The sequence below is a fragment of the Neobacillus driksii genome, assembly GCF_013409995.1.
Classification (GTDB): domain Bacteria; phylum Bacillota; class Bacilli; order Bacillales; family Cytobacillaceae; genus Neobacillus; species Neobacillus driksii.
On record NZ_JACCBX010000022.1, the window covers coordinates 1 to 53,873 of the forward strand.

66 protein-coding genes, 1 rRNA gene and 2 other annotated features are annotated in these 53,873 nt (G+C 39.9%); all 67 genes read left to right on the forward strand.

The genetic code is table 11. The features are described 5' to 3' along the window. Nucleotides 1-94 (forward strand): 5S ribosomal RNA (gene rrf / locus F4694_RS30195); the annotation flags it as partial. 544 nt (nucleotides 95-638) lie between these two features. Further along, complete coding sequence (locus F4694_RS30200; RefSeq protein ID WP_179603612.1) at nucleotides 639-1,100, forward strand: CtsR family transcriptional regulator; 462 nt, start codon at nucleotides 639-641, stop codon at nucleotides 1,098-1,100. 29 nt (nucleotides 1,101-1,129) lie between these two features. Then, on the forward strand, nucleotides 1,130-1,678 hold the full coding sequence (locus F4694_RS30205) for a UvrB/UvrC motif-containing protein (protein ID WP_179603613.1): 549 nt from the start codon (nucleotides 1,130-1,132) through the stop codon (nucleotides 1,676-1,678). 1 nt (nucleotide 1,679) lies between these two features. Continuing rightward, complete coding sequence (locus tag F4694_RS30210; protein WP_179603614.1) at nucleotides 1,680-2,753, forward strand: protein arginine kinase; 1,074 nt, start codon at nucleotides 1,680-1,682, stop codon at nucleotides 2,751-2,753. A 13-nt stretch (nucleotides 2,754-2,766) separates the two neighbouring features. Next, on the forward strand, nucleotides 2,767-5,208 hold the full coding sequence (clpC, locus tag F4694_RS30215) for an ATP-dependent protease ATP-binding subunit ClpC (RefSeq protein WP_179603615.1): 2,442 nt from the start codon (nucleotides 2,767-2,769) through the stop codon (nucleotides 5,206-5,208). Nucleotides 5,209-5,303: 95 nt separating this feature from the next. Next, complete coding sequence (gene radA / locus F4694_RS30220; RefSeq protein WP_179603616.1) at nucleotides 5,304-6,686, forward strand: DNA repair protein RadA; 1,383 nt, start codon at nucleotides 5,304-5,306, stop codon at nucleotides 6,684-6,686. A gap of 3 nt (nucleotides 6,687-6,689) precedes the next feature. Further along, entirely contained in the window at nucleotides 6,690-7,763 is a 1,074-nt protein-coding gene (disA, locus tag F4694_RS30225; RefSeq protein ID WP_179603617.1) for a DNA integrity scanning diadenylate cyclase DisA, read from the forward strand. 199 nt (nucleotides 7,764-7,962) lie between these two features. After that, the gene (locus F4694_RS30230) at nucleotides 7,963-9,048 is read left to right on the forward strand and encodes a PIN/TRAM domain-containing protein (protein WP_179603618.1); all 1,086 of its coding nucleotides are present in this window, start codon (nucleotides 7,963-7,965) and stop codon (nucleotides 9,046-9,048) included. Nucleotides 9,049-9,091: 43 nt separating this feature from the next. Then, nucleotides 9,092-9,781, forward strand: a complete 690-nt coding sequence (gene ispD, locus F4694_RS30235) for a 2-C-methyl-D-erythritol 4-phosphate cytidylyltransferase (protein ID WP_179603619.1) — start codon at nucleotides 9,092-9,094, stop codon at nucleotides 9,779-9,781. 2 nt (nucleotides 9,782-9,783) lie between these two features. Then, nucleotides 9,784-10,266, forward strand: coding sequence for a 2-C-methyl-D-erythritol 2,4-cyclodiphosphate synthase (gene ispF / locus F4694_RS30240; RefSeq protein WP_179603620.1), 483 nt, complete (start codon nucleotides 9,784-9,786; stop codon nucleotides 10,264-10,266). A 72-nt stretch (nucleotides 10,267-10,338) separates the two neighbouring features. After that, on the forward strand, nucleotides 10,339-11,796 hold the full coding sequence (gene gltX, locus F4694_RS30245) for a glutamate--tRNA ligase (protein ID WP_179603621.1): 1,458 nt from the start codon (nucleotides 10,339-10,341) through the stop codon (nucleotides 11,794-11,796). 47 nt (nucleotides 11,797-11,843) lie between these two features. Beyond that, nucleotides 11,844-12,084, forward strand: a binding site (T-box leader). Between the two features lie 87 nt (nucleotides 12,085-12,171). Continuing rightward, on the forward strand, nucleotides 12,172-12,840 hold the full coding sequence (gene cysE, locus F4694_RS30250; RefSeq protein WP_179603622.1) for a serine O-acetyltransferase: 669 nt from the start codon (nucleotides 12,172-12,174) through the stop codon (nucleotides 12,838-12,840). Continuing rightward, nucleotides 12,821-14,218, forward strand: coding sequence for a cysteine--tRNA ligase (cysS, locus tag F4694_RS30255; protein WP_179603623.1), 1,398 nt, complete (start codon nucleotides 12,821-12,823; stop codon nucleotides 14,216-14,218). The genes cysE and cysS overlap by 20 nt, the downstream gene beginning before the upstream one ends. A gap of 3 nt (nucleotides 14,219-14,221) precedes the next feature. After that, on the forward strand, nucleotides 14,222-14,656 hold the full coding sequence (locus F4694_RS30260) for a Mini-ribonuclease 3 (protein ID WP_179603624.1): 435 nt from the start codon (nucleotides 14,222-14,224) through the stop codon (nucleotides 14,654-14,656). Further along, a complete protein-coding gene (gene rlmB / locus F4694_RS30265) occupies nucleotides 14,643-15,392 on the forward strand; it encodes a 23S rRNA (guanosine(2251)-2'-O)-methyltransferase RlmB (protein WP_179603625.1) in 750 nt (249 codons plus the stop codon). The genes F4694_RS30260 and rlmB overlap by 14 nt, the downstream gene beginning before the upstream one ends. Nucleotides 15,393-15,394: 2 nt before the next feature. After that, nucleotides 15,395-15,904 (forward strand): NYN domain-containing protein, encoded by a 510-nt coding sequence (locus F4694_RS30270; RefSeq protein WP_179603626.1) that lies wholly within the window; start codon nucleotides 15,395-15,397, stop codon nucleotides 15,902-15,904. A gap of 116 nt (nucleotides 15,905-16,020) precedes the next feature. Continuing rightward, on the forward strand, nucleotides 16,021-16,626 hold the full coding sequence (sigH, locus tag F4694_RS30275; protein WP_052106397.1) for an RNA polymerase sporulation sigma factor SigH: 606 nt from the start codon (nucleotides 16,021-16,023) through the stop codon (nucleotides 16,624-16,626). 111 nt (nucleotides 16,627-16,737) lie between these two features. Further along, nucleotides 16,738-16,884, forward strand: a complete 147-nt coding sequence (gene rpmG / locus F4694_RS30280; RefSeq protein WP_179603667.1) for a 50S ribosomal protein L33 — start codon at nucleotides 16,738-16,740, stop codon at nucleotides 16,882-16,884. A gap of 49 nt (nucleotides 16,885-16,933) precedes the next feature. Next, the gene (gene secE / locus F4694_RS30285) at nucleotides 16,934-17,116 is read left to right on the forward strand and encodes a preprotein translocase subunit SecE (protein WP_179603627.1); all 183 of its coding nucleotides are present in this window, start codon (nucleotides 16,934-16,936) and stop codon (nucleotides 17,114-17,116) included. 300 nt (nucleotides 17,117-17,416) lie between these two features. Next, nucleotides 17,417-17,950 (forward strand): transcription termination/antitermination protein NusG, encoded by a 534-nt coding sequence (gene nusG / locus F4694_RS30290; RefSeq protein WP_179603628.1) that lies wholly within the window; start codon nucleotides 17,417-17,419, stop codon nucleotides 17,948-17,950. 195 nt (nucleotides 17,951-18,145) lie between these two features. Beyond that, a complete protein-coding gene (gene rplK / locus F4694_RS30295; RefSeq protein ID WP_026565509.1) occupies nucleotides 18,146-18,571 on the forward strand; it encodes a 50S ribosomal protein L11 in 426 nt (141 codons plus the stop codon). A 109-nt stretch (nucleotides 18,572-18,680) separates the two neighbouring features. Further along, on the forward strand, nucleotides 18,681-19,379 hold the full coding sequence (rplA, locus tag F4694_RS30300; RefSeq protein WP_179603629.1) for a 50S ribosomal protein L1: 699 nt from the start codon (nucleotides 18,681-18,683) through the stop codon (nucleotides 19,377-19,379). Between the two features lie 52 nt (nucleotides 19,380-19,431). Further along, nucleotides 19,432-19,578: a sequence feature (ribosomal protein L10 leader region), on the forward strand. Nucleotides 19,579-19,611: 33 nt separating this feature from the next. Beyond that, nucleotides 19,612-20,112, forward strand: a complete 501-nt coding sequence (gene rplJ, locus F4694_RS30305) for a 50S ribosomal protein L10 (protein ID WP_179603630.1) — start codon at nucleotides 19,612-19,614, stop codon at nucleotides 20,110-20,112. 55 nt (nucleotides 20,113-20,167) lie between these two features. After that, nucleotides 20,168-20,530, forward strand: coding sequence for a 50S ribosomal protein L7/L12 (gene rplL, locus F4694_RS30310; protein WP_179603631.1), 363 nt, complete (start codon nucleotides 20,168-20,170; stop codon nucleotides 20,528-20,530). 170 nt (nucleotides 20,531-20,700) lie between these two features. Next, nucleotides 20,701-21,300 (forward strand): class I SAM-dependent methyltransferase, encoded by a 600-nt coding sequence (locus F4694_RS30315; RefSeq protein WP_179603632.1) that lies wholly within the window; start codon nucleotides 20,701-20,703, stop codon nucleotides 21,298-21,300. Nucleotides 21,301-21,561: 261 nt separating this feature from the next. Next, complete coding sequence (gene rpoB / locus F4694_RS30320; protein ID WP_179603633.1) at nucleotides 21,562-25,122, forward strand: DNA-directed RNA polymerase subunit beta; 3,561 nt, start codon at nucleotides 21,562-21,564, stop codon at nucleotides 25,120-25,122. A 67-nt stretch (nucleotides 25,123-25,189) separates the two neighbouring features. Further along, complete coding sequence (gene rpoC, locus F4694_RS30325; protein ID WP_179603634.1) at nucleotides 25,190-28,789, forward strand: DNA-directed RNA polymerase subunit beta'; 3,600 nt, start codon at nucleotides 25,190-25,192, stop codon at nucleotides 28,787-28,789. 154 nt (nucleotides 28,790-28,943) lie between these two features. Next, the gene (locus F4694_RS30330; RefSeq protein ID WP_179603635.1) at nucleotides 28,944-29,192 is read left to right on the forward strand and encodes a 50S ribosomal protein L7ae-like protein; all 249 of its coding nucleotides are present in this window, start codon (nucleotides 28,944-28,946) and stop codon (nucleotides 29,190-29,192) included. 103 nt (nucleotides 29,193-29,295) lie between these two features. Next, nucleotides 29,296-29,718: a 30S ribosomal protein S12 gene (gene rpsL, locus F4694_RS30335; protein ID WP_034676061.1), complete on the forward strand. Its 423-nt coding sequence runs from the start codon at nucleotides 29,296-29,298 to the stop codon at nucleotides 29,716-29,718. A gap of 42 nt (nucleotides 29,719-29,760) precedes the next feature. Beyond that, entirely contained in the window at nucleotides 29,761-30,231 is a 471-nt protein-coding gene (rpsG, locus tag F4694_RS30340; protein WP_179161264.1) for a 30S ribosomal protein S7, read from the forward strand. A 47-nt stretch (nucleotides 30,232-30,278) separates the two neighbouring features. Continuing rightward, nucleotides 30,279-32,360 (forward strand): elongation factor G, encoded by a 2,082-nt coding sequence (fusA, locus tag F4694_RS30345; protein ID WP_179603636.1) that lies wholly within the window; start codon nucleotides 30,279-30,281, stop codon nucleotides 32,358-32,360. Nucleotides 32,361-32,486: 126 nt separating this feature from the next. After that, the gene (tuf, locus tag F4694_RS30350) at nucleotides 32,487-33,674 is read left to right on the forward strand and encodes an elongation factor Tu (RefSeq protein WP_179603637.1); all 1,188 of its coding nucleotides are present in this window, start codon (nucleotides 32,487-32,489) and stop codon (nucleotides 33,672-33,674) included. 731 nt (nucleotides 33,675-34,405) lie between these two features. Further along, the gene (gene rpsJ / locus F4694_RS30355; RefSeq protein ID WP_034676072.1) at nucleotides 34,406-34,714 is read left to right on the forward strand and encodes a 30S ribosomal protein S10; all 309 of its coding nucleotides are present in this window, start codon (nucleotides 34,406-34,408) and stop codon (nucleotides 34,712-34,714) included. Between the two features lie 39 nt (nucleotides 34,715-34,753). After that, nucleotides 34,754-35,380, forward strand: coding sequence for a 50S ribosomal protein L3 (gene rplC / locus F4694_RS30360; protein ID WP_179161261.1), 627 nt, complete (start codon nucleotides 34,754-34,756; stop codon nucleotides 35,378-35,380). Between the two features lie 29 nt (nucleotides 35,381-35,409). Beyond that, nucleotides 35,410-36,033: a 50S ribosomal protein L4 gene (gene rplD, locus F4694_RS30365; RefSeq protein WP_179161260.1), complete on the forward strand. Its 624-nt coding sequence runs from the start codon at nucleotides 35,410-35,412 to the stop codon at nucleotides 36,031-36,033. Then, nucleotides 36,033-36,317, forward strand: coding sequence for a 50S ribosomal protein L23 (gene rplW / locus F4694_RS30370; RefSeq protein ID WP_218895901.1), 285 nt, complete (start codon nucleotides 36,033-36,035; stop codon nucleotides 36,315-36,317). The genes rplD and rplW overlap by 1 nt, the downstream gene beginning before the upstream one ends. 30 nt (nucleotides 36,318-36,347) lie before the next feature. Continuing rightward, nucleotides 36,348-37,178, forward strand: coding sequence for a 50S ribosomal protein L2 (gene rplB / locus F4694_RS30375; RefSeq protein ID WP_179603638.1), 831 nt, complete (start codon nucleotides 36,348-36,350; stop codon nucleotides 37,176-37,178). Between the two features lie 60 nt (nucleotides 37,179-37,238). After that, nucleotides 37,239-37,517 carry a 30S ribosomal protein S19 gene (gene rpsS, locus F4694_RS30380; RefSeq protein ID WP_026574091.1) on the forward strand — a complete coding sequence of 93 codons (279 nt, stop codon included), beginning with the start codon at nucleotides 37,239-37,241 and terminating at the stop codon, nucleotides 37,515-37,517. A gap of 17 nt (nucleotides 37,518-37,534) precedes the next feature. Beyond that, nucleotides 37,535-37,876 carry a 50S ribosomal protein L22 gene (gene rplV, locus F4694_RS30385; RefSeq protein ID WP_034676086.1) on the forward strand — a complete coding sequence of 114 codons (342 nt, stop codon included), beginning with the start codon at nucleotides 37,535-37,537 and terminating at the stop codon, nucleotides 37,874-37,876. A 3-nt stretch (nucleotides 37,877-37,879) separates the two neighbouring features. Beyond that, nucleotides 37,880-38,536, forward strand: a complete 657-nt coding sequence (rpsC, locus tag F4694_RS30390) for a 30S ribosomal protein S3 (RefSeq protein ID WP_179603639.1) — start codon at nucleotides 37,880-37,882, stop codon at nucleotides 38,534-38,536. Between the two features lies 1 nt (nucleotide 38,537). Continuing rightward, entirely contained in the window at nucleotides 38,538-38,972 is a 435-nt protein-coding gene (gene rplP, locus F4694_RS30395) for a 50S ribosomal protein L16 (protein WP_034676090.1), read from the forward strand. After that, the gene (rpmC, locus tag F4694_RS30400; RefSeq protein ID WP_034676094.1) at nucleotides 38,962-39,162 is read left to right on the forward strand and encodes a 50S ribosomal protein L29; all 201 of its coding nucleotides are present in this window, start codon (nucleotides 38,962-38,964) and stop codon (nucleotides 39,160-39,162) included. The genes rplP and rpmC overlap by 11 nt, the downstream gene beginning before the upstream one ends. Before the next feature lie 22 nt (nucleotides 39,163-39,184). Beyond that, nucleotides 39,185-39,448, forward strand: coding sequence for a 30S ribosomal protein S17 (rpsQ, locus tag F4694_RS30405; RefSeq protein WP_034676097.1), 264 nt, complete (start codon nucleotides 39,185-39,187; stop codon nucleotides 39,446-39,448). Between the two features lie 41 nt (nucleotides 39,449-39,489). Next, nucleotides 39,490-39,858 carry a 50S ribosomal protein L14 gene (gene rplN / locus F4694_RS30410; RefSeq protein WP_034676100.1) on the forward strand — a complete coding sequence of 123 codons (369 nt, stop codon included), beginning with the start codon at nucleotides 39,490-39,492 and terminating at the stop codon, nucleotides 39,856-39,858. Between the two features lie 35 nt (nucleotides 39,859-39,893). Beyond that, on the forward strand, nucleotides 39,894-40,202 hold the full coding sequence (gene rplX, locus F4694_RS30415) for a 50S ribosomal protein L24 (RefSeq protein WP_179603640.1): 309 nt from the start codon (nucleotides 39,894-39,896) through the stop codon (nucleotides 40,200-40,202). A gap of 28 nt (nucleotides 40,203-40,230) precedes the next feature. Further along, nucleotides 40,231-40,770, forward strand: a complete 540-nt coding sequence (gene rplE / locus F4694_RS30420; RefSeq protein ID WP_179603641.1) for a 50S ribosomal protein L5 — start codon at nucleotides 40,231-40,233, stop codon at nucleotides 40,768-40,770. Between the two features lie 24 nt (nucleotides 40,771-40,794). After that, nucleotides 40,795-40,980 carry a type Z 30S ribosomal protein S14 gene (locus tag F4694_RS30425; RefSeq protein ID WP_034676107.1) on the forward strand — a complete coding sequence of 62 codons (186 nt, stop codon included), beginning with the start codon at nucleotides 40,795-40,797 and terminating at the stop codon, nucleotides 40,978-40,980. Nucleotides 40,981-41,009: 29 nt separating this feature from the next. Further along, nucleotides 41,010-41,408: a 30S ribosomal protein S8 gene (gene rpsH, locus F4694_RS30430; RefSeq protein ID WP_045516527.1), complete on the forward strand. Its 399-nt coding sequence runs from the start codon at nucleotides 41,010-41,012 to the stop codon at nucleotides 41,406-41,408. Nucleotides 41,409-41,439: 31 nt separating this feature from the next. Then, on the forward strand, nucleotides 41,440-41,976 hold the full coding sequence (gene rplF, locus F4694_RS30435; protein WP_179603642.1) for a 50S ribosomal protein L6: 537 nt from the start codon (nucleotides 41,440-41,442) through the stop codon (nucleotides 41,974-41,976). A gap of 32 nt (nucleotides 41,977-42,008) precedes the next feature. Then, nucleotides 42,009-42,371 carry a 50S ribosomal protein L18 gene (gene rplR / locus F4694_RS30440; protein ID WP_179603643.1) on the forward strand — a complete coding sequence of 121 codons (363 nt, stop codon included), beginning with the start codon at nucleotides 42,009-42,011 and terminating at the stop codon, nucleotides 42,369-42,371. A 25-nt stretch (nucleotides 42,372-42,396) separates the two neighbouring features. Beyond that, nucleotides 42,397-42,897 (forward strand): 30S ribosomal protein S5, encoded by a 501-nt coding sequence (gene rpsE / locus F4694_RS30445; RefSeq protein ID WP_179603669.1) that lies wholly within the window; start codon nucleotides 42,397-42,399, stop codon nucleotides 42,895-42,897. Nucleotides 42,898-42,910: 13 nt separating this feature from the next. Then, nucleotides 42,911-43,093, forward strand: a complete 183-nt coding sequence (rpmD, locus tag F4694_RS30450) for a 50S ribosomal protein L30 (RefSeq protein ID WP_034676120.1) — start codon at nucleotides 42,911-42,913, stop codon at nucleotides 43,091-43,093. A 32-nt stretch (nucleotides 43,094-43,125) separates the two neighbouring features. Further along, a complete protein-coding gene (gene rplO, locus F4694_RS30455) occupies nucleotides 43,126-43,566 on the forward strand; it encodes a 50S ribosomal protein L15 (protein WP_034676123.1) in 441 nt (146 codons plus the stop codon). Then, nucleotides 43,566-44,864: a preprotein translocase subunit SecY gene (gene secY / locus F4694_RS30460; protein WP_179603644.1), complete on the forward strand. Its 1,299-nt coding sequence runs from the start codon at nucleotides 43,566-43,568 to the stop codon at nucleotides 44,862-44,864. The genes rplO and secY overlap by 1 nt, the downstream gene beginning before the upstream one ends. 56 nt (nucleotides 44,865-44,920) lie before the next feature. Further along, on the forward strand, nucleotides 44,921-45,571 hold the full coding sequence (locus F4694_RS30465) for an adenylate kinase (RefSeq protein WP_179603645.1): 651 nt from the start codon (nucleotides 44,921-44,923) through the stop codon (nucleotides 45,569-45,571). Between the two features lie 281 nt (nucleotides 45,572-45,852). Then, entirely contained in the window at nucleotides 45,853-46,071 is a 219-nt protein-coding gene (infA, locus tag F4694_RS30470; protein WP_034676129.1) for a translation initiation factor IF-1, read from the forward strand. Nucleotides 46,072-46,107: 36 nt separating this feature from the next. After that, on the forward strand, nucleotides 46,108-46,221 hold the full coding sequence (gene rpmJ / locus F4694_RS30475; RefSeq protein ID WP_000868344.1) for a 50S ribosomal protein L36: 114 nt from the start codon (nucleotides 46,108-46,110) through the stop codon (nucleotides 46,219-46,221). Between the two features lie 23 nt (nucleotides 46,222-46,244). Further along, on the forward strand, nucleotides 46,245-46,610 hold the full coding sequence (gene rpsM / locus F4694_RS30480) for a 30S ribosomal protein S13 (protein ID WP_026565543.1): 366 nt from the start codon (nucleotides 46,245-46,247) through the stop codon (nucleotides 46,608-46,610). 21 nt (nucleotides 46,611-46,631) lie between these two features. After that, nucleotides 46,632-47,021 carry a 30S ribosomal protein S11 gene (gene rpsK, locus F4694_RS30485; protein ID WP_024027886.1) on the forward strand — a complete coding sequence of 130 codons (390 nt, stop codon included), beginning with the start codon at nucleotides 46,632-46,634 and terminating at the stop codon, nucleotides 47,019-47,021. Nucleotides 47,022-47,195: 174 nt separating this feature from the next. After that, the gene (locus tag F4694_RS30490) at nucleotides 47,196-48,140 is read left to right on the forward strand and encodes a DNA-directed RNA polymerase subunit alpha (RefSeq protein WP_045516506.1); all 945 of its coding nucleotides are present in this window, start codon (nucleotides 47,196-47,198) and stop codon (nucleotides 48,138-48,140) included. Between the two features lie 62 nt (nucleotides 48,141-48,202). Next, nucleotides 48,203-48,565: a 50S ribosomal protein L17 gene (gene rplQ / locus F4694_RS30495; RefSeq protein WP_179603646.1), complete on the forward strand. Its 363-nt coding sequence runs from the start codon at nucleotides 48,203-48,205 to the stop codon at nucleotides 48,563-48,565. Nucleotides 48,566-48,937: 372 nt separating this feature from the next. Next, nucleotides 48,938-49,777 carry an energy-coupling factor ABC transporter ATP-binding protein gene (locus tag F4694_RS30500; protein ID WP_179603647.1) on the forward strand — a complete coding sequence of 280 codons (840 nt, stop codon included), beginning with the start codon at nucleotides 48,938-48,940 and terminating at the stop codon, nucleotides 49,775-49,777. Further along, nucleotides 49,753-50,619, forward strand: a complete 867-nt coding sequence (locus tag F4694_RS30505) for an energy-coupling factor ABC transporter ATP-binding protein (protein ID WP_179603648.1) — start codon at nucleotides 49,753-49,755, stop codon at nucleotides 50,617-50,619. Before F4694_RS30500 ends, F4694_RS30505 begins: the two co-directional genes overlap by 25 nt. Continuing rightward, entirely contained in the window at nucleotides 50,616-51,413 is a 798-nt protein-coding gene (locus F4694_RS30510; protein WP_179603649.1) for an energy-coupling factor transporter transmembrane component T family protein, read from the forward strand. The genes F4694_RS30505 and F4694_RS30510 overlap by 4 nt, the downstream gene beginning before the upstream one ends. An 11-nt stretch (nucleotides 51,414-51,424) precedes the next feature. Then, the gene (truA, locus tag F4694_RS30515; protein ID WP_179603650.1) at nucleotides 51,425-52,162 is read left to right on the forward strand and encodes a tRNA pseudouridine(38-40) synthase TruA; all 738 of its coding nucleotides are present in this window, start codon (nucleotides 51,425-51,427) and stop codon (nucleotides 52,160-52,162) included. Between the two features lie 256 nt (nucleotides 52,163-52,418). Beyond that, complete coding sequence (rplM, locus tag F4694_RS30520; protein ID WP_045516499.1) at nucleotides 52,419-52,856, forward strand: 50S ribosomal protein L13; 438 nt, start codon at nucleotides 52,419-52,421, stop codon at nucleotides 52,854-52,856. A 20-nt stretch (nucleotides 52,857-52,876) separates the two neighbouring features. Next, nucleotides 52,877-53,269, forward strand: a complete 393-nt coding sequence (gene rpsI, locus F4694_RS30525) for a 30S ribosomal protein S9 (protein ID WP_034676157.1) — start codon at nucleotides 52,877-52,879, stop codon at nucleotides 53,267-53,269. Nucleotides 53,270-53,873 lie beyond the last annotated feature (604 nt).

Genomic DNA, 53,873 nt, shown 5'->3' on the forward strand with positions numbered 1-53,873 from the left:
TCACACCCGTTCCCATACCGAACACGGAAGTTAAGCTTCTCAGCGCCGATGGTAGTTGGGACTTTGTCCCTGTGAGAGTAGGACGTTGCCAGGCATACGAAGCACAACCTGATAAGGGTTGTGTTTTTTTGTTTTGTACGAAATTACGGGATAGTAGAATAAAAACTTTTGATTTCCTTGAGCTTGATTTTTACCCGATAGAAGGAACTAAAATCTCTTTTTGTTGCCCTTTAAACTAGACTTTTAAAGGATTAGGGAACCAAACCCTCCATTTGATTCCCTCAAACTTGATTTTCCCAGGATAAAGGGAGTCAAACTCTCCATTTGATTCCCTCAATCTTGATTTTCCCAGGCTAAAGGGAGTCAAACCCTCCTTTTGATTTCCTCAAACTTGATTTCACCAGGCTAAAGGGAACCAAACCCTTCCTTTGTTTACCTCAAACTTGAGGATAAAGGAAATCAAAACCCACAAAGCTTTCCTACCATTACTAACTACCTAAAAACAAATTAATCAATTCAAACAGGTTTCACACATGCGAAATATGGAGAAAATCATTAGTAGCATGTTGTTTGCAACTACATAAAATTTTCAGTATAATTAATGTCAAATATAGTCAAAGTCAGAAGGAGGTGGGAAGATGAGAAACATCTCCGATATTATTGAAAAGTATTTAAAACAAGTATTAGAAATGAGTGAAAAGGAACACGTTGAAATTAAGAGAAGTGAAATAGCAGATAAATTTCAATGTGTACCATCACAAATAAATTATGTCATTAATACGCGCTTTACCATTGAACGAGGGTATATCGTAGAGAGTAAACGCGGGGGAGGCGGGTACATCCGAATCATGAAGGTTCAGTCCCATGATTTAGCCGACTTAATTGACCATTTGTTGTCGCTCATTGAAAATCGTATCGCACAAGCTACGGCAGAGGATGTAATTTACAGACTGGTCCATGAGGAGATAATTACAAAACGAGAGGCAAAAATAATGTTAAGTGTTATTGACCGTTCAGTCCTTTATATTGATCTTCCATTCCGAGACGAATTACGTGCAAGAATGTTGAAAGCGATGTTAACATCATTGAAATATAAATAATTTATACCAGCTAGAGAGGTGAAATAAAAATGATTTGCCAGGAATGTAATCAAAGGCCTGCTGCACTCCATTTTACAAAAATCATCAATGGTGAAAAAACCGAGGTAAACCTTTGTGAAAAATGTGCCCAAGAAAAGGGCGAGATGTTTATGATTAATGGTGGATCAGGTTTTACCTTTAATAACCTATTAGCGGGTCTATTAAATATTGATCCTACTGTTCAAAAACAAAATCAAAATACGTTCCATCAAGAAGAAGTACTTCAATGTAATAAATGTTCAATGACATTTCCGCAATTTATTAAAGTTGGAAGGTTTGGCTGTGCCCATTGCTATGAAACGTTTAAGGAGCAGCTTCCACCTGTCTTAAGGCGACTTCACAGCGGAAATTGGTCGCATAGCGGTAAAATACCAAAAAGAATTGGTGGAAGTATTCATCTCAAGAAGCAAGTTGAAAATCTTAAAAATGAGCTAAAAGAGTTAATTCAACAAGAGGAATTTGAAAAAGCTGCTAAGATTCGAGATGAAATTCGTACTCTCGAGAAGGAATTACCTAGCAGTAGTAAGGGAGGGGAATAACGTGTCGCTTGAACGTTTTATTAATCAAGCAGTCAGCTCGTGGATGAGCGAGGAGGGGCCTGACTCAGATATCGTCCTTAGTTCCCGAATCCGTTTAGCCCGAAACTTTGAAAACTTTAAATTTCCAACACTATTTTCGCATGAAGAAGCACAATCGATTATTTTAAAAATAGAAGAAATCCTGCGTGAATCTAACTTTACAAAGTTTGGACAAATGGAACTTCTGAAGATCGATGACATACAGCCTCTTCAAAAAAGGGTTTTGGTAGAAAAGCATTTGATTAGTCCTAATTTAGCAGAAGACTCACCTTATGGGGCTGTTCTATTAACCGAAAATGAAGAAGTTAGTATTATGATTAATGAAGAGGATCACATTCGCATTCAGTGTTTGTTTCCTGGGCTGCAACTAACGGAGGCATTGGAGGCTGCGAATGAAGTAGATGATTGGCTGGAAAGCCATATTCACTTCGGATTCGATGAGAAGCATGGTTATCTAACAAGCTGCCCTACAAACGTAGGAACCGGACTTCGTGCTTCAGTCATGATGCACTTACCAGGATTGATGTTAACACAGCAAATCAATCGTATTATTCCGGCAATTAATCAGCTGGGTTTGGTTGTAAGAGGTATCTATGGTGAGGGGAGTGAAGCGCTCGGAAATATATTTCAAATTTCCAATCAAATTACTTTAGGAAAATCTGAAGAAGACATTTGCCGTGACCTAAAAGGTGTTGTGAGTCAGTTAATTTCACAAGAAAGGTCTGCTCGTGAAGCATTACGCAAAACTTCAAACATACAATTAGAAGACAGAGTGTTTCGTTCTTATGGCGTGTTATCCAACTGCAGGATCATTGAAACAAAAGAGGCTGCAAAATGCCTATCCGATGTCCGCCTAGGAATTGATATGGGATACATTGATCATTTACCTAAGAATATATTAAATGAATTGATGATTTTAACACAGCCTGGATTCTTGCAGCAGTACGCAGGCGGGCATTTAAGAGCAAATGAAAGAGATATAAGACGAGCAGCATTAATTCGAGAACGATTAAAAATGGAGTCAGATAAAAGGTGAGGAGGAATGGAATATGATGTTTGGCCGTTTTACTGAGAGAGCTCAAAAGGTTTTAGCTTTAGCACAAGAGGAAGCAATTAGACTTGGACACAATAATATTGGAACTGAGCATATTTTATTAGGTTTAGTCCGTGAAGGAGAAGGCATTGCTGCCAAAGCACTTTATGGGCTGGGCTTGGGTTCAGAAAAAATTCAAAAAGAGGTAGAATCGTTGATCGGGAAAGGCCAGGAAGCATCCCAAACGATTCACTATACACCAAGGGCGAAAAAGGTAATTGAGTTATCTATGGATGAAGCCCGTAAATTAGGACATTCCTATGTCGGAACAGAGCATATTCTACTTGGATTAATTCGTGAAGGTGAAGGCGTTGCTGCAAGAGTTCTTAATAACCTGGGAGTAAGCCTAAATAAAGCGCGTCAACAGGTACTGCAATTATTAGGAAGTAATGAATCGGGCGGTCATCAAGGAGGAGCATCGGTAAGTGCCAATACTCCAACCCTTGACAGCCTTGCTAGAGATTTAACAGCGATTGCTAGAGAAGGAAGTTTAGATCCTGTTATCGGAAGAAGTAAAGAGATCCAGCGGGTAATTGAAGTATTAAGCCGCCGTACAAAAAATAACCCTGTGTTAATCGGTGAACCAGGCGTAGGTAAAACTGCTATCGCTGAAGGCCTTGCACAGCAAATTGTAAATAATGAAGTACCGGAAATTCTTCGTGATAAGCGGGTTATGACGCTGGACATGGGCACCGTCGTAGCAGGAACTAAATATCGTGGTGAATTTGAGGACCGTTTGAAAAAGGTAATGGATGAAATCCGCCAGGCAGGTAACATCATTCTCTTTATTGATGAACTACACACCTTAATTGGTGCCGGAGGAGCAGAAGGAGCGATTGACGCTTCTAACATCCTAAAACCTTCACTGGCACGTGGTGAGCTCCAATGTATCGGTGCAACCACACTGGACGAATACAGAAAATATATTGAAAAGGATGCCGCTTTAGAGCGCCGCTTCCAGCCAATTCGTGTTGATGAACCAACGGCAGAAGAGTCTATTCGTATACTAGAAGGTCTTCGTGATCGTTATGAAGCACATCACCGTGTATCGATCACGGATGAAGCAATTGAAGCAGCGGTAAAATTATCTGACCGCTATATTTCTGACCGATTCCTTCCAGATAAGGCAATTGACCTTATTGATGAAGCCGGATCAAAGGTTCGCTTACGTTCGTATACAACACCGCCAAATTTAAAAGAATTAGAAGTAAAGTTAGAGGAAGTACGCAAAGAGAAGGATGCTGCTGTTCAAAGCCAGGAATTTGAAAAAGCTGCCTCTCTAAGAGATACAGAACAGCGACTTCGTGAACAGCTTGAAGAAACAAAGAAAACGTGGAAAGAAAAGCAAGGAAAAGAAAACAGCGAAGTTACTGTTGAGGATATTGCAAGTGTGGTTTCAAGCTGGACGGGAATACCTGTCTCCAAACTTGCACAGACAGAAACAGCTAAGCTGCTAAACTTAGAGGAACTCTTACACTCACGAGTGATTGGTCAAGAAGAAGCGGTTAAGGCTGTTTCAAAAGCAGTCCGTCGTGCGAGAGCAGGCTTAAAGGATCCAAAACGTCCGATTGGCTCGTTTGTATTCCTTGGTCCTACTGGTGTTGGTAAAACCGAATTGGCTCGAGCACTTGCTGAAGCAATGTTTGGTGACGAAGACGCCATGATTCGGATCGATATGTCAGAATACATGGAGAAGCATTCTACTTCACGTTTAGTTGGGTCTCCTCCGGGATATGTGGGTTATGAAGAAGGCGGTCAATTAACGGAAAAGGTACGTAGAAAACCATACTCCGTTATCCTGCTTGATGAAATTGAAAAGGCACATCCAGACGTGTTTAATATATTACTGCAAGTCCTAGAGGATGGCCGCTTAACAGATTCAAAAGGAAGGACGGTTGACTTCCGCAATACGGTTCTGATTATGACTTCTAACGTTGGTGCAGAAGCACTAAAACGTAACAAATATGTCGGCTTTAATATACAAGATGGAGAGCAGGATTATAAGGACATGAAGGGTAAGGTTATGGAAGAATTGAAAAAGGCCTTCCGTCCTGAATTCTTAAACCGTATTGATGAAATCATTGTCTTCCATGCTTTAGAGAAAAAGCATCTTGGAGAAATTGTTACTTTATTATCCGATCAGCTTGTAAAACGACTAAAAGAGCAGCATATTTCTTTAGAGTTAACCGAAGCAGCTAAGGATAAGATATCTATCGAGGGTTACGACCCAGAATACGGTGCACGTCCATTACGCAGAGCAATTCAAAAGCATATTGAGGACCGACTCTCTGAAGAACTATTAAAAGGAACAGTATTAACAGGGCAGCATGTTATAATTGATGTTGATAATGGTGAATTTTCAGTTAGAACGGCAGAAAAAACGCCCCTAACTAAATAACCAGATTCGTTATTTTTAGAACAACTAAAAGGGGTACACGTTATAAGTCTCGACCGTGTACCTCTTTTTCTATTTAGAGTCAGGAGTAGATACATATGGTCAAACGAAAAACGAAGTTCATGTGTCAGGAGTGTGGGTATGAATCTCCTAAATGGTTAGGAAAATGCCCTGGCTGCGGAGAGTGGAACAAAATGGTGGAGGAAGTTGAGGTAACGGGTGGAAATAGAAGGGGCGCCTTTGCTCATTCTCAGGGAGTTTCTACACTTGCGTCGAAACCGACACCAATCACAGCCATTGAATCATTGTCAGAACCGAGAATTCTTACCGATCTCAATGAGCTTAATCGAGTTTTAGGTGGAGGCGTGGTAAAGGGATCACTTGTTTTAATCGGTGGTGACCCTGGTATCGGTAAATCGACTCTCCTTTTGCAGGTATCCTCTCAGCTTGCGAATAAAGGGAATCAGGTCTTATACATATCCGGCGAGGAATCGCTGAGGCAAACAAAGCTTCGAGCGGAAAGACTAGGAATTAAATCTGAAAATCTCCTCGTTTATGCTGAGACGAATTTAGAAGAAATAAATCGGACCATTGAAAATACAAACCCAAGTTTTGTCATAATTGATTCCATTCAAACGGTTTTCCATCCGGAAGTAACGTCTGCGCCAGGCAGCGTTTCACAAGTACGTGAATGTACATCTGAATTAATGAGGATTGGGAAAACGAAAGGGATTGCGATCTTCATTGTAGGTCATGTAACAAAAGAAGGCTCTATAGCTGGACCAAGGCTGCTCGAGCATATGGTAGATACTGTTCTCTACTTTGAAGGGGAAAGGCACCATACGTATCGAATTTTACGTGCAGTAAAGAATCGTTTTGGTTCAACAAATGAAATGGGTATTTTCGAGATGAAAGAGTTTGGACTTGATGAGGTTGCAAATCCATCGGAAATATTTCTTGAAGAGAGGTCACAAGGCGCGGCAGGTTCCACTGTGGTAGCTTCAATGGAAGGGACACGTCCTGTGCTTGTCGAAATCCAGGCATTAATTTCTCCTACCAGTTTTGGAAACCCAAGAAGAATGGCAACAGGTATTGACCATAACCGAGTTCCATTATTGATGGCAGTTTTAGAGAAACGGATGGGAATGCTGCTTCAGAATCAAGATGCATATCTGAAGGTCGCTGGGGGCGTAAAGTTAGATGAACCAGCTATCGATTTAGCTATTATTGTAAGTATTGCCTCAAGCTTCCGTGATAGACCTACACGTGCCACGGATTGTATCATTGGCGAGGTTGGGTTAACCGGAGAAGTGCGAAGGGTCTCGAGAATTGAACAGCGTGTGCAGGAAGCTGCAAAGTTAGGCTTCGAACGGGTTATTTTACCTGCTAATAATTTGAGCGGCTGGAAAGGTCCGAAAGGTGTAGAGTTAATCGGCGTTTCGACTGTAGCAGAAGCTTTAAAAGCAGTGTTAGGGGTGTAGAGTATGGAAAATAAAAAGCTGGGTGAACAAACTGTAAGTGAAGTTCTACAGTTTATTGCCCCAGGTACACCTATTCGTGAAGGAATTGATAATGTATTAAGAGCAAATACTGGCGGTCTTATTGTTGTTGGTTACAATGATAAGGTTAAAAGTATTGTAGATGGCGGTTTTCAAATTAATTGTCCTTTTTCACCAAGTTACCTTTATGAGTTAGCAAAAATGGATGGTGCAATTATCCTAAATGAATTAGGGAATACCATTCTTATTGCGAATGCTCAGCTTGTTCCTGATTCTGAAATATCAGCATCGGAAACAGGTATGCGCCACCGTACCGCTGAACGAGTGGCCAGGCAAACAAAGGCCCTTGTCATTGCTATATCGCAAAGAAGAAATGTCATAACCTTATATCAAGGGAACTTCCGTTATGCCCTTAAAGATATATCTGTGATATTAACAAAGGCAAATCAGGCGATTCAAATGCTGGAAAAGTATAAGGTTGTCCTTGAACGAAGTATTGCTGGGTTAAGTATTTTGGAGTTTGAAGAATCGGTTACCTATAACGATTTCTTACTCGTTCTCCACCGATTTGAAATGGTGTTAAAAATTAAAAATGAACTCATTACTTATTTAAACGAATTAGGCACAGAAGGCAGGCTGATTCGCTTGCAAATGAATGAAATATTGACAGATCTAGAAGAAGAAACTGCCCTGATTATTAAGGACTATGCCATTGATAGAGAGGTAAAGCCGAAGGATGTTCTAAAACGAATGCAGGTATTAACGAGTAATGGGACATTAGATGATATCGCAATACTGAAACTAATGGGGTACCAAGGATATATTCCACTTGATGAAAATAAACATCCTCGGGGATATCGTATTCTAAATAAAATTCCTCGTCTTCCAATTGTAATCATTGAAAACATTATTACGAGCTTTGGTGCGTTTTCAAAAATTATTTCAGCCTCTGTGGAAGAACTAGATGATGTTGAGGGAATCGGTGAAATCCGTGCAAAGAAAATAAGGGAAGGCTTGAGAATAATTAAAGAGAGATTATATACAGAGCGGCACTTATAGATCTCTATTAGGAAATAAAGAGGCAAATTTATGTTTGTTTGACAGAGTTTTTTTCCAGTGCTACCCTATGAAGTGAAAAATATATTTTACTATATAAAGTAAACTTTCATGTTTTAAAATTCTCACTTTGACTAAAATAACAATAAACGAAGGTTTCATTTTTGGGAATATGTTTATAATGAGTAGAGGAGGTGAAGGAATGTTAAAACGTATTGTTCAAGCATGCTTTCTTATAACTGGAGGTACGCTTGGAATATTGCTAATCCCACAATTGCTAAAGGTAATAAATTTCGATGACATTCCAATAATCAGTAACTCATATGCAGCGGCTATTATAGGTGCAATTATTTTTTATCTTATTACTTTTTGGGCAGTAGATTATGTACTAGAGTTTATTAAATGGGCAGAAGACTCACTGGTGAAAATCCCGGTAACAGACGTGATTTTTGGCAGTTTAGGATTAATTTTTGGTTTATTAGTCGCCTTTTTAATTGGTTTTGCTCTAAATGCCATTCAAGTACCTATTCTTAATGCTGTGGCTCCTATTTTGCTGACATTATTATTTGGTTACCTTGGGTTTCAGGTTGGATTTAAGAAAAGAGATGAGCTGTTAAATCTTTTTGGAAGCCGTGGAAAGAAGAAATCCGGAGAAGAGGACGCTGACAAGACAGAGGGACAATCATTAAAGATCCTAGATACAAGCGTTATTATTGACGGTCGTGTCGCTGATATTTGTCAAACAGGATTCCTTGAAGGTACAATTGTAATTCCACGCTTTGTACTTGAGGAATTACAGCATATTGCTGATTCATCCGATGTCTTAAAGCGAAACCGTGGGAGACGGGGCTTGGATATTCTAAATCGGATTCAAAAGGAACTGGCGATAAAAGTTGAGATTTATGAAGGCGATTTTGATGAAATTCAAGAAGTTGACAGTAAGCTAGTGAAACTAGCGAAGATTACAAATGGAATGCTTGTTACGAATGATTTTAACCTCAATAAAGTATGTGAATTACAGAATGTTTCTGTATTAAATATTAATGATCTAGCCAATGCCGTAAAACCAGTAGTTCTGCCTGGTGAAGAGTTATCTGTACAGGTAATCAAGGATGGTAAAGAATATCACCAAGGTGTAGCATATCTTGATGATGGGACGATGATTGTGGTTGAAGAGGGAAGAGAATATATCGGGAAAAGAATTGATGTTCTTGTAACGAGTGTTCTTCAAACTTCAGCTGGAAGAATGATCTTTGCTAAACCAAAATTATTGGAAAAGGCGCTGTAGCTAGACATACGCTAGACAGAAAGAATTAGAATGGAGTTTTAGTATGGCTTATCAAGTCATTATTCCGGCCGCTGGTCAGGGGAAGAGGATGGGGGCAGGGAAAAACAAGCTTCTGTTAGAACTAAATAACATACCTGTATTAATCCATACCTTAAGGGTTTTCGAGGAAGACAAGTTGTGTCAGGGAATTACCCTAGCTGTAAATCCACTCGATACTGAGGAATTTAAATACTTGTTAAATAAGTATAAGGTGAAGAAGGTGCTAGATTTAGTTCCAGGTGGAAAAGAACGTCAGGATAGCATTTATAATGCATTGAAAACAGTGAAGAACGATGGAATTATTCTTGTTCATGATGCCGCTCGTCCTTTTATTCTTAAGGAACATATTCACCGATTACTAGATAAAGCGCAGGAAACAGGTGCAGCAATCATTGGAGTGCCAGCAAAAGATACCATGAAAACAGTAGGGAATCATGTGGTAATGGCAACTGTCGAAAGATCCAGCTTGTGGGCTGTTCAAACCCCACAAGCTTTTCGTTTTTCTATTCTACTTAAGGCCTATGAACATGCCAAGAAGGAACACTTTATTGGTACTGATGATTCCAGTTTGGTAGAACGAATTTCGCATCCAGTGTCAATGGTAGAGGGAGATTATGATAATATCAAGCTCACCACCAAGGAGGATTTGTTTTTTGCACAAGCAATACTACAGAAAAGACAAGGGAGTTTTTAATAATGTTTCGTATTGGACAAGGCTTTGATGTACACCAATTAACCGAGGGCAGGCCACTAATCATAGGCGGCATTACCATCCCCTATGAAAAAGGACTGCTAGGTCATTCTGATGCAGATGTACTATTACATACCGTCTCGGATGCTTGTCTCGGTGCGATTGGTGAAGGGGATATCGGCAGGCACTTTCCGGATACAGATCCAAACTTTAAGGACGCAGATTCTGCTAAGCTAATGGAGCATGTATGGCAGCTTGTAAAAGATAGAGGGTATGAACTGGTTAATGCAGATTGTACGATTATTGCCCAAAAGCCTAAAATGGCACCTTATATACAGTCGATGAAAGAGAGAATTGCAGAATTACTAGATGCCTCTCCTGAACAAATCAATGTAAAGGCAACAACAACAGAAAAGTTAGGCTTTACAGGGCGCGGTGAAGGAATTGCCTCACAAGCTGTCGTTTTGTTAAAAAAGGTTAACATATAGTCTTTATTGCTGAAATCCACAATGGTAAAATAAATCAGATATAAGAAATCAATGGTATATGGAGGCATAATGATGTCAAATGAAGTTCGTGTAAGGTATGCTCCAAGTCCAACTGGACATTTACATATTGGAAATGCCCGTACTGCATTATTTAATTATTTATTTGCCCGCAATCAAGGTGGTAAATTTATTATCCGTATTGAGGATACAGATAAGAAGCGAAATATTGCCGGCGGAGAAGAAAGCCAATTAAAATACCTTAAGTGGTTAGGTATGGATTGGGACGAAAGTGTTGATGTCGGAGGTGAATATGGACCTTACCGTCAGTCTGAAAGAAATGATATTTATCAAACCTATTACAATCAATTACTAGAAAATGGTCATGCTTATAAATGCTACTGTACCGAGGCAGAAATTGAAGCAGAGCGAGAAGAGCAGATGGAGAGAGGAGAAACTCCTCATTATTCAGGGAAGTGCCGCCATTTAACAACTGAAGAACGTGCAAAGTTAGCAAGTGAAGGACGCGAGCCAAGCATTAGAATCGTTGTGCCGGAAGGGAAGACCTACACCTTTGATGACATGGTAAAGGGAACTGTATCCTTTGAATCTGAAGGGATGGGTGATTGGGTTATCATCAAGAAGGATGGAACACCAACTTATAATTTTGCGGTAACCGTCGATGATTATCTAATGAAAATTTCGCATGTGCTTCGCGGCGATGATCACATATCCAATACTCCAAAGCAGCTAATGGTATATGAAGCATTAGGCTGGGAGCCGCCGATCTTTGGTCATATGACCCTAATCGTGAACGAGAGTAGAAAGAAATTAAGCAAACGGGATGAATCAATTATACAATTTATCGAACAATATGAAGAATTAGGCTATCTGCCAGAGGCTCTGTTTAACTTCATTACGTTACTAGGCTGGTCTCCAGCTGGTGAGGAGGAACTTTACTCCAAAGATGAATTTATTGATATATTTGATGCTAATCGCTTATCGAAGTCACCGGCTTTATTTGATACCAATAAACTTACTTGGATGAACAACCAATATATGAAAAAAGTTGAGGTTGACCGAGTTATAGAGGTATCCATGCCGCATTTAATTAAAGCTGGACGTTTAGGTGAAAACTTGTCTGAAGAAGAGCAACAATGGGTGAGAAGTTTAGTTTCGCTTTTACAAGAAAAAATGAGCTATGGTGCAGAGATTGTGGAACTTTCAGAAATGTTCTTTAAAGATGAAGCCCAATACGAAGAAGACGCCAAGGAAGTATTATCAGGGGAGACCGTTCCTCAAGTACTTAAAGCATTTTCTGAGGAGCTTGACAGGATGGAAAACTTTAAAGCGGACGAAATTAAGGCGGCGATGAAGGCCGTTCAAAAATCCACCGGCCAAAAGGGGAAGAATCTGTTTATGCCAATTCGTGCCGCTGTTTCAGGTCAAACACATGGACCAGATTTACCTCAAACGATTGAGCTTTTAGGAAAAGAGAAAGTTTTGAATAGAATTCAAAAAATTATTGGTTAACATCGGCGCCAAAATGTAATATAGTAAAAGAAATAAACATTCAATATGAAAAAGTGTAGATGAGGAAAAGTAAAGTATGATGCTTTAAAGAGAAGACCATCACCGGCTGAAAGTGGTCTAAGCCTCTCATGTTTGAAAATGCACCTCTGAGTCCTGTTTTGAAAAGATGAAAATCTGAGTAGATATGGGCGGAACCTATCCGTTAACAGGTAGAGTGAGACCAACGTGAGCTTTGTATTCAGCTTATCGGTCTAATCAGAGTGGAACCACGCCGAACGCGTCTCTGTCGTAATGACAGGGGCGTTTTTTGTTTTATTAGAAAAAGGGGATTATTTTACACATGAGGCTTCATTACATTTAAGGGGGAAATGAAAAATGTTCAAAAGGATGAGGGAGGATATTACGGTTGTTTTTGAACAAGATCCTGCAGCAAGGAGTTACCTAGAAGTGATTTTAACCTATTCAGGTTTACATGCAATCTGGGCCCACCGCATTGCACATGCATTCTTCAAGAGAAAGTTTTATTTTCTTGCACGGGTCATTTCTCAAATAAGTCGCTTTTTCACAGGTATTGAAATCCATCCAGGTGCAAAAATAGGCAGGAGATTATTTATTGACCACGGTATGGGGGTTGTAATAGGGGAAACTTGTGAAATTGGTGATAATGTAACGGTGTTTCAGGGAGTGACACTTGGGGGAACGGGGAAAGAGAAAGGAAAACGTCATCCCACCATTAAGGATAATGCGTTAATCGCAACAGGTGCTAAGGTGCTCGGTTCTATAACGATTGGCGAAAATTCTAAGATTGGTGCAGGATCGGTCGTATTAAAAGAAGTACCACCTAATTCAACAGTAGTTGGAGTTCCAGGACGTGTTGTGATTCAAGATGGTAAACGAATCGGCAAGGATTTAGACCATTGTGATCTTCCTGATCCTATTGCGGATCGGATTAAAGATTTACAAGCTGAACTAACTGAATTGAGACAAGAGTTAATTGAATTGAAGAAAGAAAGGAATAAAGTGAATGACCATACAACTGTATAATACGCTAACCCGTAAAAAAGAAGAATTTGTCCCGCTCGAAGAAGGAAAAGTAAAAATGTATGTTTGTGGTCCGACTGTCTATAATTATATTCATATCGGTAATGCTCGTCCGGCAATCGTTTTTGATACCGTTCGCCGTTATTTTGAATACCGTGGCTATGACATACAATATGTATCGAACTTTACAGATGTAGACGATAAATTAATCCGTGCTGCTAATCAGCTTGGAGAGGATGTTCCAACCATAGCAAATCGTTTCATCGAAGCTTACTTTGAAGATGTATCTGCATTAGGCTGCAAAAAAGCGGATATCCATCCACGTGTCATGGAAAATATGGATATTATTATTGACTTTATTGATCAACTGGTCAAAAAAGGTTACGCCTATGAATCTGAAGGAGATGTTTATTTCCGAACAAGGAAGTTTGACGATTATGGAAAGCTCTCACATCAATCAATTGATGACCTGCAAGTTGGGGCTCGAATTGAAGTGGGTGAGAAGAAACAAGATGATATGGACTTTGCCTTATGGAAAGCGGCAAAAGAAGGAGAAATCTTTTGGGAAAGTCCTTGGGGTATTGGACGCCCTGGCTGGCATATCGAGTGTTCGGCAATGGCAAAAAAATACCTAGGGGAAACAATCGATATTCATGCTGGCGGACAAGATTTAACGTTCCCGCACCATGAAAATGAAATAGCCCAATCGGAGGCACTTACTGGAAAAACCTTTGCCCGGTACTGGATGCACAATGGGTATATTAATATTGATAATGAAAAAATGTCTAAATCGCTTGGAAACTTTGTTCTAGTACATGACATTATAAAGGCGCATAATCCGCAAGTTTTGCGATTTTTTATGCTATCCGTTCATTATCGGAATCCGATTAATTACAGTGAAGAGTTATTAGAAAGTACAAAGGCAGCTTATGAACGCTTAACAACCTCTTATCAGAATCTACAGCATCGCAAGGAATCAAGTACAAATTTAACAAATAATAATCAAGAATGGCTAGAGAAGATAGAGGCATTACAGGATGAGTTTATTAAAGCAATGGACGATGATTTCAATACAGCAAAAGCGATTTCCGTCTTATTTGATTTATCGAAGCTGGCTAATTACTACCTATTAGAAAAAAATACAGCCGTAGAAGTGATTGATAAATTCACCCAACAATTTAACGAGTTATTCAATGTCCTAGGACTGACGCTTGAAGCGACGGAATTGTTAGATGTAGAAATAGATGCGTTAATTGAAAAAAGAATTCAGGCACGAAAAGACCGTAATTTCCAGCTTTCTGATCAAATAAGGGATCAATTAAAGGAAATGAATATTATTTTAGAAGATACGCCGCAAGGTACGAGATGGAAAAGAGGCTAATGCATGCTTGATTATCAAGAAAAAGTAAATGCCAATCAGTTGAATAGTCTTGCCTTGGCTTATATGGGTGACGCTGTCTATGAGACATATGTCAGACGTCACCTCCTGCAAAGCGGGAAGGTAAAGCCGAATCATCTACACCGCGAGGGAACAACCTATGTTTCCGCAAAGGCACAATGCCACGTACTATTTCAAATGATGGATGAAAACCTCCTGTCAGAGGAGGAAATGGCGGTAGTCAAGCGTGGGCGAAACGCCAAATCAGGGACTGTACCTAAAAACACAGATGTTCAAACGTATCATTATAGCACTGCATTTGAAGCATTAATGGGCTTTCTATACCTAACAGAGAATACAGAACGATTAGAAGAACTTATCGTAAAGTCCTTTGAGTTTGTTGAGAAAAGAAAGGAGGAACAAGCGAATGAACGAAAATAATGATTATATCATTGGGAAAAATCCTGTTATGGAGGCACTTAGATCAGAAAGGGATATCAATAAGATTTTAATTGCAGAGTCCTCACAGCGTGGTCAAATGCAGCAGTTAATTCAATTAGCAAAAGAAGCCAATGTGATTGTTCAATTTGTCCCAAAGAAAAAAATTGATCAGATATCTGATGAAAATCATCAAGGAGTCCTTGCTTATGTAGCAGCATATCAATATGCAGAAATGGACCATTTATTTGCAGCCGCAGAAAAGAAAAACGAATCTCCATTCTTTTTGTTATTAGATGAAATTGAGGATCCTCATAATCTAGGTTCCATCATGAGAACTGCAGACGCAGTAGGAGCACATGGAATTATTATTCCAAAAAGAAGAGCGGTTGGCTTAACCGCAACAGTGGCAAAGGCTTCAACTGGTGCAATTGAGCATATCCCAGTTGTACGTGTCACTAATATGGCACGAACGATAGATGAATTAAAGGAACGGGGTATTTGGATAGCCGGTACGGACGCGAGTGCAAAGCAAGATTATCGCCAATTTGATGGCACGCTGCCACTTGGTCTTGTGATTGGAAGCGAAGGAAAAGGGATGGGTCGTCTGGTTAGAGATAAATGTGACTTCCTCATCAACCTGCCGATGGCTGGAAAGGTAACATCATTAAATGCGTCTGTTGCAGCCGCGTTATTAATGTATGAGGTATACCGCAGGCGGCATCCTCTAGAGGGATAAAAATGGATATCTTGCTTGTCGATGGATATAACATAATCGGGGCATGGCCGGAGCTAAGGGAATTAAAGGACCATGATTTGCCCGCCGCTCGTGACCGCTTAGTAGAAAGGATGGCAGAATATCAAGCTTTTTCAGGCTATCGCGTCATTGTTGTATTTGACGCCTACTATGTCCAAGGAACTGAGAAGAAATATAAGAATCATAAAGTAGAGGTTATTTTTACAAAGGAAAACGAGACAGCAGATGAGCGAATTGAAAAGTTGGCAATTTCTTTAAACAACCGGAAGACGCAAATACATGTTGCTACTTCCGATTATACGGAGCAATGGGCTATTTTTGGACAAGGTGCTCTAAGGAAGTCAGCACGGGAGTTGCTTATAGAGATGTCTTCGATAGAAAAAGGAATTGAAAAAAAGGTAAAAAAAATTCAAGAAAAAAGACCAGTCTCAAAAATACCGATTAGCAGCGAAGTGGCAGAAATTTTTGAAAAGTGGCGCAGAGGACAAAAGTAAGCGTTGACGTTCAAAAGTTACGGGCAGTATAATATTACTATCTATGCTTGTTCGGTGGAGGGGGATCTTAATTGGGTACAGACTTCGGGGAAAAAGGCAACGAGCTATTTTTTTCAATGGAAGACGAGGAAATTGTTGATCTAGTGCACCAAGGTAATAGTGAGGCACTTGATTATTTAATTCACAAATATCGTAATTTTGTACGTGCAAAGGCAAGATCCTACTTCCTAATCGGAGCAGATAAGGAAGATATAGTTCAAGAAGGAATGATTGGGCTATATAAAGCTATCCGTGATTTTCGTGAGGACAAACTCACATCTTTTAAAGCGTTTGCAGAGTTGTGTATCACCAGACAAATCATTACCGCTATCAAAACAGCAACAAGACAAAAGCATATACCGCTTAATTCATATGTTTCATTGGACAAGCCTATCTACGATGAAGAATCGGATCGCACCCTTATGGACGTCCTATCCGGCGCAAAAGTCCTTGATCCGGAAGAATTGATTATCAACCAAGAAGAATTTGATCATATTGAAGTAAAAATGACTGAATTATTAAGTGACCTAGAACGGAAGGTTCTGGCCCTGTATCTCGATGGACAATCTTACCAAGAAATATCAGAAGAGCTGAACCGTCATGTAAAATCAATTGATAATGCCCTGCAGCGCGTGAAAAGGAAATTAGAGCGTTATTTAGAAATTAGGGAATTTAGCCTTTAATTTTGAAGACAATGACAATTGTATGAATCCGCTAACACATGCTGTTGACAATAATTAGGACGCGTGTTACATTTTTAAGGATATATTAGATGGATGATGAAGGTGTTTCCGATGAGTAAAAAGATTATTCTAGCATGTGCTGAATGTGGTTCACGTAATTACTCCACCCATGCAAATCAGTTGCAATCAGAACGATTGGAATTAAAAAAGTATTGCAAAACATGCGCCTCCCATACAATCCACAAAGAAACAAAATAAGTTTAATCTATACTAGCAATGTTATTCCGATAGTTGGAGGGTTATAGATATGCAACGCTTAAAGAAATTCTTCAGTGATATTTTCCGTGAAATGAGAAAAGTTAGTTGGCCAAAACGTAAAGAACTAACACGCTATACTATTACGGTTTTCTCAACAGTTGCTTTCTTCGCATTGTTTTTTGGAGTTCTAGATTTAGGTATTTCAAAATTGATTCGTCTAATTCTTGAATAATAAAAGGTATTTCATGGTATAATGGTAACTAATACAGGAAATTTTATGTAAAGCCCGTTTAACGGGTTTTTTCATTTGTCTAAAAAAGTAAATTTTTAAAGCAAATGTTGATATTGGCACGCTGTTGATTTGTGCGGAGGGCACGAAGACTCCTGCAGGAGTACGGAGCAGGTGAGACCCCACAGGCGCTGGCGCCGAGGAGGCTCACCGCAACGCCTTAAGGTGCGCGAAGTGCCCGGAGCGCAAATCAACAGCATTATTATAAAAGTACGGGGAGGGATGGACGTTTAGTCCTCTTGAATGGAAAAGAATTGGTATGTATTACATACTTACTCAGGTTATGAAAATAAGGTAAAAGCAAATCTAGAAAAACGTGTTGAATCAATGGGAATGACAGATAAGATATTTAGAGTTGTTGTTCCTGAAGAAGAAGAAACTGAAATAAAAAACGGGAAAACGAAGGTAGTTAAACGAAAAGTATTCCCTGGCTATGTACTTGTTGAAATCGTAATGACAGATGATTCATGGTACGTAGTACGGAATACTCCTGGTGTAACAGGGTTTGTTGGTTCCGCTGGTGCAGGATCAAAACCTACTCCACTTCTTCCCGAAGAAGTTGTTGGAATTCTAAAACGTATGGGTGTCGATGAGAAACGCATCGATGTTAATTATGAAATTGGAGAAACTGTACGTGTGAAAGAAGGTCCATTTACAAACTTTACAGGGACAGTCGAAGAAATGGATAAAGACAAGGCAAAACTAAAAGTTCTTGTTAATATGTTTGGCCGGGACACCCCGGTAGAACTAGAATTCACACAGATTGAAAAGCTATAAAATAAAGAAAATTAATTGGAAATTGAAAAAAACTTGAAATCATATTCAAAAAGTGGTAATATTTCATAGGTCAGTATGTCTCTCGATGAGACAAGACTTTTGCTAAGCTCTTTATCTTTATATAAAGACAGATACCTGAGTGGGAGGGTAAAAAAACCCTATTACCACATCACGGACTTTAAGGAGGTGTGTCTCGTGGCTAAAAAAGTAATTAAGGTTGTTAAATTACAAATCCCTGCTGGGAAAGCGAATCCTGCACCACCAGTTGGACCTGCATTAGGTCAAGCCGGTGTTAACATCATGGGATTCTGTAAAGAATTTAACGCTCGTACAGCAGATCAAGCTGGATTAATCATTCCTGTTGAAATCACGGTTTTTGAAGACCGTTCATTTACATTTATTACGAAAACTCCTCCTGCTGCCGTTCTTTTGAAAGTAGCAGCTGGAATTCAGTCTGGTTCTGGTGAACCAAACCGTAATAAAGTAGCAACAGTTAAGCGTAATACAGTACGCGAGATTGCGGAACAGAAAATGCCTGACCTAAACGCAGCAAGCGTTGAAGCAGCAATGCGCATGGTTGAAGGTACTGCACGCAGCATGGGTATCGTTATCGAAGACTAATCCATGTAAACTGTTTTTTTGTAATGAAGGGGGTTGCGTTACTTACGCAACCTTTATTCGTGGGAGTTATTAAAAAAACGCTAAAACCACAAATTAGGAGGAAATAAAAATGGCTAAAAAAGGTAAGAAGTATTTAGAAGCTGCTAAGCTTGTTGATAACACAAAAGCTTACCCAGTTGCTGAAGCAATTGAACTTGCGAAACAAACAAACTTTGCTAAATTTGATGCAACTCTTGAAGTAGCATTCCGTTTAGGAGTAGACCCTAAGAAAGCTGATCAACAAATTCGTGGTGCAGTAGTACTTCCAAATGGAACAGGTAAGACTCAACGCGTATTAGTATTCGCTAAGGGTGAAAAAGTGAAAGAAGCAGAAGCTGCTGGTGCAGATTATGTTGGCGATGCAGAATACATCACTAAAATCCAACAAGGTTGGTTTGACTTTGATGTAATCGTAGCAACTCCTGACATGATGGGTGAAGTTGGTAAACTTGGTCGTACATTAGGACCAAAAGGTTTAATGCCAAACCCTAAAACTGGTACTGTAACATTTGATGTAACTAGAGCTATTAATGAAATCAAAGCAGGTAAAGTTGAGTACCGTGTTGATAAAGCTGGAAATATCCACGTTCCAATCGGTAAATCATCTTTCGAAAACGAAAAACTTGTTGAGAACTTCAAAACTATATTCGATACAATGTTAAAAGTTAAGCCTGCAGCTGCAAAGGGAACATACATGAAGAATGTAACTGTTACTTCAACAATGGGACCTGGCGTGAAGGTTGATCCTTCATCAGTTACAGTTAAGTAATTTTTTACCAATTGACAATTATAGATACATTTTATATAATCTATTTTGTTGTTTAAATAAAACATTTGTACTGAAGACAGCAGGTGCTTAATGGAGCTTAATTTCCTGCCGAGGTAATGCGATAGAATTGGCTGAAATCTTCGGCTATTGTATGCACCTCCATGTCTGACTCTTGATGTGGAGGTTTTACTTTGCCTGGTATAAATGTAGAGAATCTACAGGAGGTGTAAAGATGAGCAGCGCAATCGAACAAAAGGTTCAAATCGTTGATGAAATCACTGCTAAGTTAAAAGCTAGTGTTTCAACAATCGTAGTTGACTACCGTGGGCTAACTGTTGCTGAAGTAACTGAACTTCGTAAGCAACTTCGTGAAGCTGGTATCGACTTTAAAGTTTACAAAAACTCTATGGCTCGTCGTGCAGCTGATGCAGCTGAACTTTCAGAGTTAAATGCAGCATTAACTGGTCCGAACGCTATTGCGTTCAGCACAGAAGATGTAGTAGCACCTGCAAAAATTCTTAACCACTTTGCGAAAAAGCATGATGCACTTGAAATTAAAGCTGGTGTAATCGAAGGTAATGTAGCAACAGTTGAAGAGGTTAAAGCACTTGCAGAACTTCCATCACGCGAAGGCTTGCTTTCTATGCTACTCAGCGTACTACAAGCTCCAATCCGCAACCTTGCTCTTGCTACAAAAGCAGTTGCAGAACAAAAAGAAGAACAAGGCGCGTAAGCTAAAACTTATCGCTTAACAAATAACGGAATGAAAACTAAGGAGGAACATTAAAATGACTAAAGAACAAATCATTGAAGCAGTTAAATCTATGACTGTTTTAGAACTTAACGATCTAGTAAAAGCAATCGAAGAAGAATTCGGCGTAACTGCTGCTGCTCCTGTAGCAATGGTAGGCGGAGCTGGTGCTGCTGCTGTTGAAGAGCAAACTGAATTTGATGTAATCCTTGCTAGCGCTGGAGATCAAAAAATCAAGGTTATCAAAGTTGTACGTGAAATCACAGGTCTTGGTCTTAAAGAAGCAAAAGATCTTGTTGACAACACTCCAAAAGCTGTTAAAGAAGGCGTATCTAAAGAAGAAGCTGAAGAACTTAAAGCTAAACTTGCTGAAGTTGGAGCTAACGTTGAAGTTAAGTAATAAACTGATAGAAAAGCTCGCTGTATAAGCGGGCTTTTTTTCGCTAGATAAAAGCGGAAGCGCCTTGTCCATGGAAAAGTGCATTCCGATTTTTCCAAGGCGCTGCAGTTAGATATTAGTTTTTTCCTCGGGTAACCTCATTAATCAACACTCCTCAGGAGGTGAGCTTATTGTCTGAACATTACTATTCTCGCACCCAAAAGGTCGAAAGTGATCCGAAGTTTTGGGACTTTACCTTAAGGAATCAGTTATTTCGTTTTAAGACAGATAACGGAGTATTTTCTAAGAAGGAAGTAGATTTTGGCTCCCGCTTATTAATAGAAGTTTTTGAATTACCAAGTGTAGAAGGACCTGTTCTTGATGTTGGCTGTGGTTATGGTCCTATTGGACTTTCGCTTGCTAAAAGTTATCCAGACCGTCATGTACATATGATTGATGTTAACGAACGGGCGATTGAGCTGGCAAAGGCGAATGCTGAGCAAAATTCAGTATATAATGTCGATATTTATGAAAGTGATACTTTGATAAATGTTAAGGAATTTAAATTTGCAGCTATCTTAACAAACCCTCCAATCAGAGCGGGTAAAAAGACGGTACACGATATTTTTGAGCAAAGTTATGAGCATTTAGTTCCTCAAGGTGAGCTTTGGATTGTCATTCAAAAGAAGCAAGGGGCACCATCTGCTATTGAAAAATTAAAAGATTTATTTACCACAGTTGAAACTATTGACAAGTCTAAAGGTTATTTTATTATTAAGGCTGTAAAATAGTTGACTTGAATTTGTCAAGTGTGTTAGCATTATAAAATGCCATCATAATAATTTCCGAATTATTCCTGTAAATACTTATTTTCAGGGTATAAAAATGGTTTTAGACGGAAATGATGACAAAATAATAGTCAAAATGTGAAAGTGTGGTTTTTAAGAAATAAAAACCCTTTTTCTTTTTTGTCTGATGGAAGGTCTCTTTAGTCCTTACATAAGACCAAAATATATGTTTTATAAAAACGCTTGATTTGAGGGGTGAATCAGTTGACAGGTCAACTAGTTCAGTATGGACGACACCGCCAACGAAGAAGTTACGCACGAATCAGTGAAGTTTTAGAATTACCAAATCTTATTGAAATCCAAACCTCTTCATATCAATGGTTTCTTGATGAGGGTTTGCGTGAAATGTTCCAGGATATTTCACCGATTGAAGACTTTACTGGTAACCTATCACTAGAATTTATTGATTACAGCCTTGGCGAACCTAAGTATTCTGTTGCGGAATCGAAAGAGCGAGACGTTACATATTCTGCACCATTGCGTGTGAAAGTACGTCTTGTAAACAAAGAAACAGGCGAAGTAAAAGATCAAGATGTTTTTATGGGTGATTTTCCACTTATGACTGAAACGGGAACGTTTGTCATTAACGGTGCCGAACGTGTTATCGTTTCACAGTTAGTACGTTCACCGAGCGTATACTTTAGTGGAAAACTTGATAAAAACGGAAAAAAAGGATTTACGGCTACTGTAATTCCGAACCGCGGCGCTTGGCTGGAATATGAAACTGACGCCAAAGATGTCGTATATGTGAGGATAGATCGTACTCGGAAACTGCCCGTTACGGTTCTTTTGCGTGCACTTGGCTTCGGCTCTGATCAAGAAATCCTTGAATTGATTGGAGACAATGAGTACATCCGAAATACTCTTGAGAAGGACAACACTGAGGGAGTAGAAAAAGCGCTTCTTGAAATTTATGAGCGTCTGCGTCCAGGTGAACCTCCAACTGTAGATAATGCAAAGAGCTTATTGGTATCAAGATTTTTTGATCCAAAAAGATATGATCTAGCAAATGTTGGTCGTTATAAGATTAACAAAAAGCTTCATATTAAAAATCGTTTATTCAACCAGCGTTTGGCTGAGTCTCTTGTTGATCCTGAGACAGGTGAAATTATTGCAGAAAAAGGTACGGTTCTAGATCGTAGAAACCTTGATCGGATTATCCCTGCTCTCGAAAAGGATGTTAACTTCAAGGGCTTTAATCCTGTCGGCGGTGTAGTTGAGGAAGAAATCATTCTTCAAGGAATTAAAATCTATGCACCAAATGACGATGGTGAAAAGGTAATCAATGTATTAGGCAATGCCTATGTTGCAGAGCCGATTAAAAATATTACACCTGCTGATATTATTGCTTCAATCAGTTATTTCTTTAACTTATTACATGGTGTCGGCGACACAGACGATATTGACCATTTAGGAAACAGACGTCTACGTTCTGTTGGGGAATTGCTGCAAAATCAATTCCGAATTGGTTTGTCTCGTATGGAACGTGTAGTTCGTGAAAGAATGTCGATCCAAGATACTGCTACGATTACACCACAGCAGTTAATAAACATTCGTCCGGTAATTGCGTCAATAAAAGAGTTCTTCGGAAGCTCTCAGTTATCGCAATTTATGGACCAAACGAACCCGCTTGCGGAATTAACCCATAAGCGTCGTTTATCTGCATTAGGACCTGGTGGATTAACACGTGAACGTGCAGGATTTGAAGTGCGTGACGTTCACTATTCCCACTATGGCCGTATGTGTCCGATTGAAACACCAGAGGGACCAAACATTGGTTTGATCAACTCACTTTCTTCATTTGCGAAGGTAAATCGTTTTGGCTTCATCGAAACTCCATATCGACGAATTGACCCTGATACGGGGAAAGTTACAAGCCGTATTGATTATTTAACAGCAGATGAAGAGGACAACTATGTTGTAGCACAGGCGAACTCTCGACTTGGTGACGATGGTACATTCATTGATGAAGATGTTGTTGCTCGTTTCCGTGGTGAAAACACAGTTGTAAAACGTGACCGTATTGACTATATGGATGTATCTCCTAAACAGGTTGTTTCTGCAGCGACAGCTTGTATTCCTTTCTTAGAAAATGATGACTCTAACCGTGCGCTGATGGGAGCAAACATGCAACGTCAAGCCGTGCCACTCTTGCAGCCGGAAGCACCAAGAGTTGGAACAGGAATGGAATATGTTTCTGGTAAAGACTCCGGAGCAGCTGTAATCTGTAAACATGAAGGAATTGTTGAGCACGTTGAGGCACGGGAAGTTTGGGTGCGTCGTATTAATACTGTCGATGGTCAAGAAGTTAAAGGTGACCTTGATAAATATAAAATGTTAAAATTCATCCGTTCTAATCAGGGAACCTGTTATAATCAACGTCCAATTGTTGCAGTGGGTAACCACGTAACAAAAGGTGAAATTCTTGCTGATGGACCTTCAATGGAACTAGGTGAACTAGCTTTAGGGCGCAACGTTTTAGTCGGCTTTGTTAACTGGGATGGTTACAACTATGAAGATGCCATCATCATGAGCGAACGCCTTGTAAAAGATGATGTTTATACTTCTATTCATATTGAAGAATATGAATCTGAGTCACGTGATACAAAGCTTGGACCAGAAGAAATTACACGTGATATTCCGAATGTAGGGGAAGATGCCCTTCGCAATTTGGATGAACGCGGAATTATTCGTACTGGTGCAGAAGTAAAAGACGGTGACTTGCTAGTTGGTAAAGTAACACCAAAAGGAGTTACCGAACTAACTGCAGAAGAAAGATTACTACACGCTATCTTTGGTGAAAAAGCACGAGAAGTTCGTGATACTTCACTAAGAGTTCCGCATGGCGGAGGCGGTATTGTACTTGATGTTAAGGTCTTTAATCGTGAAGACGGCGATGAACTGCCACCAGGAGTGAATCAACTTGTTCGCGTCTATATTGTTCAGAAGCGTAAGATTCACGAAGGAGATAAAATGGCTGGTCGTCATGGTAATAAAGGGGTTATATCCCGAATATTGCCAGAAGAAGATATGCCATATTTACCGGACGGTACACCAATTGATATTATGTTAAATCCTTTAGGGGTTCCTTCACGTATGAACATCGGACAGGTGCTTGAGCTTCATTTAGGTATGGCTGCTAGAGCCCTAGGAATCCATGTTGCGTCACCAGTATTTGACGGTGCACGTGAAGAAGATGTTTGGGGAACCATTGAAGAAGCTGGAATGGCTAATGATGCAAAAACTGTTTTATATGACGGACGTACAGGTGAACCATTTGATAACCGTGTGTCTGTTGGCGTCATGTATATGATTAAACTCGCTCACATGGTTGATGATAAATTACATGCTCGTTCAACTGGACCTTACTCACTTGTAACCCAGCAGCCACTTGGCGGGAAAGCGCAATTTGGCGGTCAGCGTTTTGGTGAGATGGAGGTTTGGGCGCTTGAAGCATACGGTGCTGCATATACACTTCAAGAAATTCTGACAGTAAAATCAGATGACGTTGTTGGTCGTGTGAAAACGTATGAAGCGATTGTAAAAGGCGAAAATGTCCCTGAACCAGGTGTTCCTGAATCATTCAAAGTATTGATAAAAGAACTTCAGAGTCTTGGTATGGATGTAAAAATCCTTTCAGGTGATGAAAAAGAAATTGAGATGCGCGATACGGAAGATGAAGATGACTTACAGCAAGTCGATACATTAAACATTGTTCCGGAAACAGCAGCGTTTGAATCTGAAAAGGTCGGTTCAAAGGAATAAGACTTAGCTGAAGCACATAAGTGTGCTTCAGCTAATGATTGTCTAGATAGAAAGGGAGGTAGGCCCCTTGCTGGATGTTAATAATTTTGAGTATATGAAGATTGGTCTGGCATCACCAGATAAAATTCGTTCTTGGTCGTTTGGAGAAGTAAAGAAGCCAGAAACCATTAACTATCGTACATTGAAGCCTGAAAAGGATGGTTTATTCTGTGAAAGAATTTTTGGTCCAACGAAGGACTGGGAATGTCATTGCGGTAAATATAAACGTGTCCGTTACAAAGGTGTTGTATGTGACCGATGTGGTGTTGAAGTAACACGTGCAAAGGTTCGTCGTGAACGTATGGGGCATATTGAGCTAGCAGCTCCTGTTTCTCATATTTGGTATTTTAAAGGTATCCCTAGCCGGATGGGACTAGTTTTAGATATGTCCCCTAGGGCATTAGAAGAAATTATTTACTTTGCTTCCTATGTTGTAACAGAATCAGGAGATACAGCTCTTGATAAGAAACAACTTCTATCAGAAAAAGAATATCGTGCATACCGTGAAAAGTACGGAAATAAATTCCAAGCGGCAATGGGTGCTGAAGCGATTAAAAAGCTTCTTTCTGATATTGATTTAAATAAAGAGGTTGACGCATTAAAAGAAGAGTTAAAATCAGCTCAAGGTCAGCGTCGTACTCGTGCGATTAAGCGCCTTGAAGTGTTGGAAGCATTCCGTAACTCTGGAAATGAGCCATCATGGATGATTCTTGATGTTCTTCCTGTCATCCCTCCAGAACTTCGTCCAATGGTACAGTTGGATGGTGGAAGATTCGCAACATCTGATTTAAACGATCTATACCGTCGTGTAATCAACCGGAATAATCGTCTAAAGCGTTTGTTGGATCTTGGTGCACCGAGTATTATTGTTCAAAACGAAAAGCGTATGCTTCAAGAAGCAGTAGACGCGTTAATTGATAACGGTCGTCGCGGCCGTCCAGTGACTGGACCAGGTAACCGTCCGTTAAAGTCACTTTCCCATATGTTAAAAGGAAAGCAAGGTCGTTTCCGTCAAAACTTACTGGGTAAACGTGTTGACTATTCTGGTCGTTCCGTTATCGTTGTTGGACCGAATTTAAAAATGTACCAATGTGGTCTTCCGAAGGAAATGGCTCTTGAGTTATTTAAGCCATTTGTTATGAAGGAACTAGTAGAAAAAGGGTTAGCCCATAACATTAAATCTGCAAAACGTAAGATTGAAAGAGTATCTCCTGAGGTATGGGATGTACTTGAAGATGTTATTCGTGAGCATCCGGTTTTATTAAACCGTGCCCCAACACTTCATAGACTTGGAATTCAGGCATTTGAACCTACACTTGTTGAAGGAAGAGCGATTCGCCTTCATCCTCTCGTATGTACTGCATATAATGCGGACTTTGATGGTGACCAAATGGCTGTTCACGTTCCGCTTTCGTCTGAAGCGCAAGCTGAAGCTAGACTTTTAATGCTTGCAGCTCAAAATATCTTGAACCCTAAAGATGGAAAGCCAGTTGTTACACCGTCTCAGGATATGGTACTAGGTAACTACTATTTAACTCTTGAAAGAGAAGGCGCAGTCGGCGAGGGTATGATTTTTAAAGATACTAACGAGGCATTAATTGCTTATCAAAATGGCTATGTTCATCTGCACACTCGAGTTGCTGTCCATGCTGGTTCATTAGGAAATGAAACGTTGACAGAAGAACAAAATAATAAGTTACTGATTACGACAGTAGGAAAACTTATTTTTAATGAAATTCTTCCGAAATCTTTCCCGTACATCAACGAACCAACAAGACAGAATTTAGAAGTTGAAACACCAGCAAATTACTTTGTTGAAAAAGGTGAAGATGTTCAAGCTCGAATAAAGGAAATGCCATTAGTAGATCCATTCAAGAAGAAAATCCTTGGTAATATCATTGCTGAAGTATTTAAGCGATTCAAAATTACTGAAACGTCTAAAATGCTAGACCGGATGAAGGATTTAGGATTTAAATATTCTACAAAAGCAGGTATTACTGTCGGTGTTGCTGATATCGTGGTATTACCGGAAAAGCAAGAAATTCTTCATGAGGCACAAAGCAAGGTTGATAACGTTATGAAGCAGTTCCGTCGTGGATTAATTACTGAAGACGAACGTTATGATCGTGTCATTGCCATTTGGAGTGCAGCGAAGGATACCATTCAAGGAAAACTGATGAAATCGTTGAATAAAACGAATCCAATTTTCATGATGAGTGACTCCGGTGCCCGTGGTAACGCATCAAACTTTACACAACTTGCTGGTATGCGAGGATTGATGGCCAACCCGGCTGGACGTATCATTGAATTACCAATCAAGTCAAGTTTCCGTGAAGGACTGACAGTATTAGAATACTTTATTTCTACACACGGTGCTCGTAAAGGTCTTGCCGATACAGCACTAAAAACGGCTGACTCAGGTTACTTAACACGTCGTCTTGTTGACGTTGCACAAGATGTAATTGTCCGTGAAGATGATTGTGGAACTGACCGTGGTTTGTTAATCCGTTCATTAAAAGATGGTACAGAGGTTATCGAAGGCTTGGACGAACGTTTAATCGGCCGTTATGCTCGTAACCCAATAAGACATCCGGAAACGAAAGAAGTACTTGTTCCTGAAAATGGACTTATCACTGAAGATCTAGCTGAAACAATCGTTGGTGCTGGAATCGAAGAAGTAAAAATCCGCTCTGCCTTTACATGTAATACACGTCATGGTGTATGTAAGAAGTGTTATGGCCGTAACTTGGCTACAGGTCAAGAAGTTGAAGTTGGGGAAGCAGTTGGTATTATTGCAGCCCAGTCAATTGGAGAACCTGGTACACAGTTAACAATGCGTACATTCCATACAGGCGGGGTAGCAGGAGACGATATCACTCAAGGTTTACCGCGTATTCAAGAAATCTTTGAAGCTCGTAACCCTAAAGGTCAAGCAGTTATTTCTGAAATTGATGGTGTGGTTGTTGGTATTAATGAAGGACGTGATCGTCAGCATGAGATTATTGTTCAAGGTGAGATCGAATCACGTACTTATAATGCACCGTATACAGCACGCTTGAAAGTTGCTGTTAATGATAGGGTTGAACGTGGTCAGGAATTAACAGAAGGCTCTATTGACCCTAAAGAGTTAATCAAGGTAAAAGACGTTAATGCTGTTCAAGAATACCTGTTACGTGAAGTTCAAAAGGTTTACCGTATGCAGGGTGTTGAAATTGGTGATAAACACGTCGAGGTAATGGTTCGTCAAATGATGCGTAAGGTTCGTGTAAGTGATGCAGGTGAAACAGATGTACTTCCTGGTACACTTTTAGATATCCACCAATTCACAGATGCAAACGAAAAAGCATTATTAGCCGGAAAATTACCAGCAACAGGACGTCCAGTATTGCTTGGAATTACAAAAGCATCACTTGAAACAGATTCATTCCTGTCTGCTGCATCCTTCCAAGAAACAACGAGAGTTCTTACTGATGCTGCAATTAAAGGCAAGCGTGATGAATTACTCGGCTTAAAAGAAAATGTTATCATCGGTAAGTTGGTTCCGGCTGGAACAGGTATGCAGCGCTATCGCAAAGCAGAACCTGTTTTAAGGGATACAACATCCGAAGAAACAGTTGCAATTGATTAATCAATAAGGCGGTACTTGCTTTTTTTGCAGGTACCGCATTTTATGGAAATTCTTTGTAGAAAAAATAATTTGTAGTTTTGTTGACATCTATTTTTTAAGATGTTATTATATCAAAGGTGCTCCTATTCACCTGATACTTTGGAGGATATGATAAATGTCTTATGAAAAAGTATTACAGGCAACTAAGATTGTTATAGGAACTAAACAAGCAGTTAAAGTACTAAAGGATGGAACAGCGAGTGAGTTGATCATTGCAAGTGATGCTGGAACGAACGTAACGGCAGCTGCAGTGAAACTAGCTCAAGATTTGAACATCCCAATTATCTATGTTGACTCGATGAAAAAACTCGGGAAGGCATGTGGAATAGAAGTTGGTGCTTCAACTGTAGTAATTATCCGTTGAAAACTGTTTTTGTAGATAGATGATCTGCAAAAACTTTGTTTTTGCACAAAAATGAACCACCTGGATGTGTGGGCTTACAAATAATGAAGGGAGGAAAAGTAACATGCCTACTATTAACCAATTAGTGCGCAAGCCTCGTCAATCTAAAGAGGAAAAGTCAAAATCACCTGCGCTTAACAAAGGTTACAACAGCTTCAAAAAATCACAAACAAATGTAACTTCACCACAAAAACGCGGAGTATGTACTCGTGTTGGTACAATGACTCCAAAGAAACCGAACTCAGCGTTACGTAAATATGCTCGTGTACGTTTGACAAACGGTATTGAGGTGACTGCATACATTCCTGGTATCGGCCACAACCTTCAAGAGCACAGTGTTGTTCTTATTCGTGGAGGACGTGTAAAGGATTTACCGGGGGTACGTTATCACATCGTACGTGGTGCTCTTGATACGGCTGGTGTTAACAACCGTATGCAAGGTCGTTCTAAATATGGTACTAAGAGACCAAAAGCAGCTAAGAAATAAAACAGTTTAAATAGAAAAGCTTGTTTGAAAGGAGGAAATTAAATGCCACGTAAAGGTCCTGTAGCAAAAAGAGACGTGTTACCAGATCCACTTTACAATTCTAAATTAGTTACTCGTCTAATCAACAAAATGATGGTTGACGGTAAAAGAGGTAAATCACAAGAAATTCTTTATTCTGCATTTGAAACAATCCGTGAACGCTCTGGTAAAGAGCCGATGGAAATTTTCGAAGCAGCAATGAAGAATATCATGCCAGTACTTGAGGTAAGAGCACGCCGAGTAGGTGGAGCAAACTACCAAGTACCAGTTGAGGTACGTCCTGACCGCCGTACAACTCTTGGTCTTCGTTGGTTAGTAAACTATGCGCGTCTTCGCGGTGAAAAAACAATGGAAGAGCGTTTAGCAAACGAAATCATGGATGCAGCTAACAATGCTGGTGCATCTGTTAAGAAGCGTGAAGATACTCACAAAATGGCAGAAGCAAACAAAGCGTTTGCTCACTATCGTTGGTAGAATTACCTTTATTATAAAAACTTTCACACTAGAAAGGAGAAAGACCCATGGCAAGAGAGTTCTCCTTAGCAAACACTCGTAATATCGGTATCATGGCACACATTGATGCCGGTAAAACGACGACCACTGAGCGTGTCCTTTATTACACTGGTAAGATTCATAAAATCGGTGAAACACATGAAGGTGCTTCTCAGATGGACTGGATGGAGCAAGAACAAGAACGCGGAATCACTATTACTTCTGCAGCAACAACTGCACAATGGAAAGGTCACCGCGTAAACATCATCGATACACCAGGACACGTAGACTTCACAGTTGAAGTTGAACGTTCCCTGCGTGTACTTGATGGAGCAGTAGCTGTACTTGATGCACAGTCTGGTGTTGAACCCCAAACTGAAACTGTTTGGCGTCAAGCAACAACTTACGGTGTACCACGTGTAGTATTCGTAAACAAAATGGACAAAATCGGTGCAGACTTCTTGTATTCTGTAAGAACAATACATGATCGCTTGCAAGCGAATGCCCACCCAATTCAGTTACCTATTGGTGCTGAAGATGAATTCTCAGCAATCATTGACCTTGTGGAAATGAATGCAGTATTCTACAGTAATGACTTAGGCACTGATATTGAAGTGCGTGACATTCCTGAAGAACACCGCGCTCTTGCTGAAGAGTGGCACGAAAAGTTAGTTGAAGCAGTAGCAGAATTAGATGAAGAATTAATGGAAAAATACCTTGGTGGTGAAGAAATCACTAAAGAAGAGCTTAAAGCTGGTATTCGTAAAGGTACTGTTAATGTAGAATTCTACCCTGTTATTTGTGGATCTGCTTTCAAAAACAAAGGTGTTCAGTTAATGTTAGACGCAGTTATCGATTACCTTCCATCTCCATTAGATGTTCCTGCAATCAAAGGACACGCTGTTGATGATGAAGATGAAGCTGTTGAACGTCATTCAAGTGACGAAGAGCCATTCTCTGCTCTTGCGTTTAAAGTTATGACTGACCCTTATGTTGGTAAATTAACGTTCTTCCGCGTTTACTCTGGTACTTTAGAGTCTGGTTCATACGTTCAGAACTCTACTAAAGGCAAACGTGAACGTATCGGACGTATCCTTCAAATGCACGCAAATAGCCGTCAAGAAATCTCTAAGGTTTTCGCTGGTGACATTGCTGCTGCTGTAGGTTTGAAAGATACTACTACTGGTGATACTCTATGTGACGACAAAAACCCTGTTATCCTTGAGTCTATGCAATTCCCAGAGCCAGTAATCCAACTTTCTGTTGAACCTAAGTCTAAAGCTGACCAAGATAAAATGACTACTGCCCTACAAAAACTTCAAGAAGAAGATCCTACATTCCGTGCGCACACTGACCAGGAAACTGGACAAGTTATCATCGCTGGTATGGGTGAACTTCACCTTGATATCATTGTAGACCGTATGCGTCGTGAATTTAAGGTTGAAGCTAACGTAGGTGCTCCACAGGTTGCTTACCGTGAAACTTTCCGTGCTTCTGCACAGGTTGAAGGTAAGTTTGCTCGTCAATCTGGTGGACGTGGACAATATGGACACGTTTGGATCGAGTTCTCACCTAATGAAGAAGGTAAAGGATTCGAATTTGAAAATGGTATCGTCGGTGGTGTTGTTCCTCGTGAATACATTCCTGCTGTACAAGCTGGTTTAGAAGATGCGTTAGATCGTGGTGTTCTAGCTGGTTATCCACTAGTTGATATTAAAGCAAGATTATTTGATGGATCTTACCATGATGTTGACTCCTCTGAAATGGCGTTTAAGATTGCTGCATCAATGGCTCTTAAAAATGCTGCTTCAAAGTGTAAGCCTGTTATCCTAGAACCTATGATGAGGGTTGAAGTTGTAATCCCTGAAGAGTACCTAGGTGATATTATGGGTCAAATCACTGCACGTCGTGGACGCGTTGAAGGTATGGAAGCGCGTGGTAACGCACAAGTAGTTCGTTCACAGGTTCCACTTTCAGAGATGTTTGGTTATGCAACAGCACTTCGTTCAAGCACACAAGGTCGTGGAGTATTCTCTATGCACTTTGATCACTATGAAGAAGTACCAAAATCTGTTTCTGAAGAAATTATCAAAAAAAATAAAGGTGAATAATTGATTTTCACCTTTTAATAAAGTATAACTACTTATGTAACAATGGAAACTGTGAAATAAGGACAACCTATTTACAGTTTCCATATAATATACTTAACTTTTTTAAATTAAAGGAGGATTTTCCTAATGGGTAAAGCTAAATTCGACCGCTCTAAGCCACACGTTAACATTGGTACAATTGGTCACGTTGACCACGGTAAAACAACTTTAACTGCTGCAATCACTTCTGTTCTTGCTAAAACTGGTAAAGCAGAAGCTCGTGCATATGATCAAATCGATGGTGCTCCAGAAGAAAGAGAGCGTGGAATCACAATCTCTACTGCGCACGTTGAGTATGAAACTGACAACCGTCACTATGCACACGTAGACTGCCCAGGACACGCTGACTATGTTAAAAACATGATCACTGGTGCTGCTCAAATGGACGGCGGTATCCTAGTTGTATCTGCAACTGATGGTCCAATGCCACAAACTCGTGAGCACATCCTTCTTTCTCGTCAGGTAGGCGTACCTTACCTTGTTGTATTCATGAACAAATGTGATATGGTTGATGACGAAGAACTACTTGAATTAGTAGAAATGGAAATCCGTGATCTATTATCTGAATACGATTTCCCTGGCGATGACACTCCTGTTATCAAAGGTTCTGCTCTTAAAGCGTTAGAAGGTGACGCTGCATGGGAAGAAAAAATTTATGAACTAATGACTGCTGTTGATGAGTGGATTCCACAACCAACTCGTGACACTGACAAGCCTTTCATGATGCCAGTTGAGGATGTTTTCTCAATCACTGGTCGTGGAACTGTTGCTACTGGACGTGTTGAGCGTGGTGTAGTTAAAGTTGGTGACGTTGTTGAAATCGTAGGTTTCACTGAAGAGCCAAAATCTACTACTGTAACTGGTGTAGAAATGTTCCGTAAGCTTCTTGATTTTGCTGAAGCAGGAGACAATATTGGTGCATTACTTCGTGGTGTAGCACGTGAAGAAATCGAGCGTGGCCAAGTTTTGGCTAAGCCGAAATCAATCACTCCACACACAAAGTTCAAAGCACAAGTTTACGTTTTATCAAAAGAAGAAGGTGGACGTCATACTCCATTCTTCACTAACTACCGTCCACAATTCTATTTCCGTACTTCTGATATTACTGGTATCTGTAATCTTCCAGAAGGCGTAGAAATGGTTATGCCTGGTGACCACATCGAAATGACTGTTGAGCTAATCGCTCCAGTTGCGATCGAAGAAGGTACAAAGTTCTCTATCCGTGAAGGCGGACGTACTGTAGGTTCAGGTTCAATCACAACTATCACTGAATAATTTAATTATCAGTTATATAAGAAGCAGCTGGATGACGATCCAGTTGCTTTTTTTATTTGGAATATTTCATTTTTGCTGATTACTCCAACTGTTTTAAAAGTCGATGAAAGACAAATCCGCAGAAAATGCAGTGGGATTAGTCCTCCATAAGGGCGATGAAAGACAAATCTGCAGAAAATGCAGTGGGATTAGTCCTTCATAGGGATGATGAAAGACATATCTGCAGAAAATGCAGTGGGATTAGTCATGCATAAGGGTGATAAAAGACAAATCTGCAGAATATGTAGTGGGATTGGTCCTTCATAAGGGTGATGAAAGACAAATCCGTAGAATATGCAGGGATTAGTCCTTCATGCGGATCTCAATACTATTAGCAACCTCTGTCAATATAGATGCATTTATTCTAAATCGTGTTTCTACTATATATAAGAACAGTTAATATTCAAACAATAAAGCGTTAGTATAGGTTATTTCTGGAGAATGATAATAACTCTTGAAAATGTATAAACAGGCCGCTATAATAATAAAAGTGTGCTAAACGTAACCAAAAAGAAAATATAAAAAAAAGTTGCGTTTGCCTAATCTTTTATGTATAATAGACAATGTTGGTCTTTGACTGCGATGATGTGAAAGGTTGCTGACACACCCGGCCGCTTTGCCATGGCGAGTGTGTGGGAAATTTTCACTGAGAATGTCTATTTTTAAAATAGGCGAATAAAGGAGGGAAAATAATGGCAAAACAAAAGATTCGTATCCGTTTAAAAGCTTATGATCACAGAATTCTTGATCAGTCTGCAGAAAAAATCGTAGAAACAGCAAAGCGTTCAGGTGCAGCCGTTTCTGGTCCGATTCCACTACCGACTGAAAAGTCAATCTACACGATTCTTCGTGCGGTGCATAAGTACAAAGATTCTCGTGAACAGTTCGAAATGAGAACACATAAGCGTCTAATCGACATCGTTAACCCAACTCCACAAACGGTTGATGCGTTAATGCGTTTAGACTTACCATCTGGTGTTGATATCGAAATTAAACTTTAGTAAAAATAAATAACCAAAACTGTAGGAGGTGTGACTTAAATGACCAAAGGAATCTTAGGAAGAAAGATTGGTATGACTCAAGTATTTGCAGAAAACGGCAACTTAATTCCAGTTACTGTAGTAGAAGCTGCTCAAAACGTAGTTCTTCAAAAGAAATCGGTTGAAAGCGACGGTTACGAAGCTGTTCAAGTAGGTTTTGAAGATAAGCGTGAAAAGTTAGCTAACAAGCCAGAAAAAGGACATGTTGCTAAAGCAAACACTAATCCTAAGCGCTTCGTTCGCGAATTCCGCGGAGTGGACGTGACAGGATATGAAGTTGGTCAAGAAGTCAAAGTTGATATTTTCGCTGCTGGCGATGTAGTAGATGTAACAGGAATCTCAAAGGGTAAAGGTTTCCAAGGCGTAATCAAGCGTCACGGACAATCACGCGGCCCAATGGCTCACGGTTCACGTTATCACCGTCGTCCAGGTTCAATGGGACCTGTTGCTCCAAACCGTGTATTCAAAGGTAAATTATTACCAGGACGTATGGGTGGAGAACAAATTACTGTTCAAAATCTTGAAATTGTTAAGGTAGATGTTGAACGTAACTTACTATTAATCAAAGGTAACGTTCCAGGACCTAAAAAAGCATTATTAAAGATTAAAAGTGCGGTAAAAGCGTAATATCTTCATAAGAAAGGAGGAGCAAAAGAATGCCTAAAGTTTCATTATTTAACCAAAACGGATCACAAGTTGGTGAAATCGAACTTAATGAATCAGTATTTGGTATCGAGCCTAACCAACACGTATTATTCGAAGCGATTGTTATGCAAAGAGCTTCTTTACGTCAAGGAACTCATAAAGTAAAAGTTCGTTCTGAGGTACGCGGTGGTGGACGTAAACCATGGCGTCAAAAAGGAACTGGTCGTGCTCGTCAAGGGTCTATCCGTTCTCCACAATGGCGCGGAGGTGGTACTGTATTCGGTCCTACACCACGCAGCTACAGCTACAAATTACCTAAAAAGGTACGTCGCTTAGCGATTAAATCTGCACTATCTTCTAAAGTGTTAGAAGAGAATGTACTAGTATTAGAAAGCCTTGCTTTCGATGCTCCAAAAACAAAAGATTTCAAAACAGTATTAGGTGGTCTTTCTGTTGAGAAGAAAGCACTTATCGTTACTGCTGACCTTGATGAAAATGTAGCACTTTCTGCTCGTAACATTCCTGGTGTAACAGTTGTAACTGCTGACGGAATCAATGTTCTTGATGTAGTAAATCATGATAAATTAATCATGACGAAAGCTGCAGTTGAAAAAGTAGAGGAGGTGCTTGCATAATGGATGCACGCGATATCATTAAGCGCCCCGTTATCACTGAACGTTCTACTGACCTAATGGCTGAAAAGAAATATACGTTTGAAGTTGATGTGAGAGCTAACAAAACTCAAGTTAAAGATGCAATCGTTGAAATCTTTGGCGTAAAAGTTGAAAAAGTTAACATCATGAACTATAAAGGTAAATTCAAGCGCATGGGTAAATTCGGTGGTTACACAAACAAACGTCGTAAAGCAATTGTAAAACTAACTGCTGATAGCAAAGAAATCGAATTCTTTGAAGCATAATAAAAACTAACAAGAAGAGGAGGGAATAAAATGGCGATTAAAAAGTACAAACCTACCTCTAATGGTCGTCGCGGTATGACAGTTTCTGATTTCGCAGAAATCACAACTAGCACACCAGAAAAATCTCTATTAGCACCTTTAAAGAGAAAAGGCGGCCGTAATAACCAAGGTAAGTTAACTGTTCGTCATCAAGGTGGCGGCCATAAGCGTTCATACCGTATCATTGATTTCAAGCGTAACAAAGATGGCATTCCTGGACGCGTTGCCACTATCGAGTACGATCCAAACCGTTCCGCAAATATTGCATTAATCAACTATGTAGATGGTGAAAAGCGTTATATCCTAGCTCCTAAAAACCTAGTAGTAGGTATGGAAGTTATGTCTGGCCCTGAGGCAGATATTAAAGTAGGTAATGCATTACCATTAGCAAACATTCCTGTTGGTACAGTAGTACACAACATTGAGTTAAAACCAGGTAAGGGTGGCCAATTAGTACGTTCTGCTGGTACATCTGCACAGGTTTTAGGTAAAGAAGGAAAATACGTACTTGTACGTTTAAATTCTGGTGAGGTTCGTATGATTCTTTCTGAGTGCCGCGCAACAATCGGTCAAGTAGGAAATGAGCAGCACGAACTTATCAACATTGGTAAAGCAGGACGCTCACGCTGGTTAGGTAAACGCCCAACAGTTCGTGGATCTGTTATGAACCCTAACGATCACCCACACGGTGGTGGTGAAGGACGTTCACCAATCGGACGTAAATCACCAATGTCTCCATGGGGTAAACCAACTCTTGGATTCAAAACTCGTAAGAAAAAGAATAAATCCGATAAGTTTATCGTACGTCGTCGTAAAAAATAACGGGATTGAACTACGGTTCAAAGATAGAGCCGTAGAACAATCACGAAGGGAGGTTCATCCATGGGTCGCAGCCTTAAAAAAGGACCATTTGTTGATGATCATTTAATGGTTAAGATCGAAAAGTTAAATGAAACTGAAGGTAAGCAAGTTGTAAAAACTTGGTCACGTCGTTCTACGATCTTCCCACAATTTATTGGCCACACAATCGCTGTTTATGATGGTCGCAAACATGTGCCTGTATATGTTACTGAAGACATGGTAGGACACAAGCTTGGAGAATTTGCTCCAACACGTGCTTACAAAGGCCATGGTAATGATGATAAGAAAACCAGACGTTAAGAGAGGAGGGCATCCAAATGCAAGCTAAAGCTGTTGCAAGAACAGTTCGTATTGCTCCTCGTAAAGCACGTTTAGTCGTAGATTTAATTCGAGGAAAGCAAGTTGGTGAAGCGGTGTCGATTTTAAATCACACTCCAAAGTTTGCTTCTCCAATCGTTGAAAAAGTATTGAAATCCGCTATGGCAAATGCCGAGCACAATTATGAAATGGACGTTAATAGCTTGGTAGTAACACAAGCTTTTGTAGACGAAGGACCAACATTGAAACGTTTCCGTCCTCGCGCAATGGGCCGTGCAAGCCAGATCAACAAACGCACTAGCCACATCACAATCGTTCTATCAGAAAAGAAGGAGGGATAACCTGTGGGTCAAAAAGTAAATCCAGTCGGTTTGCGTATCGGAATCATCAAAGATTGGGAATCTAAATGGTACGCTGGTAAAGACTTCGCTGATCTTTTACACGAAGACCTTAAAATTCGTGAGTACATCACGAAGCGTTTGAAGGATGCTTCTGTTTCTAAAGTTGAAATCGAACGTGCGGCAAACCGTGTGAATGTAACAGTTCATACTGCTAAGCCTGGTATGGTTATCGGTAAAGGCGGTACTGAAGTTGAAGCACTTCGTAAAGCTCTAAATCAATTAACTGGCAAACGTGTTCACATCAACATTCTTGAAATCAAGAGAGCTGACCTTGATGCGAAACTAGTTGCTGAAAATATTGCTCGTCAATTAGAAAATCGTGTATCTTTCCGTCGTGCACAAAAGCAATCAATTCAACGTGCTATGCGTGCAGGCGCTAAGGGTATTAAGACAATGGTATCAGGTCGTCTTGGCGGCGCAGATATTGCTCGTTCAGAACAATATAGCGAAGGAACTGTTCCACTTCATACACTTCGCGCTGATATCGACTATGCTCATGCTGAAGCTGATACCACTTATGGTAAGCTTGGCGTAAAAGTATGGATCTATAAGGGAGAAGTCCTTCCTACTAAGAAGAAATCTGCGGAAGGAGGCAAATAATATGTTATTGCCAAAACGCGTTAAATATCGCCGTCAACACCGTGGGAAAATGCGTGGTAACGCTAAAGGTGGCACTGAAGTAACATTCGGTGAATTCGGCCTACAAGCAACTGAAGCTTCTTGGATCACTAATCGCCAAATCGAAGCCGCACGTATTGCAATGACTCGTTACATGAAACGTGGCGGTAAAGTTTGGATTAAAATCTTCCCTCACAAGCCTTATACTGCAAAACCTCTAGAGGTGCGGATGGGTTCCGGTAAAGGGGCACCTGAAGGCTGGGTAGCTGTTGTTAAGCCTGGTAAAGTAATGTTTGAAATTGCTGGTGTTTCTGAAGAAGTAGCACGTGAAGCACTTCGTCTTGCTATGCACAAACTTCCTGTTAAATGTAAGTTTGTAAAACGTGAAGAAATTGGTGGTGAATCAAATGAGAGCTAATGAAATTAAAGACCTTACCACTGCCGAAATTGAACAAAAAGTTAAATCTTTAAAAGAAGAGCTTTTCAACCTTCGCTTCCAATTAGCGACTGGACAACTTGAAAATACAGCTCGCATTCGTGAAGTACGCAAAGCGATTGCTCGCATGAAAACTGTGATTCGTGAAAGAGAAATCAGCGTTAACAAGTAATATTTGAGAGGAGGTTCACAGAATGAGTGAACGTAATCAGCGCAAAGTTTACACTGGACGCGTGGTTTCTGACAAAATGGATAAAACCATTACTGTATTAGTCGAAACTTACAAAAAGCATCCTCTTTACGGTAAACGCGTTAAGTACTCTAAAAAGTTTAAAGCTCATGATGAGCAAAATGAAGCAAAAATCGGCGATATCGTACGTATCATGGAAACTCGTCCGCTTTCAGCTACTAAACGCTTCCGTTTAGTTGAAGTTACAGAAAAAGCAGTTATTATTTAATTGTTCGGATTAATGCTCTATTCCGAAGGGAGGTTACACACATGATTCAACAAGAATCACGTTTAAAAGTTGCTGATAACTCTGGTGCTCGTGAGGTACTTACCATTAAAGTTCTTGGTGGTTCTGGCCGTAAAACTGCGGGTATCGGTGATGTTATCGTATGTACAGTGAAACAAGCAACACCTGGTGGCGTTGTTAAAAAGGGTGACGTTGTTAAAGCCGTTATCGTTCGTACGAAAAGCGGTGCTCGTCGACCTGATGGATCATACATTCGTTTCGATGAAAACGCATGTGTAATTATCAAGGATGATAAGAGCCCACGTGGAACTCGTATCTTCGGACCAGTTGCTCGTGAACTTCGCGATAACAACTTTATGAAAATCGTTTCCTTGGCTCCAGAAGTACTATAATTTAAATTCAATTGCCTTTAAGGAGGTGCTTACGAATGCATGTTAAAAAGGGTGACAAAGTAAGAGTTATCTCCGGTAAGGATAAAGGCAAAACAGGAGTAATCCTAGCAGCCTATCCTAAAGATAGCCGTGTACTAGTAGAAGGTGTTAACATCGTGAAAAAACACGCTAAACCTTCTCAAGTGAATCCACAAGGCGGAATTTTGAGCTTTGAGGCACCAATTCATGTATCAAACGTTATGCCTATCGACCCTAAATCTGGTAACCCAACTCGTGTAGGTTACTCAACGGTTGATGGTAAAAAAGTACGCGTAGCAAAATCCGGTGAAGTATTAGATAAATAGTCTAAATTTTAGAAGGGAGGTACAATAAGTGAACCGCCTAAAAGAAAAATTTGTAAAAGAAGTTACTCCTGCTCTTATGAGCAAGTTCAACTATAAATCAGTAATGCAAGTTCCTCAACTTGATAAAATTGTTATTAACATGGGTGTTGGTGACGCAGTAGCAAATGCTAAAGCTTTAGACAATGCTGTTGAAGAACTAGCTACTATTACAGGACAAAAGCCTGTAGTAACTCGTGCTAAGAAATCAATCGCTGGCTTCCGTCTTCGTGAAGGTATGCCAATTGGTGCAAAAGTTACACTTCGCGGTGAGCGTATGTACGAATTCTTGGATAAATTAGTTGCTGTTTCTTTACCTCGTGTTCGTGACTTCCGTGGTGTTTCTAAGAAATCATTCGATGGTCGCGGTAACTATACTTTGGGTGTTAAAGAACAATTAATCTTTCCTGAAATTGATTACGATAAAGTAAGCAAAGTTCGTGGTATGGATATCGTTATCGTAACGACAGCTAACACTGATGAAGAAGCACGTGAACTGTTAACTCAATTTGGAATGCCATTCCAAAAGTAATCGTTAAATAATGGAGGCGAAAACGTGGCTAAAAAGTCAATGATTGCGAAACAAAAGCGCACGCCTAAATATGCAGTACAAGAGTATACACGCTGCGAACGTTGTGGCCGTCCACACTCTGTATACCGTAAATTTAAGCTTTGTCGTATTTGTTTCCGCGAATTAGCGTACAAAGGACAAATTCCTGGTGTTAAAAAAGCTAGCTGGTAAAACCCAATTCTGGGAAGGAGGTAAAAATAATGGTCATGACAGATCCGATTGCTGATTTGCTTACTCGCATTCGTAATGCGAATATGGTGCGTCACGAAAAGTTAGAAGTGCCTGCTTCTAATATTAAAAAAGAAATCGCTGAGATCTTAAAGCGCGAAGGTTTCGTTCGTGATGTCGAATTTATCGAAGACAATAAACAAGGTATCATCCGTATCTTCTTAAAGTACGGTTCAAATAACGAACGTGTTATTACTGGTCTTAAGCGCATAAGCAAGCCTGGACTTAGAGTTTATGCAAAATCAACTGAGGTGCCACGTGTCCTTAACGGTCTTGGTATCGCTCTAGTATCAACATCAAATGGTGTTATAACTGATAAAGAAGCTCGTGCTAAACAAATTGGCGGAGAAGTATTAGCTTACGTTTGGTAATATAGTTTCTGAATGAATGGAGGTGCACTAAATGTCTCGCGTAGGAAAAAAACCTATTGAAATCCCTGCAGGAGTTACGGTTACTTTAAATAATAGTACCGTTACTGTTAAAGGACCAAAAGGCGAACTTACTCGCTCTTTTAATCCAGATATCGAAATTAATGTTGAAGAAAACCTTATTACAATCACTCGTCCATCTGACGTGAAAGAACACCGCGCATTGCACGGAACTACTCGTGCGGTAATCGCGAACATGGTTGAAGGTGTTTCCAAAGGCTTCGAAAGAAGATTAGAATTAATCGGGGTTGGATACCGTGCTCAAAAGCAAGGTAACAAGCTTGTATTAAACGTTGGATATTCTCATCCAGTTGAAATTGAACCAGAAACTGGTCTTGAAATCGAAGTGCCTGCTAATACAAAGATTACTATTAAAGGTACTGACAAAGAACGTGTTGGTGCATTAGCAGCCAATATTCGTCAAGTTCGTCCTCCAGAGCCTTATAAAGGTAAAGGAATTCGTTACGAAGGCGAATTTGTTCGTCGTAAAGAAGGTAAAACTGGTAAGTAATGCCGCATAGGTAAACGAAAGGAGTGACGTAAATGATTACGAAGCTTGACAAAAATGCTAGTCGCAAGAAAAGACATGCTCGTGTTCGTGCGAAACTTAGCGGTACTGCTGCTCGACCACGTCTTAATGTGTTTCGTTCTAACAAGCATCTTTATGCTCAATTAATCGATGACATGAGTGGAACTACATTAGCAAGTGCTTCTACTATGGAAAAAGATCTTAACCTTGAATCTACAAGTAATGTTGAAGCAGCTAAGTTGGTCGGAGAATTAGTCGCTAAACGTGCGGTAGAAAAAGGTATCACTGCTGTTGTCTTTGACCGTGGAGGATATCTTTATCATGGACGTATCCAAGCACTAGCTGATGCAGCCCGTGAAAACGGCTTACAATTTTAATAGACAAAGGAGGGACACATAAATGATACGTCGTATTGATCCAAACAAACTTGAACTAGAAGAACGCGTTGTAACGGTTAACCGTGTAGCGAAAGTTGTTAAGGGTGGTCGTCGTTTTCGCTTCACTGCTCTAGTAGTAGTTGGAGATAAAAACGGTCATGTTGGTTTCGGTACTGGTAAAGCTCAAGAAGTACCAGATGCGATTCGTAAAGCAATCGAAGATGCGAAGAAGAACTTAATCGAATTGCCAATGGTTGGAACTACTGTTCCTCACCAAGTTATTGGACGTTTTGGTGCTGGTGAAATTCTTCTAAAGCCTGCTTCTGAAGGTACAGGAGTTATCGCTGGCGGTCCAGTCCGTGCTGTTCTAGAATTAGGCGGAGTAGGAGATATCCTTTCAAAATCTTTAGGAACTAACACTCCAATTAATATGGTACGTGCAACGATCGATGGCTTAAAACAATTAAAACGTGCTGAAGACGTAGCCAAGTTACGTGGTAAATCAGTAGAAGAACTACTAGGGTAAGGAGGGAAATAAAATGGCAAACAAACTATTAATTACCCTCAACCGCAGCGTAATTGGTCGTCCTGAAGACCAACGCGCGACAGTTACTGCTCTAGGTTTACGTAAATTAAATCAAACAGTTGAGCACCAAGATAATGCTGCAATCCGCGGTATGATTACAAAAGTTGCTCACCTTGTAACAGTAAAAGAACAATAATTGATTGTTTTCTTTCATAAGGAGGTGCCAATATGAAACTTCATGAACTAAAGCCTGCTGAGGGTTCTCGTAAAGAACGTAAACGTTTAGGACGCGGTATCGGTTCTGGTCAAGGTAAGACTGCTGGTAAAGGTCATAAAGGTCAAAATGCTCGTTCCGGCGGCGGTGTCCGTCTTGGATTCGAGGGTGGTCAAACACCTTTATTCCGTCGTTTACCAAAACGTGGTTTTACAAACATCAGCCGTAAAGAATTTGCGATTGTAAACCTTGATGTTCTTAATCAGTTTGAAGAGGGTACAGAAGTTACTCCAGAACTTCTAATTGAAACTGGTCTAGTTAAGAACGAAAAAGCAGGAATTAAAATTCTTGCAAAAGGGAACGTAGAGAAAAAACTTACAGTTAAAGCTCATAAATTCTCCTCTACTGCCAAAGAAGCAATTGAAGCTGTAGGTGGAACTACTGAGGTGATCTAATGTTCCAGACAATCTCCAATTTTATGCGCGTGGCTGAAATTAGAAGAAAAATTATATTTACTCTTTTAATGTTAATCGTATTTCGACTAGGCAGTTTTATTCCTGTTCCGAATGTAAATGCTGAAATTTTGGCAGCACAAGATAAATTAAGTGTATTTGGGATCTTAAATACCTTTGGTGGTGGAGCGTTGCAAAACTTCTCCATCCTTGCTATGGGTATTATGCCTTACATCACTGCTTCCATTATTATTCAGCTTTTACAAATGGATGTAGTTCCGAAATTTACGGAATGGTCAAAGCAAGGAGACGCTGGACGTCGAAAGTTAGCTCAGTTTACACGATATTTCACAATTGTTCTCGGCTTTATCCAAGCCTTAGGTATGTCTTATGGCTTTAATAATATGGCGAGTGGTCAATTGATTAATAACCCAGGAATTGGTACTTATCTATTAATAGCGGTTGTTCTAACGGCTGGTACTTCATTTTTGATGTGGTTAGGTGAGCAAATTACTGAAAAGGGTGTTGGAAATGGAATTTCCATTATCATCTTTGCTGGTATTGTTGCAAGTATACCTAATACAGTGAATCAGATTTATGTACAGCAGTTTGAAAATGCTGGTGAGCAATTATTCCTCCGTATTGTTACGGTTCTTTTAATTCTCTTAGCAGTAATTGCGATTGTTGTAGGTACTATTTTCATTCAACAAGCAACAAGAAAAATTCCAATCCAGTATGCGAAACAAAGAGCTACTAACGGACGTAATGCAGGGGCACAACAATCCACTCATATGCCGTTAAAAGTTAATGCTGCTGGTGTTATTCCTGTAATCTTTGCAGTTTCCTTTATTGTAACGCCGAGAACTGTTGCCTCTTTTTTTCCAACTAATGATGTGACTCTTTGGATTACAAGGGTATTTGATTATTCCCACCCAATTGGAATGACTTTATATGCTGCACTGATTATTGCTTTCACGTATTTTTATGCATTTATTCAGGTTAATCCTGAACAAGCTGCTGAAAACTTACAAAAGCAAAGCGGCTATATCCCAGGTATTAGACCGGGCAGGAGTACACAGGAATACTTAACGCGCGTATTATATCGTTTAACCTTTGTAGGTGCTCTTTTCTTAACAGTTATTGCGATTCTGCCGATCATTTTTATTAATGTGGCGAATTTACCGCAATCAGCTCAAATTGGGGGAACAAGCTTGCTAATCGTGGTTGGTGTTGCACTGGATACGATGAAACAGCTTGAAGCGCAGCTAGTTAAACGTCATTATAAAGGCTTTATAAAATAAATGGTTTCGGGGACATATGTTCCCTAAACCAATAAATAGCACGAGGGGGAACACGTGTGAATTTAGTATTAATGGGGCTTCCGGGTGCTGGAAAAGGTACTCAAGCCGAACAAATCGTCGAACAATACGGCATCCCTCATATCTCTACTGGAGATATGTTCCGTGCAGCGATGAAAGAAGGAACAGAACTAGGATTAGAAGCTAAGTCTTTCATGGACAAAGGCGAACTTGTTCCTGATGAAGTAACAATCGGCATTGTTCGTGAACGGTTAAGTAAAGATGACTGTAAAAATGGCTTTTTACTTGATGGCTTTCCTAGAACGGTACCTCAAGCAGAAGCATTGGAAAATCTATTGTCTGATTTAGATAAAAAGATTGACTATGTAATTAATATAAATGTAGATAAAAGTATTTTAATGGATCGTTTGACAGGTCGTCGTATTTGTAAAGAATGCGGCTCAACATATCATTTAGTATTTAATCCTCCTGCAAAAGAGGGAACTTGCGACAAATGTGGCGGTGAGCTCTATCAAAGAGCAGATGATAATGCTGAAACAGTTCAAAATCGATTAGACGTCAACATCAAACAACAAGAACCATTGCTTACTTTCTATGAGACTAAAGGTTACCTGCGCACAATTGATGGCCAGCAAGATATTAATAAGGTATTTGCTGATATCCAGCAGTTGGTCGGGGACTTACGTTAATGGCCATTAGTTTATTCGTAGATCGACTCTCGAACATCTCTTCAATAAGCTTCAAAAGTATGTGGATGTAAATTGCTTTTCTATTGTACGGAGTATGTAGGACCGAGAGTTGGGCAAGACTTACATGTGGAATTTGAAATTCCATCCAATGTAGAATATACTTGCGGACAGAAGACGAACATTATGTTAATATTAAAAGGTTGCTATTGTTTTGTACGTAAGAAAAGTATTTGCGATACATTTTCGAATGTAATAATTGAAATGAGAAGGGAGACGAATTAATGGCCAAAGATGATGTTATTGAAATTGAAGGTAAAGTATTAGAAACTTTGCCAAATGCAATGTTTAAGGTAGAATTAGAAAATGGTCATACCGTGCTAGCTCATGTTTCTGGTAAAATCCGAATGCACTTCATTCGCATCCTTCCGGGTGACAAAGTTACTGTTGAGCTTTCTCCATATGACTTAACACGCGGAAGAATTACTTACCGCTTTAAATAGTTGCTTGCACTCCGTATTACTAAGGAGGTTAGGATAATGAAAGTAAGACCATCTGTTAAGCCGATCTGCGAAAAGTGCAAAGTTATCCGTAGACGCGGTAAAGTCATGGTTATCTGTGAAAACCCTAAACATAAACAAAAACAAGGTTAATCTTGAAGGAGGTGCGCTAACTAATGGCACGTATTGCTGGTGTAGATATTCCACGTGAAAAACGTGTAGTTATCTCTTTAACTTACATTTATGGTATTGGTAAAAATACTGCACAAAAAGTATTAGCAGAAGCTGGTGTTTCTGAAGATACTCGTGTGCGTGATTTAACAGAAGACGAATTAAACAAAATCCGTGATATCATCGACAAATTAAAAGTTGAAGGTGACCTTCGCCGTGAAATTTCTCTTAACATTAAGCGTTTAATGGAGATTGGCTGCTACCGCGGATTACGTCATCGTCGTGGTTTACCGGTTCGTGGACAAAACACGAAAAACAACGCTCGTACACGCAAAGGTCCTCGTAAGACTGTTGCGAACAAGAAGAAGTAATCGGCAAAGGAGGTTATTTAAATGGCACGTAAAACTAATACACGTAAACGTCGTGTTAAAAAGAATATTGAATCAGGTATTGCACATATCCGTTCAACATTTAACAATACAATCGTAACAATTACTGATGTACATGGTAATGCAATTTCTTGGTCTAGTGCTGGTGCGCTTGGTTTTAGAGGTTCTCGTAAATCTACTCCATTCGCAGCACAAATGGCTGCTGAGACTGCAGCTAAGACATCTATTGAACATGGTATGAAGACTTTAGAAGTTACAGTTAAAGGACCTGGTGCAGGTCGTGAGGCTGCAATTCGTGCGCTACAAGCTGCAGGTCTTGAAGTAACAGCTATTAAAGACGTTACTCCTGTTCCTCATAACGGATGCCGTCCACCAAAACGCCGTCGTGTTTAATTTTTCTGTATAGAATTTGTATCCCTGTCTATAATGGGATATGATACTAATATTTTCCGTTCATACAGAAGAATTATTCCAGTTGTTGTGCACAAAACGGGAACGTATACATGGGGGAATTTCGATTAGTAAATTACTAGTCGAGGTTTCGACGTTTTGAAGGAGGGTTATTTGATGATCGAAATAGAAAAACCAAAAATCGAAACGGTTGAGATCAACGATGATGCCAAGTACGGGAAGTTCGTCGTAGAGCCACTAGAGCGTGGATATGGTACCACTTTGGGTAACTCCTTACGTCGTATCCTTTTATCTTCACTCCCAGGTGCCGCTGTTACATCGATTCAGGTCGATGGGGTACTTCATGAGTTCTCAACAATTGAAGGCGTCGTAGAGGATGTAACATCCATCATATTAAACATTAAAAAATTAGCTTTAAAAATCTATTCTGATGAAGAAAAGACTCTTGAGATTGATGTTCAGGGTGAAGGTCCTGTTAAAGCTGGAAACATTACTCATGATAGTGATGTTGAAATTTTAAATCCAGATCTTCATATTGCTACATTGGCTTCAAGTGGACATCTTCGCATGCGTTTAACGGCTAAGCGTGGTCGTGGTTATACACCAGCTGAGCAAAATAAGCGTGAAGATCAGCCAATTGGTGTAATTCCAATTGATTCTATTTTCACTCCAGTTTCTCGTGTGTCCTATCAGATAGAAAATACTCGTGTGGGTCAAATGACAAACTATGATAAGCTAACGCTTGATGTTTGGACAGATGGAAGCACAGGGCCAAAAGAAGCTATTGCTCTTGGTTCAAAGATTTTAACTGAGCATTTAAATATTTTCGTTGGTTTAACTGATGAAGCTCAAAATGCTGAGATTATGATCGAAAAAGAAGAGGATCAAAAAGAAAAAGTCCTTGAAATGACGATCGAAGAACTTGATTTATCAGTTCGTTCATATAACTGCCTAAAGCGTGCAGGAATCAACACTGTTCAGGAACTAGCTAATAAAACTGAAGAAGATATGATGAAAGTTCGTAACTTAGGCCGCAAATCACTCGAAGAAGTGAAGGCGAAACTAGAAGAGCTTGGATTAGGCTTACGTAAAGATGACTAAATAGTTCATCTCTACTTTAAAACTAATTCGTTTAATGACTTCAACAAAGGAGGGAACCCTTCATGGCATACAGAAAGTTAGGACGCACAAGCGCACAGCGTAAAGCTATGCTTCGTGATTTAACTACAGATTTAATTATCAATGAGCGCATTGAAACAACAGAAACTCGCGCGAAGGAACTTCGTGGTACTGTTGAAAAAATGATCACTTTAGGCAAACGTGGTGACTTACATGCTCGCCGTCAAGCTGCTTCTTACGTACGTAATGAAGTTGCTGATGCTGAAAAAGGTCAAGATGCACTTCAAAAACTTTTCACTGATATCGCTCCTCGTTATTCAGAGCGCCAAGGTGGATATACTCGTATTATGAAACTTGGACCACGCCGCGGCGATGGTGCACCAATGGTAATTATCGAGTTAGTTTAATACCTTTAACAGACAACAAGGGCGCTGGACAGTTTAGTTACAAACTTGTTCTTGAGCCCTTTTTCTGTAAGATAAACTTTATATAACAAACGAACCAAGCCAAAAAGAGCGTTATGATGAGCGTGACCCTTATTAAGAAGGGCACTTGCAGGAGAATCCGATTTCTCCTTGGAAAGATGAATGTAAGCCTTTTACCTATCTTTTTCACGACTCGTCTAGCTCATGCACCTCCTCCCATTTCTTTTAAGAAATCCCGTTTAAACGGCAGAATTTACTCGTCATTCTGCCTGAGGGGCGAGGTGCAGGCTTTTTTTGTATTCTTCGAAGCTGGCATAGAAAAGTATGAATAGGTGAGTTGAGAGGAGAAGTTTTATGAGGGATTCAATTGTTTCTTTAAAGAATGTGTCTTTTCAATATGAGAACCAACCCAGCTATGCCCTTCAGGATGTAAGCTTTGACATCCATGAAGGTGAATGGTTAGCCATTGTCGGTCATAATGGATCAGGTAAATCAACTACGGCAAAGCTCTTAAATGGTTTACAATTTCCGCAGAACGGCGAAATTATTGTTTGTGGAATTAAATTAACAGAAGAGTCTATTTGGGAGATAAGAAAAAAATTAGGAATGGTCTTTCAGAACCCTGATAATCAGTTTGTGGGTACAACTGTGCAGGATGATGTGGCTTTTGGTTTAGAAAACCATGGAATTCCAAGGGATGATATGATCTTAAGGGTTGAAGATTCTTTAAAGAAAGTCAAAATGGACCATTTTCTTAATCAAGAGCCGCACCATCTATCCGGCGGGCAAAAGCAACGGGTTGCGATCGCTGGCGTTCTTGCCTTGAGACCTTCAATCATTATTCTTGACGAGGCAACATCGATGCTCGATCCGAAAGGCAGAGGGGAAGTCTTAGAAACAGTTCGAACTTTAAAGGAAGAGAAGTCTCTAACTGTCATCTCTATTACACATGATTTAGAAGAAGCAGCTAAAGCTGATAGAATTATTGTGATGAATCAAGGGAAAGTATATCGAGAGGGTAGTCCAGAGGAAATATTCTCAATGGATGATGAATTGATTCATCTTGGGCTAGATATACCTTTTTCTATTAAAATGAGTAATGCATTTCGTGAAAAAGGGATCGACTTATCGAAGCACTATTTATCGGAAGAAGAGTTGGTGAATGAGCTATGGACATTTCGCTCCAAAGTATAGAGTACCGTTATCAGGCTAACACTCCCTTTGAACGTTTAGCCATTAAAGATGTGTCTATTGAAATCCCAACAGGAACATATATGGCGTTAATAGGTCATACTGGTTCTGGAAAGTCTACAGTATTACAACATTTAAATGCCCTGCTGCTTCCAACTGAAGGAACCGTAGTGATTGGGGACCATAAAGTCAAAGCTAAGCAGAAAAATAAGAATTTAAGACAGATTAGACAAAAGGTCGGGATTGTTTTTCAATTTCCAGAGCATCAACTATTTGAGGAAACCGTTGAAAAAGATATTATTTTTGGCCCTATGAATTTTGGTGTTTCAGAGGCAGATGCAAAAGAAAGGGCTCGGCTTGCTTTACAACAAGTTGGGTTGTCCAAGGAGATATTAGAAAAGTCTCCCTTTGATTTGTCTGGCGGTCAGATGCGTCGAGTTGCTATTGCAGGAGTTCTTGCTATGGAGCCCGACTGTCTCGTTCTAGATGAGCCGACTGCTGGTTTAGATCCTCGTGGTCGCAAAGAGATTATGGATATGTTTTATTCACTTCATAAAGAGAGAAACCTTTCTACCATACTGGTAACTCATAGTATGGAGGATGCAGCTAAGTACGCTGACCAAATTGTTATTATGCAGCAAGGACATGTTGTAAAACAGGGAACACCTATTGAAATCTTTTCGTCCGTTTCTGAGCTAGTTGAAATGGGTCTAGATGTACCAGAAGTTGTCCGTTTTCAACGAAGTATAGAAGAAAAGCTGGGGGTTAAACTAGGGGCCACCTATCTTTCAATTGAGGAGCTTTCTTCTGCAGTTACAGAATTGTTAAGAGGTGCACCAGTATGATGGAAAAAATGATCATTGGGAGATATGTTCCTGCAGAAAGTCTAGTTCATCGAATGGACCCTCGGTCAAAGCTTATTATTATTTTCTTATTCGTATGTGTCATCTTTCTTGCAAACAACTTTTTTACCTATGCACTAATTGGTATTTATACTTTTTTAATGCTTGGCCTGTCTCGAATTCCCTTTCGTTTTTTATATGCTGGTCTAAAACCAGTTCTCTGGTTAGTGTTGTTTACTTTACTCTTACAAGTGTTCTTTACAAAAGAAGGAAGTTTATTGTATGAGTTTGGTCCAATAAAGATTTATGAAGAAGGAGTCAGACAGGGGATTTTTATTTCGATGAGATTCTTTTTCTTAATTTTGATGACCAGTTTGCTTACATTAACGACAACGCCAATAGAAATAACGGATGGGCTGGAAACCCTGTTAAACCCATTGAAAAAAGTCCGCTTTCCCGTACATGAAATGGCCCTAATGATGTCTATTTCATTACGGTTTATTCCAACCCTTATGCAAGAAACTGACAAGATTATGAAGGCACAAATTGCTCGAGGAGTGGAATTTTCAAGCGGTCCAGTGAAAGAAAGAATTAAAGCAGTCATTCCCTTACTAATTCCCCTTTTTGTTAGCTCTTTTAAGCGTGCTGAAGAGCTTGCCATTGCCATGGAAGCAAGAGGGTACCGTGGGGGCGAAGGAAGGACAAAATATCGTCTATTGAGCTGGAAACTTGCTGACACACTCCAACTTTTAATTCTCGCTATTCTTACGATTTTATTAATCCTATTACGTTCATAATGGAGCTTGAAATGAATCGATATAAATGCATTATTTCCTACGATGGTTCTGGATTCTCCGGATATCAGGTTCAACCTAATAAACGAACTGTTCAAAGCGAAATAGAGGCCGTCTTGGCTAAAATTCATAAGGGCAGCCATGTGAAAATTGCTGCTTCGGGAAGAACAGATGCTGGAGTCCACGCAAAAGGTCAGGTGATTCATTTTGAATCGCCATTGTCCCTTCCTGCAGAAAAGTGGGAAGTAGCCATAAATTCTATGCTGCCTGAGGATATATCCGTTATTTCTGTTGAAAAAGCGGATTCTACCTTTCATGCAAGGTTCGATGCCAGCGGGAAAGAATACCGCTATTTTCTATATCAATCCCAGAAAAGGGATCCATTTCAACGGAATTATGCTTTTCATTATCCTTTTCCTTTAAATTTAGCTTTGATGCGAAAAGCGTCTATTTATTTGCTTGGGACACATGACTTTTCTAGTTTTTGTTCAGCAAGAACAGAAGTAGAGGATAAGGTAAGAACGATTGAGACCATTGAATTATTACAAGACGGGGAACGTATTAGCTTTCGTTTCATAGGAAACGGATTTTTATATAATATGGTTCGAATTTTAGTAGGAACGTTAATAGAGGTTGGTTCAGGGAAGCGGCAGCCAGAGGAAATAGTGGAGATTCTAGAAAAAAAGGATCGCCGTTATGCTGGAAAAACCGCACCAGGACAAGGTTTGTATCTTTGGAAGGTATTTTATTAAAATAAAAAAAGTAAACAACTCATCCTAGTGTAACATTTTCTTGACTTTTAGCTCTAAAGAACTTATTATATTATATGGTTGTGTTTTTAATCCCACGATAAAGCCCCGGAAAGTCTTCATCGTGATTGAAAATATATGAACTTATAAATTGACCGCACAATGGCATTGTCGTTTATTCCCGGAACAGAACAAACGATAACCGCTTATGAAGGTGCGAAAAAATAATCTTTATGGATTTAAATTAGGAGGGAATTTCATGCGTACAACGTTTATGGCTAACGCCAACAATATCGAGCGTAAATGGTACGTGATTGATGCTGAAGGCAAAACTCTTGGACGTCTTGCTTCTGAAGTAGCAGCAATCTTACGTGGTAAAAATAAACCAACTTTTACACCACATGTTGACACTGGTGATCATGTTATCATTCTTAACGCTTCTAAAGTTGAATTAACTGGTAAGAAATTAACTGACAAGATCTACTACCGTCACACTATGCATCCAGGTGGTTTAAAAACTAGAACTGCTCTTGAAATGCGTACAAACTATGCTGAGAAAATGATCGAGCTTGCTGTTAAAGGTATGCTTCCAAAGAATTCTCTTGGCCGTCAAACGTTCAAAAAATTACACGTATATGCTGGCAGCGAACATCCGCACCAAGCACAACAACCTGAAGTTTACGAACTTCGCGGTTAATAAAGAGGGAGGGAATTAACTTGGCACAAGTTCAATATATTGGTACTGGTCGTCGTAAGAGCTCTGTCGCACGCGTGCGCTTAGTTCCAGGTACAGGTAAAATTACAATTAACGGACGTGACATCGAAGAATATATCCCATTTGCAGCTTTACGTATGGTTGTTAACCAACCATTAGTAGCTACTGAAACAACAGGCAGCTACGATGTTCTTGTAAACGTAAGCGGCGGTGGATATACAGGTCAAGCGGGCGCAATCCGTCATGGTATTGCTCGCGCATTACTTACAGTTGATCCTGAATATCGTCCGACATTAAAGCGTGCAGGTCTATTAACTCGTGACCCACGTATGAAAGAACGTAAGAAATACGGACTTAAAGGTGCGCGTCGTGCTCCTCAGTTCTCAAAGCGTTAATCTTCAAACTTTCAAAGGCTCTCAACCAATTTGGTTGGGGGTCTTTTTTATGTCCAGTTTTTCCTATAAAGAGACAGGATGAAAGACAAATCTCAAGAAGCGGTAGGAAGATATGTCCTTAACAGGCAGGATGAAGGACAAATCTCAAGAAGCAGCAGGAAGGTTTGTCCTTAAGAGGCAGGATAAAGGACAAATCTCAAGAAGCGGTAGGAAGATATGTCCTTAACAGGCAGGATGAAGGACAAATCTCAAGAAGCAGTAGGAAGGTTTGTCCTTAAAATGCAGGATGAAGGACAAATCTCAAGAAGCAGTAGGAAGGTTTGTCCTTAAAATGCAGTATGAAAGACAAATATCAAGAAGCAGTAGGCAGATTTGTCCTTAAGAGGCAGAATGAAAGACAAATCTTAAGAAGCGGTAGGCAGATTTGTCCTTAAGAGGCAGGATGAAAGACAAATCTCAAGAAGCGGTAGGCAGATTTGTCCTTAAGGGACAGGATGAAAGACAAATCTCAAGAAGCAGTAGGCAGATTTGTCCTTAAGAGGCAGAATGAAAGACAAATCTTAAGAAGCGGTAGGCAGATTTGTCCTTAAGAGGCAGGATGAAA

Coding starts and splice junctions, on each gene's coding strand:
- rpsK (WP_024027886.1), top strand. CDS start 46,632: ATGGCACGTAAAACTAATACACGTAAACGTCGTGTTAAAAAGAATATT.
- rplW (WP_218895901.1), top strand. CDS start 36,033: ATGGATGCACGCGATATCATTAAGCGCCCCGTTATCACTGAACGTTCT.
- F4694_RS30330 (WP_179603635.1), top strand. CDS start 28,944: ATGTCTTATGAAAAAGTATTACAGGCAACTAAGATTGTTATAGGAACT.
- F4694_RS30230 (WP_179603618.1), top strand. CDS start 7,963: ATGTTAAAACGTATTGTTCAAGCATGCTTTCTTATAACTGGAGGTACG.
- rpsG (WP_179161264.1), top strand. CDS start 29,761: ATGCCACGTAAAGGTCCTGTAGCAAAAAGAGACGTGTTACCAGATCCA.
- rplD (WP_179161260.1), top strand. CDS start 35,410: ATGCCTAAAGTTTCATTATTTAACCAAAACGGATCACAAGTTGGTGAA.
- F4694_RS30270 (WP_179603626.1), top strand. CDS start 15,395: ATGGATATCTTGCTTGTCGATGGATATAACATAATCGGGGCATGGCCG.
- rplC (WP_179161261.1), top strand. CDS start 34,754: ATGACCAAAGGAATCTTAGGAAGAAAGATTGGTATGACTCAAGTATTT.
- rpmJ (WP_000868344.1), top strand. CDS start 46,108: ATGAAAGTAAGACCATCTGTTAAGCCGATCTGCGAAAAGTGCAAAGTT.
- secE (WP_179603627.1), top strand. CDS start 16,934: ATGCAACGCTTAAAGAAATTCTTCAGTGATATTTTCCGTGAAATGAGA.
- truA (WP_179603650.1), top strand. CDS start 51,425: ATGAATCGATATAAATGCATTATTTCCTACGATGGTTCTGGATTCTCC.
- F4694_RS30200 (WP_179603612.1), top strand. CDS start 639: ATGAGAAACATCTCCGATATTATTGAAAAGTATTTAAAACAAGTATTA.
- rplA (WP_179603629.1), top strand. CDS start 18,681: ATGGCTAAAAAAGGTAAGAAGTATTTAGAAGCTGCTAAGCTTGTTGAT.
- rpsM (WP_026565543.1), top strand. CDS start 46,245: ATGGCACGTATTGCTGGTGTAGATATTCCACGTGAAAAACGTGTAGTT.
- F4694_RS30205 (WP_179603613.1), top strand. CDS start 1,130: ATGATTTGCCAGGAATGTAATCAAAGGCCTGCTGCACTCCATTTTACA.
- rlmB (WP_179603625.1), top strand. CDS start 14,643: ATGAACGAAAATAATGATTATATCATTGGGAAAAATCCTGTTATGGAG.
- F4694_RS30490 (WP_045516506.1), top strand. CDS start 47,196: ATGATCGAAATAGAAAAACCAAAAATCGAAACGGTTGAGATCAACGAT.
- ispD (WP_179603619.1), top strand. CDS start 9,092: ATGGCTTATCAAGTCATTATTCCGGCCGCTGGTCAGGGGAAGAGGATG.
- gltX (WP_179603621.1), top strand. CDS start 10,339: ATGTCAAATGAAGTTCGTGTAAGGTATGCTCCAAGTCCAACTGGACAT.
- infA (WP_034676129.1), top strand. CDS start 45,853: ATGGCCAAAGATGATGTTATTGAAATTGAAGGTAAAGTATTAGAAACT.
- tuf (WP_179603637.1), top strand. CDS start 32,487: ATGGGTAAAGCTAAATTCGACCGCTCTAAGCCACACGTTAACATTGGT.
- F4694_RS30500 (WP_179603647.1), top strand. CDS start 48,938: ATGAGGGATTCAATTGTTTCTTTAAAGAATGTGTCTTTTCAATATGAG.
- cysE (WP_179603622.1), top strand. CDS start 12,172: ATGTTCAAAAGGATGAGGGAGGATATTACGGTTGTTTTTGAACAAGAT.
- rpsH (WP_045516527.1), top strand. CDS start 41,010: ATGGTCATGACAGATCCGATTGCTGATTTGCTTACTCGCATTCGTAAT.
- nusG (WP_179603628.1), top strand. CDS start 17,417: ATGGAAAAGAATTGGTATGTATTACATACTTACTCAGGTTATGAAAAT.
- rplV (WP_034676086.1), top strand. CDS start 37,535: ATGCAAGCTAAAGCTGTTGCAAGAACAGTTCGTATTGCTCCTCGTAAA.
- F4694_RS30505 (WP_179603648.1), top strand. CDS start 49,753: ATGGACATTTCGCTCCAAAGTATAGAGTACCGTTATCAGGCTAACACT.
- rplQ (WP_179603646.1), top strand. CDS start 48,203: ATGGCATACAGAAAGTTAGGACGCACAAGCGCACAGCGTAAAGCTATG.
- rplR (WP_179603643.1), top strand. CDS start 42,009: ATGATTACGAAGCTTGACAAAAATGCTAGTCGCAAGAAAAGACATGCT.
- rpmD (WP_034676120.1), top strand. CDS start 42,911: ATGGCAAACAAACTATTAATTACCCTCAACCGCAGCGTAATTGGTCGT.
- F4694_RS30510 (WP_179603649.1), top strand. CDS start 50,616: ATGATGGAAAAAATGATCATTGGGAGATATGTTCCTGCAGAAAGTCTA.
- clpC (WP_179603615.1), top strand. CDS start 2,767: ATGATGTTTGGCCGTTTTACTGAGAGAGCTCAAAAGGTTTTAGCTTTA.
- rpsQ (WP_034676097.1), top strand. CDS start 39,185: ATGAGTGAACGTAATCAGCGCAAAGTTTACACTGGACGCGTGGTTTCT.
- rpsJ (WP_034676072.1), top strand. CDS start 34,406: ATGGCAAAACAAAAGATTCGTATCCGTTTAAAAGCTTATGATCACAGA.
- radA (WP_179603616.1), top strand. CDS start 5,304: ATGGTCAAACGAAAAACGAAGTTCATGTGTCAGGAGTGTGGGTATGAA.
- cysS (WP_179603623.1), top strand. CDS start 12,821: ATGACCATACAACTGTATAATACGCTAACCCGTAAAAAAGAAGAATTT.
- sigH (WP_052106397.1), top strand. CDS start 16,021: ATGGAAGACGAGGAAATTGTTGATCTAGTGCACCAAGGTAATAGTGAG.
- rplB (WP_179603638.1), top strand. CDS start 36,348: ATGGCGATTAAAAAGTACAAACCTACCTCTAATGGTCGTCGCGGTATG.
- rpmC (WP_034676094.1), top strand. CDS start 38,962: ATGAGAGCTAATGAAATTAAAGACCTTACCACTGCCGAAATTGAACAA.
- rplO (WP_034676123.1), top strand. CDS start 43,126: ATGAAACTTCATGAACTAAAGCCTGCTGAGGGTTCTCGTAAAGAACGT.
- F4694_RS30260 (WP_179603624.1), top strand. CDS start 14,222: ATGCTTGATTATCAAGAAAAAGTAAATGCCAATCAGTTGAATAGTCTT.
- rpsL (WP_034676061.1), top strand. CDS start 29,296: ATGCCTACTATTAACCAATTAGTGCGCAAGCCTCGTCAATCTAAAGAG.
- fusA (WP_179603636.1), top strand. CDS start 30,279: ATGGCAAGAGAGTTCTCCTTAGCAAACACTCGTAATATCGGTATCATG.
- ispF (WP_179603620.1), top strand. CDS start 9,784: ATGTTTCGTATTGGACAAGGCTTTGATGTACACCAATTAACCGAGGGC.
- rpsS (WP_026574091.1), top strand. CDS start 37,239: ATGGGTCGCAGCCTTAAAAAAGGACCATTTGTTGATGATCATTTAATG.
- rplN (WP_034676100.1), top strand. CDS start 39,490: ATGATTCAACAAGAATCACGTTTAAAAGTTGCTGATAACTCTGGTGCT.
- rplP (WP_034676090.1), top strand. CDS start 38,538: ATGTTATTGCCAAAACGCGTTAAATATCGCCGTCAACACCGTGGGAAA.
- rplL (WP_179603631.1), top strand. CDS start 20,168: ATGACTAAAGAACAAATCATTGAAGCAGTTAAATCTATGACTGTTTTA.
- rplF (WP_179603642.1), top strand. CDS start 41,440: ATGTCTCGCGTAGGAAAAAAACCTATTGAAATCCCTGCAGGAGTTACG.
- rpmG (WP_179603667.1), top strand. CDS start 16,738: ATGAGTAAAAAGATTATTCTAGCATGTGCTGAATGTGGTTCACGTAAT.
- secY (WP_179603644.1), top strand. CDS start 43,566: ATGTTCCAGACAATCTCCAATTTTATGCGCGTGGCTGAAATTAGAAGA.
- rplM (WP_045516499.1), top strand. CDS start 52,419: ATGCGTACAACGTTTATGGCTAACGCCAACAATATCGAGCGTAAATGG.
- disA (WP_179603617.1), top strand. CDS start 6,690: ATGGAAAATAAAAAGCTGGGTGAACAAACTGTAAGTGAAGTTCTACAG.
- rplJ (WP_179603630.1), top strand. CDS start 19,612: ATGAGCAGCGCAATCGAACAAAAGGTTCAAATCGTTGATGAAATCACT.
- rplX (WP_179603640.1), top strand. CDS start 39,894: ATGCATGTTAAAAAGGGTGACAAAGTAAGAGTTATCTCCGGTAAGGAT.